Annotated in this window: 66 protein-coding genes (2 of these 66 running past the window's edge); 5 read left to right on the top strand and 61 right to left on the bottom strand. The window is 70.5% G+C overall.

Translation table 11 applies throughout. The features are described from left to right. Positions 1–702: the 5' portion of a sigma-70 family RNA polymerase sigma factor gene (locus ACZ58X_RS07090; RefSeq protein WP_470332630.1), read on the bottom strand. Its footprint begins 12 nt before the window's first position; 702 of the gene's 714 nt are visible here — the first part of the coding sequence; its start codon is at positions 700–702; its stop codon lies off the left edge, out of view. A gap of 335 nt (positions 703–1,037) precedes the next feature. Next, positions 1,038–1,649 (bottom strand): response regulator transcription factor, encoded by a 612-nt coding sequence (locus ACZ58X_RS07085; RefSeq protein ID WP_014136228.1) that lies wholly within the window; start codon positions 1,647–1,649, stop codon positions 1,038–1,040. 562 nt (positions 1,650–2,211) lie between these two features. Between ACZ58X_RS07085 and ACZ58X_RS07080 the strand changes: the two genes are divergently transcribed. Then, entirely contained in the window at positions 2,212–2,538 is a 327-nt protein-coding gene (locus ACZ58X_RS07080) for a WhiB family transcriptional regulator (protein WP_350503538.1), read from the top strand. 88 nt (positions 2,539–2,626) lie between these two features. Here the strand turns inward: ACZ58X_RS07080 and ACZ58X_RS07075 are convergent, their stop codons facing one another. From ACZ58X_RS07075 to groES, 3 genes are all read right to left on the bottom strand, one after another. Next, positions 2,627–3,625, bottom strand: a complete 999-nt coding sequence (locus ACZ58X_RS07075) for a LysR family transcriptional regulator (protein ID WP_470332629.1) — start codon at positions 3,623–3,625, stop codon at positions 2,627–2,629. Positions 3,626–3,830: 205 nt separating this feature from the next. Then, positions 3,831–5,459 carry a chaperonin GroEL gene (groL, locus tag ACZ58X_RS07070; RefSeq protein ID WP_350503540.1) on the bottom strand — a complete coding sequence of 543 codons (1,629 nt, stop codon included), beginning with the start codon at positions 5,457–5,459 and terminating at the stop codon, positions 3,831–3,833. A 112-nt stretch (positions 5,460–5,571) separates the two neighbouring features. Then, positions 5,572–5,877, bottom strand: coding sequence for a co-chaperone GroES (groES, locus tag ACZ58X_RS07065; protein WP_014136232.1), 306 nt, complete (start codon positions 5,875–5,877; stop codon positions 5,572–5,574). A 276-nt stretch (positions 5,878–6,153) separates the two neighbouring features. On the opposite strand from groES, the gene ACZ58X_RS07060 reads away from it, so the two are divergent. Continuing rightward, positions 6,154–7,320, top strand: coding sequence for a THUMP-like domain-containing protein (locus ACZ58X_RS07060; RefSeq protein ID WP_470332628.1), 1,167 nt, complete (start codon positions 6,154–6,156; stop codon positions 7,318–7,320). 4 nt (positions 7,321–7,324) lie between these two features. Here the strand turns inward: ACZ58X_RS07060 and ACZ58X_RS07055 are convergent, their stop codons facing one another. The 5 genes from ACZ58X_RS07055 to tsaB all read right to left on the bottom strand — a co-directional run bounded on the left by ACZ58X_RS07055 (position 7,325) and on the right by tsaB (position 10,860). After that, on the bottom strand, positions 7,325–8,239 hold the full coding sequence (locus tag ACZ58X_RS07055; RefSeq protein ID WP_470332627.1) for a polysaccharide deacetylase family protein: 915 nt from the start codon (positions 8,237–8,239) through the stop codon (positions 7,325–7,327). A 78-nt stretch (positions 8,240–8,317) separates the two neighbouring features. After that, positions 8,318–8,578: a hypothetical protein gene (locus tag ACZ58X_RS07050; RefSeq protein ID WP_470332626.1), complete on the bottom strand. Its 261-nt coding sequence runs from the start codon at positions 8,576–8,578 to the stop codon at positions 8,318–8,320. Then, on the bottom strand, positions 8,575–9,681 hold the full coding sequence (gene tsaD, locus ACZ58X_RS07045; protein ID WP_470332625.1) for a tRNA (adenosine(37)-N6)-threonylcarbamoyltransferase complex transferase subunit TsaD: 1,107 nt from the start codon (positions 9,679–9,681) through the stop codon (positions 8,575–8,577). The genes ACZ58X_RS07050 and tsaD overlap by 4 nt, the downstream gene beginning before the upstream one ends. Beyond that, positions 9,674–10,162, bottom strand: a complete 489-nt coding sequence (gene rimI, locus ACZ58X_RS07040) for a ribosomal protein S18-alanine N-acetyltransferase (RefSeq protein ID WP_470332748.1) — start codon at positions 10,160–10,162, stop codon at positions 9,674–9,676. Before rimI ends, tsaD begins: the two co-directional genes overlap by 8 nt. Before the next feature lie 23 nt (positions 10,163–10,185). Next, on the bottom strand, positions 10,186–10,860 hold the full coding sequence (gene tsaB, locus ACZ58X_RS07035; RefSeq protein WP_470332624.1) for a tRNA (adenosine(37)-N6)-threonylcarbamoyltransferase complex dimerization subunit type 1 TsaB: 675 nt from the start codon (positions 10,858–10,860) through the stop codon (positions 10,186–10,188). A gap of 156 nt (positions 10,861–11,016) precedes the next feature. Here tsaB and ACZ58X_RS07030 point away from each other — a divergent pair, with 156 nt between their 5' ends. Then, on the top strand, positions 11,017–11,583 hold the full coding sequence (locus tag ACZ58X_RS07030; RefSeq protein WP_470332747.1) for a hypothetical protein: 567 nt from the start codon (positions 11,017–11,019) through the stop codon (positions 11,581–11,583). A gap of 15 nt (positions 11,584–11,598) precedes the next feature. Here ACZ58X_RS07030 and ACZ58X_RS07025 read toward each other — a convergent pair whose 3' ends face one another. The 5 genes from ACZ58X_RS07025 to ACZ58X_RS07005 all read right to left on the bottom strand — a co-directional run bounded on the left by ACZ58X_RS07025 (position 11,599) and on the right by ACZ58X_RS07005 (position 16,727). Then, positions 11,599–11,796 carry a hypothetical protein gene (locus ACZ58X_RS07025; RefSeq protein ID WP_470332623.1) on the bottom strand — a complete coding sequence of 66 codons (198 nt, stop codon included), beginning with the start codon at positions 11,794–11,796 and terminating at the stop codon, positions 11,599–11,601. A gap of 141 nt (positions 11,797–11,937) precedes the next feature. Further along, positions 11,938–12,432: a tRNA (adenosine(37)-N6)-threonylcarbamoyltransferase complex ATPase subunit type 1 TsaE gene (gene tsaE, locus ACZ58X_RS07020; RefSeq protein WP_470332622.1), complete on the bottom strand. Its 495-nt coding sequence runs from the start codon at positions 12,430–12,432 to the stop codon at positions 11,938–11,940. 130 nt (positions 12,433–12,562) lie between these two features. Continuing rightward, complete coding sequence (locus ACZ58X_RS07015) at positions 12,563–13,870, bottom strand: alpha/beta fold hydrolase (protein WP_470332621.1); 1,308 nt, start codon at positions 13,868–13,870, stop codon at positions 12,563–12,565. Beyond that, positions 13,867–15,078, bottom strand: a complete 1,212-nt coding sequence (gene alr, locus ACZ58X_RS07010; RefSeq protein WP_470332620.1) for an alanine racemase — start codon at positions 15,076–15,078, stop codon at positions 13,867–13,869. Before alr ends, ACZ58X_RS07015 begins: the two co-directional genes overlap by 4 nt. Positions 15,079–15,251: 173 nt before the next feature. Further along, positions 15,252–16,727 (bottom strand): NAD(P)H-hydrate dehydratase, encoded by a 1,476-nt coding sequence (locus tag ACZ58X_RS07005; protein ID WP_470332619.1) that lies wholly within the window; start codon positions 16,725–16,727, stop codon positions 15,252–15,254. 180 nt (positions 16,728–16,907) lie between these two features. On the opposite strand from ACZ58X_RS07005, the gene ACZ58X_RS07000 reads away from it, so the two are divergent. Next, entirely contained in the window at positions 16,908–17,456 is a 549-nt protein-coding gene (locus tag ACZ58X_RS07000; RefSeq protein WP_470332618.1) for a Uma2 family endonuclease, read from the top strand. A gap of 39 nt (positions 17,457–17,495) precedes the next feature. Here ACZ58X_RS07000 and glmS read toward each other — a convergent pair whose 3' ends face one another. Then, entirely contained in the window at positions 17,496–19,352 is a 1,857-nt protein-coding gene (gene glmS, locus ACZ58X_RS06995; protein ID WP_470332617.1) for a glutamine--fructose-6-phosphate transaminase (isomerizing), read from the bottom strand. Between the two features lie 108 nt (positions 19,353–19,460). On the opposite strand from glmS, the gene coaA reads away from it, so the two are divergent. Continuing rightward, positions 19,461–20,456 carry a type I pantothenate kinase gene (gene coaA / locus ACZ58X_RS06990; RefSeq protein WP_470332616.1) on the top strand — a complete coding sequence of 332 codons (996 nt, stop codon included), beginning with the start codon at positions 19,461–19,463 and terminating at the stop codon, positions 20,454–20,456. Positions 20,457–20,522: 66 nt separating this feature from the next. On the opposite strand, the gene glmM is transcribed toward coaA, so the two are convergent. The 45 genes from glmM to tuf form a co-directional block, all read right to left on the bottom strand. After that, a complete protein-coding gene (gene glmM / locus ACZ58X_RS06985; RefSeq protein ID WP_470332615.1) occupies positions 20,523–21,887 on the bottom strand; it encodes a phosphoglucosamine mutase in 1,365 nt (454 codons plus the stop codon). A gap of 162 nt (positions 21,888–22,049) precedes the next feature. Next, the gene (gene rpsI, locus ACZ58X_RS06980; protein WP_229928575.1) at positions 22,050–22,559 is read right to left on the bottom strand and encodes a 30S ribosomal protein S9; all 510 of its coding nucleotides are present in this window, start codon (positions 22,557–22,559) and stop codon (positions 22,050–22,052) included. 45 nt (positions 22,560–22,604) lie between these two features. Then, positions 22,605–23,048, bottom strand: a complete 444-nt coding sequence (gene rplM / locus ACZ58X_RS06975; RefSeq protein WP_030055846.1) for a 50S ribosomal protein L13 — start codon at positions 23,046–23,048, stop codon at positions 22,605–22,607. Positions 23,049–23,280: 232 nt separating this feature from the next. Next, on the bottom strand, positions 23,281–24,939 hold the full coding sequence (locus ACZ58X_RS06970; protein ID WP_470332614.1) for an ABC-F family ATP-binding cassette domain-containing protein: 1,659 nt from the start codon (positions 24,937–24,939) through the stop codon (positions 23,281–23,283). A gap of 41 nt (positions 24,940–24,980) precedes the next feature. Beyond that, positions 24,981–25,892 carry a tRNA pseudouridine(38-40) synthase TruA gene (gene truA / locus ACZ58X_RS06965; protein ID WP_470332613.1) on the bottom strand — a complete coding sequence of 304 codons (912 nt, stop codon included), beginning with the start codon at positions 25,890–25,892 and terminating at the stop codon, positions 24,981–24,983. 79 nt (positions 25,893–25,971) lie between these two features. Next, entirely contained in the window at positions 25,972–26,451 is a 480-nt protein-coding gene (gene rplQ, locus ACZ58X_RS06960) for a 50S ribosomal protein L17 (protein ID WP_359897505.1), read from the bottom strand. A gap of 127 nt (positions 26,452–26,578) precedes the next feature. After that, positions 26,579–27,601, bottom strand: coding sequence for a DNA-directed RNA polymerase subunit alpha (locus ACZ58X_RS06955; RefSeq protein WP_030055844.1), 1,023 nt, complete (start codon positions 27,599–27,601; stop codon positions 26,579–26,581). A gap of 147 nt (positions 27,602–27,748) precedes the next feature. Next, positions 27,749–28,156: a 30S ribosomal protein S11 gene (rpsK, locus tag ACZ58X_RS06950; RefSeq protein WP_030232513.1), complete on the bottom strand. Its 408-nt coding sequence runs from the start codon at positions 28,154–28,156 to the stop codon at positions 27,749–27,751. 72 nt (positions 28,157–28,228) lie between these two features. Next, positions 28,229–28,609 (bottom strand): 30S ribosomal protein S13, encoded by a 381-nt coding sequence (gene rpsM / locus ACZ58X_RS06945; protein WP_316523629.1) that lies wholly within the window; start codon positions 28,607–28,609, stop codon positions 28,229–28,231. A gap of 176 nt (positions 28,610–28,785) precedes the next feature. Beyond that, positions 28,786–28,899: a 50S ribosomal protein L36 gene (rpmJ, locus tag ACZ58X_RS06940; protein WP_003956441.1), complete on the bottom strand. Its 114-nt coding sequence runs from the start codon at positions 28,897–28,899 to the stop codon at positions 28,786–28,788. 32 nt (positions 28,900–28,931) lie between these two features. Beyond that, positions 28,932–29,153 (bottom strand): translation initiation factor IF-1, encoded by a 222-nt coding sequence (gene infA, locus ACZ58X_RS06935; protein WP_003956442.1) that lies wholly within the window; start codon positions 29,151–29,153, stop codon positions 28,932–28,934. Positions 29,154–29,347: 194 nt separating this feature from the next. Beyond that, on the bottom strand, positions 29,348–29,773 hold the full coding sequence (gene mscL, locus ACZ58X_RS06930; protein WP_470332746.1) for a large conductance mechanosensitive channel protein MscL: 426 nt from the start codon (positions 29,771–29,773) through the stop codon (positions 29,348–29,350). A gap of 139 nt (positions 29,774–29,912) precedes the next feature. After that, complete coding sequence (map, locus tag ACZ58X_RS06925; RefSeq protein ID WP_470332612.1) at positions 29,913–30,752, bottom strand: type I methionyl aminopeptidase; 840 nt, start codon at positions 30,750–30,752, stop codon at positions 29,913–29,915. 116 nt (positions 30,753–30,868) lie between these two features. After that, complete coding sequence (locus ACZ58X_RS06920) at positions 30,869–31,522, bottom strand: adenylate kinase (protein ID WP_470332611.1); 654 nt, start codon at positions 31,520–31,522, stop codon at positions 30,869–30,871. Then, positions 31,522–32,832: a preprotein translocase subunit SecY gene (secY, locus tag ACZ58X_RS06915; protein ID WP_470332610.1), complete on the bottom strand. Its 1,311-nt coding sequence runs from the start codon at positions 32,830–32,832 to the stop codon at positions 31,522–31,524. The genes ACZ58X_RS06920 and secY overlap by 1 nt, the downstream gene beginning before the upstream one ends. Positions 32,833–33,169: 337 nt before the next feature. Next, positions 33,170–33,622 carry a 50S ribosomal protein L15 gene (gene rplO / locus ACZ58X_RS06910; RefSeq protein ID WP_030280790.1) on the bottom strand — a complete coding sequence of 151 codons (453 nt, stop codon included), beginning with the start codon at positions 33,620–33,622 and terminating at the stop codon, positions 33,170–33,172. 2 nt (positions 33,623–33,624) lie between these two features. Beyond that, positions 33,625–33,807 carry a 50S ribosomal protein L30 gene (rpmD, locus tag ACZ58X_RS06905; RefSeq protein WP_049649044.1) on the bottom strand — a complete coding sequence of 61 codons (183 nt, stop codon included), beginning with the start codon at positions 33,805–33,807 and terminating at the stop codon, positions 33,625–33,627. Continuing rightward, the gene (gene rpsE, locus ACZ58X_RS06900; RefSeq protein WP_350503564.1) at positions 33,807–34,427 is read right to left on the bottom strand and encodes a 30S ribosomal protein S5; all 621 of its coding nucleotides are present in this window, start codon (positions 34,425–34,427) and stop codon (positions 33,807–33,809) included. The genes rpmD and rpsE overlap by 1 nt, the downstream gene beginning before the upstream one ends. A gap of 48 nt (positions 34,428–34,475) precedes the next feature. Next, positions 34,476–34,859 (bottom strand): 50S ribosomal protein L18, encoded by a 384-nt coding sequence (gene rplR / locus ACZ58X_RS06895; RefSeq protein WP_030280785.1) that lies wholly within the window; start codon positions 34,857–34,859, stop codon positions 34,476–34,478. Positions 34,860–34,862: 3 nt separating this feature from the next. Beyond that, entirely contained in the window at positions 34,863–35,402 is a 540-nt protein-coding gene (gene rplF / locus ACZ58X_RS06890) for a 50S ribosomal protein L6 (protein WP_470332609.1), read from the bottom strand. Positions 35,403–35,424: 22 nt separating this feature from the next. Further along, a complete protein-coding gene (gene rpsH / locus ACZ58X_RS06885; protein WP_030232489.1) occupies positions 35,425–35,832 on the bottom strand; it encodes a 30S ribosomal protein S8 in 408 nt (135 codons plus the stop codon). 287 nt (positions 35,833–36,119) lie between these two features. Continuing rightward, positions 36,120–36,305, bottom strand: coding sequence for a type Z 30S ribosomal protein S14 (locus ACZ58X_RS06880; protein ID WP_030393303.1), 186 nt, complete (start codon positions 36,303–36,305; stop codon positions 36,120–36,122). 4 nt (positions 36,306–36,309) lie between these two features. Further along, positions 36,310–36,879: a 50S ribosomal protein L5 gene (gene rplE / locus ACZ58X_RS06875; RefSeq protein WP_470332608.1), complete on the bottom strand. Its 570-nt coding sequence runs from the start codon at positions 36,877–36,879 to the stop codon at positions 36,310–36,312. Continuing rightward, positions 36,879–37,190 carry a 50S ribosomal protein L24 gene (gene rplX / locus ACZ58X_RS06870; protein WP_030232484.1) on the bottom strand — a complete coding sequence of 104 codons (312 nt, stop codon included), beginning with the start codon at positions 37,188–37,190 and terminating at the stop codon, positions 36,879–36,881. The genes rplE and rplX overlap by 1 nt, the downstream gene beginning before the upstream one ends. Positions 37,191–37,205: 15 nt before the next feature. After that, a complete protein-coding gene (gene rplN / locus ACZ58X_RS06865) occupies positions 37,206–37,577 on the bottom strand; it encodes a 50S ribosomal protein L14 (protein ID WP_030393301.1) in 372 nt (123 codons plus the stop codon). A 102-nt stretch (positions 37,578–37,679) separates the two neighbouring features. After that, entirely contained in the window at positions 37,680–37,952 is a 273-nt protein-coding gene (rpsQ, locus tag ACZ58X_RS06860) for a 30S ribosomal protein S17 (protein WP_030055826.1), read from the bottom strand. Next, positions 37,952–38,176: a 50S ribosomal protein L29 gene (rpmC, locus tag ACZ58X_RS06855; RefSeq protein WP_063348970.1), complete on the bottom strand. Its 225-nt coding sequence runs from the start codon at positions 38,174–38,176 to the stop codon at positions 37,952–37,954. The genes rpsQ and rpmC overlap by 1 nt, the downstream gene beginning before the upstream one ends. Next, complete coding sequence (gene rplP, locus ACZ58X_RS06850) at positions 38,176–38,595, bottom strand: 50S ribosomal protein L16 (RefSeq protein ID WP_030055824.1); 420 nt, start codon at positions 38,593–38,595, stop codon at positions 38,176–38,178. The genes rpmC and rplP overlap by 1 nt, the downstream gene beginning before the upstream one ends. Before the next feature lie 5 nt (positions 38,596–38,600). Further along, on the bottom strand, positions 38,601–39,425 hold the full coding sequence (gene rpsC / locus ACZ58X_RS06845; RefSeq protein WP_188301636.1) for a 30S ribosomal protein S3: 825 nt from the start codon (positions 39,423–39,425) through the stop codon (positions 38,601–38,603). Continuing rightward, positions 39,425–39,772 carry a 50S ribosomal protein L22 gene (gene rplV, locus ACZ58X_RS06840; RefSeq protein WP_030055822.1) on the bottom strand — a complete coding sequence of 116 codons (348 nt, stop codon included), beginning with the start codon at positions 39,770–39,772 and terminating at the stop codon, positions 39,425–39,427. Before rplV ends, rpsC begins: the two co-directional genes overlap by 1 nt. Positions 39,773–39,822: 50 nt before the next feature. Continuing rightward, the gene (gene rpsS / locus ACZ58X_RS06835; protein WP_030055821.1) at positions 39,823–40,104 is read right to left on the bottom strand and encodes a 30S ribosomal protein S19; all 282 of its coding nucleotides are present in this window, start codon (positions 40,102–40,104) and stop codon (positions 39,823–39,825) included. An 11-nt stretch (positions 40,105–40,115) separates the two neighbouring features. Next, positions 40,116–40,952 carry a 50S ribosomal protein L2 gene (rplB, locus tag ACZ58X_RS06830; protein ID WP_375882079.1) on the bottom strand — a complete coding sequence of 279 codons (837 nt, stop codon included), beginning with the start codon at positions 40,950–40,952 and terminating at the stop codon, positions 40,116–40,118. Positions 40,953–40,995: 43 nt separating this feature from the next. Then, positions 40,996–41,316, bottom strand: a complete 321-nt coding sequence (rplW, locus tag ACZ58X_RS06825) for a 50S ribosomal protein L23 (protein WP_063348967.1) — start codon at positions 41,314–41,316, stop codon at positions 40,996–40,998. Then, positions 41,316–41,993 carry a 50S ribosomal protein L4 gene (gene rplD / locus ACZ58X_RS06820; RefSeq protein ID WP_375882076.1) on the bottom strand — a complete coding sequence of 226 codons (678 nt, stop codon included), beginning with the start codon at positions 41,991–41,993 and terminating at the stop codon, positions 41,316–41,318. The genes rplW and rplD overlap by 1 nt, the downstream gene beginning before the upstream one ends. A 4-nt stretch (positions 41,994–41,997) precedes the next feature. Further along, positions 41,998–42,645 (bottom strand): 50S ribosomal protein L3, encoded by a 648-nt coding sequence (gene rplC / locus ACZ58X_RS06815; RefSeq protein ID WP_350503569.1) that lies wholly within the window; start codon positions 42,643–42,645, stop codon positions 41,998–42,000. Between the two features lie 14 nt (positions 42,646–42,659). After that, entirely contained in the window at positions 42,660–42,968 is a 309-nt protein-coding gene (gene rpsJ / locus ACZ58X_RS06810) for a 30S ribosomal protein S10 (RefSeq protein WP_012785157.1), read from the bottom strand. A 417-nt stretch (positions 42,969–43,385) separates the two neighbouring features. Further along, on the bottom strand, positions 43,386–45,206 hold the full coding sequence (locus ACZ58X_RS06805; protein WP_470332607.1) for a hypothetical protein: 1,821 nt from the start codon (positions 45,204–45,206) through the stop codon (positions 43,386–43,388). A 132-nt stretch (positions 45,207–45,338) separates the two neighbouring features. After that, the gene (locus ACZ58X_RS06800) at positions 45,339–46,232 is read right to left on the bottom strand and encodes a glycosyltransferase family 2 protein (protein ID WP_470332606.1); all 894 of its coding nucleotides are present in this window, start codon (positions 46,230–46,232) and stop codon (positions 45,339–45,341) included. Between the two features lie 738 nt (positions 46,233–46,970). Beyond that, positions 46,971–47,348: a DUF2304 domain-containing protein gene (locus tag ACZ58X_RS06795; RefSeq protein WP_363427439.1), complete on the bottom strand. Its 378-nt coding sequence runs from the start codon at positions 47,346–47,348 to the stop codon at positions 46,971–46,973. Continuing rightward, positions 47,345–48,034 (bottom strand): glycosyltransferase family 2 protein, encoded by a 690-nt coding sequence (locus ACZ58X_RS06790; RefSeq protein WP_470332605.1) that lies wholly within the window; start codon positions 48,032–48,034, stop codon positions 47,345–47,347. The genes ACZ58X_RS06795 and ACZ58X_RS06790 overlap by 4 nt, the downstream gene beginning before the upstream one ends. 71 nt (positions 48,035–48,105) lie before the next feature. Beyond that, positions 48,106–49,428 carry a hypothetical protein gene (locus ACZ58X_RS06785; protein WP_470332604.1) on the bottom strand — a complete coding sequence of 441 codons (1,323 nt, stop codon included), beginning with the start codon at positions 49,426–49,428 and terminating at the stop codon, positions 48,106–48,108. A 147-nt stretch (positions 49,429–49,575) separates the two neighbouring features. Further along, positions 49,576–51,645: a hypothetical protein gene (locus tag ACZ58X_RS06780; RefSeq protein WP_470332603.1), complete on the bottom strand. Its 2,070-nt coding sequence runs from the start codon at positions 51,643–51,645 to the stop codon at positions 49,576–49,578. Positions 51,646–51,868: 223 nt separating this feature from the next. Beyond that, a complete protein-coding gene (locus tag ACZ58X_RS06775) occupies positions 51,869–52,315 on the bottom strand; it encodes a GtrA family protein (RefSeq protein ID WP_470332602.1) in 447 nt (148 codons plus the stop codon). Then, positions 52,312–53,274, bottom strand: coding sequence for a glycosyltransferase family 2 protein (locus ACZ58X_RS06770; protein ID WP_470332601.1), 963 nt, complete (start codon positions 53,272–53,274; stop codon positions 52,312–52,314). Before ACZ58X_RS06770 ends, ACZ58X_RS06775 begins: the two co-directional genes overlap by 4 nt. A gap of 189 nt (positions 53,275–53,463) precedes the next feature. Continuing rightward, positions 53,464–54,025, bottom strand: the 3' portion of a protein-coding gene (tuf, locus tag ACZ58X_RS06765; RefSeq protein WP_031063092.1) for an elongation factor Tu. It continues 632 nt past the right edge of the window; the window shows 562 of its 1,194 coding nt (coding positions 633–1,194); the start codon falls outside the window, past its right edge; it ends in the stop codon at positions 53,464–53,466.

The following is a 54,025-nucleotide window of genomic DNA, read 5'->3' as shown; positions in this document are numbered from 1 at the left end:
CTCCGCGAGCGCCCGCAGCCGGCTGAGCGCACGGTGCTGGGCGACCCGGACGGCCCCCGGCGACATCCCGAGCACCTCGCCGGTCTCCTCCGCCGACAGCCCGGCGGCCACCCGCAGCAGCACCAGCTCGCGCTGACGGGCCGGCAGGTTGGAGAGCAGCTCCTTGGCCCAGGCCGCGTCGCTGCTCAGCAGCGCCTGCTCCTCCGGGCCGAGCGCCTCGTCCGGCACCTCCGGCAGGTCGTCCTGCGGCACGACGGTGGAGCCGGGCCCGCGCATCGCGGCCCGCTGCAGATCGGCGATCTTGTGCGCGGCGATGCCGTAGACGAAGGCCTCGAACGGCCGCCCCTGGTCCTTGTACCGGGGCAGCGCGCACAGCACCGCGACGCAGACCTCCTGGGCCACGTCGTCCACGTGGTGCCGGGCCCCGCCGGGCAGCCGGACCAGCCGGGCGCGGCAGTACCGCAGCGCCAGCGGGTGGACGTAGGCGAGCAGCGCGTCGATCGCGGGGCCCTCGCCGCGCACCGCGGCCGCGACCAGTTCGCCCACCAGGGGGGAGCCGCCCGTGCCGAGCACCGGCGGGCGGACCGGACCGTCCCCGGTCACGGGGTCGCCGGATTCCGCGTACGCGTCGTGGCCCGGGTCGGAGGGCTCGGCCTCACCCGGGTCCGCCTGGCCGGCCGCACCGGCGACATCGTCGCGCATCGGTCCATGGTGCCTGGTCGATCGGGAAAACGCGGCACCGCGTCCGGAGTTGTGCACCGGAACGTTATGCGCTGCGGCACCGTGCGGCGTGCCGCGCACCACCGGCCCCTCCTGCACCGTGCCGCCTCCCGCCGCGCCGCCGTGGGTGGTCCTGTCCGTCGCGCCGTCCGCCGAGTGTCCTGCGGCTGCGTGGTTCGCCGCAGTGCCTGTCCGCTGGTCCCCGAGGTGCTCCACTCCTCCATGGTGCAACCTCGGGACCGTAACGTCACACGCCCGTGCGGCGCCCGCTCCGGAATTCGAGGGCGGCGCGCCGCAACCGGCGGCGCCGCCGACGGTCAGCGGACCAGGCCCCAGCGGAAACCCAGCGCCACCGCGTGCGCACGGTCGGAGGCGCCGAGCTTCTTGAACAGCCGTCGGGCGTGGGTCTTGACGGTGTCCTCGGACAGGAACAGCTCGCGCCCGATCTCGGCGTTGCTGCGTCCGTGACTCATGCCCTCCAGCACCTGGATCTCACGCGCCGTCAAGGTCGGTGCCGCGCCCATGTCGGGGCTGCGCAGCCGGCGCGGGGCGAGCCGCCAGGTCGGGTCGGCGAGGGCCTGGGTGACGGTGGCCCGCAGCTCGGCGCGCGAGGCGTCCTTGTGCAGGTACCCGCGGGCACCCGCGGCCACCGCGAGCGCGACCCCGTCGAGGTCCTCGGCGACAGTGAGCATGATGATCCGCGCGCCCGGGTCGGCGGACAGCAGCCGCCGGACGGTCTCGACCCCGCCGAGGCCGGGCATCCGGACGTCCATCAGGACGAGATCGGAGCGGTCGGCCACCCAGCGGCGGAGGACCTCCTCCCCGTTCGTCGCGGTGGTGACCCGGTCCACACCGGGTACGGTCGCGACGGCGCGGCGAAGCGCCTCGCGGGCGAGCGGGGAATCGTCGCAAACGAGAACGGAAGTCATGACCGTCGTCCTCCGCAGCTGATCCGCGTCACGTTGAGCCTCCTGGCTGGTACGAACCTCTCCGACACGGCCGATCGGCGACGGACTTCGTCCTGATCGCCCCGACTTGCCCGCGATCGTTCCCGACGTCCGGCGCCCGCTAACCGCCTCCGCACTACCAACGACCGTCACTCGAATGAGTTACGGCCTTCGGGCCATCTCCACCACTGTACGTGGCCAACCCATTACCGATCAGCCGCATCGCGGTGCACACGCCGCACTTTTGCGCAGCTCGCGCGCGGTGGGCGCACGACCCGCACGCCGGTGCGGGTCGTCGCGCGCCTGTCGACCACCCGATTGCCACACCCCGCGCCCATCGGACCTCGTGCCCACTTTGCCCGTTTTTATAGCTTTCGTATGGTCATTGACTGTTGTGCCAGTGTGTGGGTGACTTGTCCATGGAGTTGCCTTAAGTCATATTTCCAGGTGTCCACACCAGCGCGGGGCGCCCCGCCGGGCACCGTTCGGCAGCAGCCCGCCGAAACGCCCGGCCGCCGCCGACCGCCTCTGAAGGGAATGAGCCATGGCAGATTTCTCCCGCCTCCCCGGTCCCAACGCGGACCTCTGGGACTGGCAGCTCTCGGCGGCCTGCCGCGGCGTGGACAGCTCGCTCTTCTTCCACCCGGAGGGTGAGCGCGGAGCGGCCCGCAGTTCCCGCGAGACCAGCGCCAAAGAGGTCTGCATGCGCTGCCCGGTGATCGCCGAGTGCGCGGCGCACGCCCTGGCGGTCCGCGAGCCGTACGGGGTCTGGGGCGGGATGACCGAGGACGAGCGCGAGGAGATGCTGGGTCGCTCGCGGCACCGCCTGGTGGAGGTCCCGTTGACCCCGCCGGCGGTCGCGCAGCGTTAGATCCAGGTCCGCGGCGCGCCGTGAAGAAACGTTTCTTCGCGGCGCCTCAGGCCGCCCCGTCCCCTCCGGGGACCCCGGTCACCGACCGTCAGCGATCGGCGGCCGCACCCGCCAGCCGCTCCCGCATCAGCGCGACGGCCGGCACCTCGGCCAGGTCCGGCAAGGTGAGCGCCACCACCTGGCGCACCGCCGGCACCCCCGAGGCCGTCCGCACCGGCACCGTCGACACGCCGTCAGGACGCACCGACTGGAGGGCCAGCCGGGGCAGCACCGCCACCCCGAGCCCGGCCGCCACCAGGCCGACCACCGCCGGGTAGTCGTCGGTCGCGAAGTCGATCCGGGGCTCGAAACCCGCCCCCGCGCACAGCTCCACCAGGTGCCCCCGGCACTGCGGGCAGCCGGCGATCCACTGCTCCCCCGCCAGCTCCACCAGCTCCACCGGACCGCCCCGCCCGGCCAGCGGGTGGGCGGCCGGCAGCAGGCCCACCAGCGGGTCGTCCAGCAGCGGGGTGACCACCAGGTCGGACCAGTCGGTGCCGGCCGACAGCTGCTGGGCCTCCAGGTTCGCCTCGGCCCGGGCCTCGCGCGGCGAGCCGTGCGCGGGGGCGGGCGCCGCGGCCGCGCCGTCGGACTGCGGGTAGCGGAAGGCCAGCGCGATCTCGCACTCGCCGCCGCGCAGCATCGCCAGCGACTCCGGCGGCTCGGCCTCGACCAGCGACACGCGCACCCCCGGATGGCTGTCCCGCAGGCGGGCGACCGCGGGCGGCACCAGGGTGGAACTGGCGGTCGGGAAGGAGACCAGCCGCACCCGGCCGGCCCGCAGCCCGGCGATCGCGGCCACCTCCTCCTCGGCGGCGGAGAGCCCGGCCAGGATCCCGGTGGCATGCTTGAGCAGGACCCGCCCGGCCTCGCTGAGCTGCATCCCGCGGCCCGAGCGGACCACCAGCGGGGTGTCCACCGACTTCTCCAGGGCCTTCATCTGCTGGCTGATGGCGGGCTGGGTGCACCCCAGCTCGCGGGCGGCGGCGGAGAAGGAGCCGGTGCGGGCGACGGCACGCAGGACGCGCAGGTGGCGGGCCTCGATCATGCCTCAGTTATAAGGCAATCTTTGCATTCTGCAAAATTCTACTGATAGTTGAAGCCTCAAACGGACCCGCCGCGAGGCCGTCCACGCCGCCCCGGAGGCGAGCGGGTGAATCCCCGCCCCGGAGGCGAGCGGGCGAGTAACGGCCGGAGGCCCGGCCGGACTCCCCGTGGGGAGCGGGCCGGGCCTCCGGTCAGGCGTCGGTGCCTCAGTGCGAGTGGCCGTGACCGCCGTGCGAGTGACCGGCGTCGGCCTCCTCCTCCTTCTTCTCCACCACGAGGGTCTCGGTGGTGAGGAGCAGGGAGGCGATCGAGGCGGCGTTCTCCAGCGCGGAGCGGGTGACCTTGACCGGGTCGATGACGCCGGCCTTCACCAGGTCGCCGTACTCACCGGTGGCGGCGTTGTAGCCCTGGCCGGCCTCCAGCTCGGAGACCTTGGAGGTGATGACGTAGCCCTCCAGGCCGGCGTTCTGGGCGATCCAGCGCAGCGGCTCGTGCAGCGCCTTGCGGACCACGGCGACACCGGTGGCCTCGTCACCCGACAGGCCCAGGCCGCCGTCCAGCACCTTGGCGGCGTGCACCAGCGAGGCGCCACCGCCGGCGACGATGCCCTCCTCGACCGCGGCGCGGGTCGCCGAGATGGCGTCCTCCAGGCGGTGCTTGCGCTCCTTGAGCTCCACCTCGGTGGCGGCGCCGACCTTGATGACGCAGACGCCGCCGGCCAGCTTGGCCAGGCGCTCCTGCAGCTTCTCGCGGTCCCAGTCGGAGTCGGTCGCGGCGATCTCGCCCTTGATCTGGGCGACGCGGCCGGCCACGGCCTCGGAGTCACCGGCACCGTCGACGACGGTGGTGTCGTCCTTGGTGATGGTCACGCGGCGGGCGGTGCCCAGCACGTCCAGACCGGCCTGGTCGAGCTTGAGGCCGACCTCCTCGGAGATGACCGTGCCGCCGGTGAGGACGGCCAGGTCGCCGAGGATCGCCTTGCGGCGGTCACCGAAGCCGGGGGCCTTGACGGCGACGGCGTTGAAGGTGCCGCGGATCTTGTTCACGACCAGGGTCGACAGCGCCTCGCCGTCGACGTCCTCGGCGATGATCAGCAGCGGCTTGGAGGCACCGCTCTGCAGGATCTTCTCCAGCAGCGGCAGCAGCTCCTGGATGGAGGAGATCTTGCCCTGGTTGATCAGGATGTACGGGTCCTCGAGGACCGCTTCCTGGCGCTCGGCGTCGGTGACGAAGTACGGCGACAGGTAGCCCTTGTCGAACTGCATGCCCTCGGTGAAGTCCAGCTCCACGCCGAAGGTGTTCGACTCCTCGACGGTGATGACACCGTCCTTGCCGACCTTGTCGATCGCCTCGGCGATCAGCTCGCCGACCTGGGTGTCCTGCGCGGAGAGGGACGCGACGGCGGCGACGTCGTCCTTGCCCTCGATCTCGCGGGCGATGGACAGCAGGTGCTCGGAGACGGCGGCGACGGCCTTGTCGATGCCCTTCTTGAGGGCGGCCGGGCCGGCACCGGCGGCGACGTTGCGCAGACCCTCGTTGACCAGGGCCTGGGCCAGCACGGTGGCGGTGGTGGTGCCGTCACCCGCGACGTCGTTGGTCTTGGTGGCGACCTCCTTGACGAGCTGCGCGCCAAGGTTCTCGTACGGGTCGTCCAGCTCGACCTCACGGGCGATGGTGACACCGTCGTTGGTGATGGTCGGGGCGCCGAACTTCTTGTCGATGACGACGTTGCGGCCCTTGGGGCCGATGGTCACCTTGACGGTGTCGGCCAGCTTGTTGACACCGCGCTCCAGCGAGCGGCGGGCGTCCTCGTCGAACTGCAGGATCTTCGCCATGTTCCCTATTCCCTCGGGGCTGCGGCCGACCGGCCGCCGAACTACGTGAACCAACAACCACGCCCCGGGCCCCTGTCACTAGGGACACGGATCCGGGGCGGGTCGGAACGACTTACTTCTCGATGATGGCGAGAACGTCGCGGGCGGAGAGGACGAGGTACTCCTCGCCCTGGTACTTCACCTCAGTGCCGCCGTACTTCGAGTACAGGACGATGTCACCCACGGCGACGTCGAGCGGCAGACGCTGGCCGTCCTCGAAGCGGCCCGGGCCGACGGCCAGGACGACGCCCTCCTGGGGCTTCTCCTTGGCGGTGTCCGGGATAACCAGGCCGGAGGCCGTGGTGGTCTCGGCGTCGAGCGGCTGGACCACGATGCGGTCCTCGAGCGGCTTGATGGCAACCTTGCTGCTGGTGGTCACGTCCGAGCTCCCCTTCGGAGATTACGGGGTTTTCTAACGGGTAGGGGCGAACCTGCGTGCCTGCCGTCGCGGGGGTCAGGCACACGTCTTCGCATTAGCACTCCCCCAGTGGGGAGTGCCAAGGACGACCATAGGCTGCCGTTAGCACTCAGTCAACCAGAGTGCCAACGACGCGCGCTGCGGACTCGACCCGCGGGCGAGTGTCCGTACGCGTGTACGGCGCCCGCGGCGCCCGGCGGCTCGGGTACCGACGGGCCGACCGGTCAGAATGAGCCCGTGGACACCGAGAACCTCCAGCCCCTGCTGACCCCCGAGGGCCAGGCCCTGCTCGCCGAGCTGCGCGAGTTCGCCCCCGAGGAGGAGCTGGCGCTGGCCACCCGGCTGCGGCGGGAGCACCCGGCGGAGCTGGTGTCGGCGGCGTTCGGCCAGGCCCGGCTGCGGCAGCGGGCACGGGCGAAGTTCGGGGCGGACGCCGACCTGATGTACTTCACGCCCAACGGGGTCGAGCAGTCCACCCGGCGCAGCGTGGCCGAGTGGCGGGCCCGCCGCTTCGCCGAGCTGGGCGTACGGCGCCTGGCGGACCTCTGCTGCGGCATCGGCGGGGACGTGCTGGCGCTGGCCCGGGCCGGGATCCGGGTGCTGGCCGTCGACAAGGACCCGGCGGCCTGTGCCGCCACCGCCGCCAACGCCGCCGCGCTGGGCCTGTCGGACCTGGTGGAGGTGCGCTGCACGGACGTCGCCGAGGTGGACGTCACCGGCTACGACGCGGTGTTCACCGACCCGGCCCGGCGCACCTCGCGCGGCCGGGTGTTCGACCCGGAGGCGTACGCCCCGCCGCTCTCCTGGGCGATCGAGGCCGGCCGGCGGACCCCGATCGGCGCGTTGAAGGTCGCCCCGGGCATCCCGCACGAGGCCGTCCCGGCGGACGCCGAGGCCGAGTGGGTCTCCGACCACGGGGACGTCAAGGAGGCGGTGCTCTGGTTCGGCACCGGCGCGGTCCGCCCGCACCGCGCGACCCTGCTGCCGCACGGCGACACCCTGACCGGCGGCGACCTGCCCGACCCGCCGGCCGGCCCGGTCGGGCGGTACCTGTACGAGCCGGACGGCGCGGTGATCCGGGCGCACCTGGTGGCCGAGGTCGCCGGGCAGGTCGACGGCCGGCTGATCGACCCGAAGATCGCCTACGTGACCTCGGACCGGCTGGTCGCCACCCCGTACGCGCACGCCTTCGAGCTCACCGACGTGCTCCCGTACAACGTCAAGAAGCTGAAAGCGCTGCTGCGCGAGCGCGGGGTCGGCACGGTGGTGATCAAGAAGCGCGGGATGGCGATCACCCCGGAGGAGCTGCGCCGCCAGCTCAAGCCCTCCGGGCCGAACTCCGTCACGGTGATCCTCAGCCGCACCGACAACGGGCCGCTGATGATGCTGGGCCGGCCGGTCTGAGCGGCTACGAGGACGGCGCCTGGATGTAGTCCTCCAGCCGGGCCACCGAGAAGCCCTGCTCCTGGATCCGGGCCAGCAGGTCCGCGAACATCTGGGTCATGGTGGCGCCCTTGAGCTCCTTGGGGCCGCGGAAGTGCGCCAGGATGATGTCGCCGGACTTCAACTTCTTGTCGCCCGCCTGGTACTGCATGTCGTGGATCTGCATCGACTCGCGCCACAGCACGATCGCGCGCGGACCGCACTGCTGCACCGAGGTGTTGAGCGTCGGGGTGTTGGCGCCGTCGCCGAACGGCGGGCGGAACAGCAGCGGGGCGGTGCCGTACTGCTGGGTGAGCGCGGCCTGGTCCTCGCAGATCTCGGACTTCTGCTTGTCGGCCGGGAGCTTGCTCATCACCGGGTGGGTGACGGTGTGGTTCTGGATGTGGTTGCCCAGCGCCTGGAGCGGCTTGAAGTAGCCGTAGTCGTTCTTGACGATGTCCTTGGTCAGGAACATCGAGATCGGCACCTTGAGCTCGGTCAGCATCTCGACGAACTTCGGGTCCTTCTCGGCGCCGTCGTCGATGGTGATGAAGACGACCTTGTCGGTGGTCTTCACGTCGCTGAACACCGGTACGGTGCCGGTGCGTTCGAGCTTGATGGGCTTGTCGGCGGGCGGCGCGGGGGCCGGGGCCAGCGGCTTGAGGTTCCACTTCGCCCAGGCCGCGGCGTCGCCCTGGGCCGGGGCCGCGCCGGGCGTGGTGGCCGCCGCGCCGGGGGTGCCGCCGGCGGGCGGCGGGGTCGCCGCCGCCGTCCCGGCCGTGCTCGCGGCCGGGGCGGCGCTGCCGCCGCCCCCGTTGTCGCCGCACGCGGTGGCGAAGGCCAGCAGGGCCACCGCCCCCGCCGCGTACGTCCTGGTCCTGCTCCACCCGTCCCTGTTCACCGCACCGCGCTCCCGGTCCCGTCCAGCGTTCTCTCAGCTATGCACGGTAGCGCCGCCGTGGCGGTTCCCGTCCGGGACCTACTCGACGTGCTCGCTGGTGAAGGACCAGCGGTGCACCGGACGGCCCAGCAGTTCGGCGGGCGGGTCGGCGACCGGCACGGGCGTACCGCTCCACCAGGTGATCAGCAGCACCCGGTCACCGGGGGCGGAGAGCAGTTCGAGGCGCTCCAGCCCGGCCGCGCCGCGCACCGCGGGAAGCGCGGACTCCCTTGCCCAGGCGGCGAGTTCGGCCCCGCGGCCGTCCGCCGCGCGGGCCTCCCACATCGCGGCGACGGTCACCCGGCGCCACCGCCGAGGGCCTGGTAGGCCTGGCCGTGGACGTCACCGTGCCCGGCTCCCCCGGCCGGGACGTGGACCTCGGTGACGGGCAGCGAGGAGTCCGCGGACAGCTCGAAGGCGGAGGGGGTGCGGCCGCGCCACACCATCTCGGAGCCCAGCGCCGCCACCATCGCGCCGTTGTCGGTGCACAGGCCCGGCCGGGGCACCCGCAGCCGGATGCCGGCCCGGTCGCAGCGCTGCTGGGCCATCTCACGCAGCCGGGAGTTGGCCGCGACGCCGCCGCCGATCATCAGGTGGTCGACGCCGCTGTCCTTGCAGGCCTTGACGGCCTTGCGGGTGAGCACGTCGGTGACCGCCTCCTGGAAGGAGGCCGCGACGTCGGCGATCGGCACCTCCTCGCCGGCCCGGCGCTTGGCCTCCACCCAGCGGGCGACGGCGGTCTTGAGGCCGGAGAAGGAGAAGTCGTACTCGGGGTCGTTCTTCCCGGTCAGGCCGCGCGGGAAGGCGATCGCCTTCGGGTCGCCCTCGCGGGCCGTCCGGTCGACGATCGGGCCGCCGGGGAAGCCCAGGCCGAGCACCCGGGCGACCTTGTCGAAGGCCTCGCCGGCCGCGTCGTCGATGGTCGCGCCGAGCGGGCGGACGTCGGTGGTGATGTCCTCGCTGAGCAGCAGCGAGGAGTGCCCGCCGGAGACCAGCAGGGCCATCGTCGGCGAGGGCAGCCGGCCGTGCTCCAGCTGGTCCACGCAGATGTGCGAGGCGAGGTGGTTGACCCCGTACAGCGGCTTGTCGAGCGCCCAGGCGTACGCCTTCGCCGCGCTGACGCCGACCAGCAGCGCGCCCGCCAGGCCGGGGCCGGCGGTGACGGCGATGCCGTCCAGGTCGCCGGCCTTGATGCCGGCCGTGTCCAGGGCGCGCTGGATGGTCGGGACCATCGCCTCCAGGTGGGCGCGGCTGGCGATCTCCGGGACGACGCCGCCGAAGCGGGCGTGGTCGTTCACGCTGGAGGCGACCGCGTCGGCCAGCAGCGTGGTGCCGCGCACGATGCCGACGCCGGTCTCGTCGCAGGAGGTCTCGATGCCGAGGACGAGCGGTTCGTCAGCCATGGGGGGTGTCCTCAATGTCCTTCGGGTCGGTGCTGTCGGTGCTCGGGTGTTCGAGGCGCATCACCAGCGCGTCGACGTTGGCGGGCTGGTAGTAGCCGCGCCGGATGCCCACCGGTTCGAAGCCGTGGCGCTCGTAGAGCCGCTGGGCGCGCTGGTTGTCCACCCGCACCTCCAGCAGCAGGTCGGCGCAGCCGCGCCGGGCGGCCTCGTGGATCAGGTCGGTGAGCAGGGCGGTGCCGAGGCCGGCGCCCTGGTGGCGCTCGTCCACGGCGATGGTCTGGACGTCTCCGTCGCCGGCGACGGCCATCAGGCCGGCGTAGCCGACGATCGTGCCGTCCGCGGCGGTGGCGACCGAGTAGTGGCGGGTGCCGCCGGGGTGGGCCTCGGCGAGCTCGGACCAGAACATCCCGGAGGACCAGGCGTCCTCGGGGAACAGCCTGAGCTCCAGGTCCAGCACCGGCTCGATGTCCCACCAGCGCATCGGGCGCAGGGTGGTTCCGTGGTTCACGCCGGGAGCACCGCCTTGCCCCCCAGAACGTTCTTGTAGGCCGCCGGGACCTGGGCGTCCGGGCGGCGCAGGTACAGCGGCACGTTCGGCAGCAGCTCGCGCCCGGCGGCCAGCTCGGCGGCGGCGAAGCCGGCCAGGGCACCGGCCGAGACGTGCTCGGGCCCGTGGGCGCCCGGGAAGGCCTCGGGGTAGAGCAGCGCGCCGGCGCCCACCGAGCGGGCGGCGGGCGTCAGCTCGGCCGGTCGGTCCACGCCGGGGCCCTCGGTGCGGTTGCCCTCGGCGTCGTAGGAGGCCCAGTAGACCTCCTTGCGGCGCGCGTCGGTGGCGACCGTGAACGGCTGTCCGGCCAGGCCCTCGGCGCGCGCCTGGAAGGCGATCGCGTCCAGGGTGCAGACGCCGTGCACCGGCAGGCCGAGCGCGTGGCCGAGCGCGGCGGCGGTCACCAGACCGACCCGCAGGCCGGTGTACGGGCCCGGGCCGACCCCGACCGCGATGCCGGTGAGCCGATTCTTGTCCACTCCGGCGGCCCGCAGGACCTGGTCGATCGCGGGCAGCAGCAGTTCGCCGTGGCGCCTGGCGTCGACCTGGTGGGTCTCGGCGAGGACGGCCGTGCCGTCGTGGACGGCGGCGGTGACGGCAGGGGTAGCGGTGTCGAACGCGAGCAGCAGCACGGGTCAAGGTTAGACCGACGTTGGGCCGACCGGCCGATCGAGCTGGTGTCCCCCTCCGGAACACACGTACTGGCCACTGCCGACCCGCCCGGGGGACCTGGCACGATAAGGGCGGTACGTACAGCGGACGGCGGCAGGAGCGGGCACGTGGCGAAGATGGGTCCTGGAGTGGTGGTCACGGGGTTGACCCTGGGGGCCCTGGCAGTGGTGAGCCTGCTGGCCTTCCAGGCCAACGGCGCCCAGGACCGGGCGGGCGGGGCCAGGCCGACCGTCGCCTCGACGTCCACCGGACCGGCCGCCTCCGCGACGCCGAGCGCCTCCGCCACCCCGACCGTCCCGCCGCTGCCGGCCACCTCGGGCAGCGGCACGCGGGTCGTCTACTCGGCCGGCGGCCACGTCGTCTGGCTGGTTGACCCGAAGAAGAACCCGCAGGTCGCGGCCGCCTTCCTGGTCACCCCGGGCTCGGTCGAGCCCACCCCGGGCAGCTACTCGGTGTACAGCCGCACCCAGACCGCGACCGGGACGGACGGCAAGCAGATCGAACACGTGGTGCGCTTCGCGCAGCAGAACGGCGTGGTGTTCGGATTCAGCGCTGCCCTGGACGGCACCACGCCGACCGCCGACCCGAAGACCAAGACCGGCGGCATCCGCAGCGGCCGCCCCGAGGGGCAGCTGCTCTGGGACTTCGCGCCGAACGGCACCAAGGTGGTCGTGGTCCCGTAGGACGGGCAGCTGGCGCTAGGCGGCCCGGGGCGCGCCCGCCTCGGGTTCGTCGTCGGCCTGCCGGGCCCTCGGCTCCGGCGGCCTGGACACCGCCTCGGCGGCCGCGCAGGCGGCCAGCAGGGCCCGCATCGGCTCCCCCGCAGCGCGGCGGGCGGACTCTCCGGCTCCGGTGGCACGCACGGCGCGCTCCGGGGCGGGGGTGGTGCTCGACATGGCGCCTCCCTAGTTAGGCAGACCTAACCGCAGCACCCATCCCACCACGCCCGGCGCCCCGCCCGCAACACCTTGCCGACGGCCTGTCGGCAAAACGGTGGAACCCGATCGACCGGTGCCGGGAAAGCCCCGGGGCGGGCCCTAGGCCAGCTCGGCCAGCGGGACGCCCGCCCAGCGCGGCCCGATGCCGGTGAGCAGCACCCGGCGCGGGTCGTGGTCCTCCCCGGCGGTGTCACCGATCGCCCGCTCGATCCGGACCTCCAGGCGCTCCTCGGACAGCCGCTCGACCTTGCCCTCGCCCCACTCGACCACGACCACCGACTCCGGCAGCGAGACGTCCAGGTCGAGGTCCTCCATCTCGTCGAGGTCCCCGCCCAGCCGGTACGCGTCCACGTGCACCAGGGCCGGGCCGCCGACCAGCGAGGGGTGCACCCGGGCGATCACGAAGGTCGGCGAGGTCACCGCCCCGCGGACCTGCAGCCCCTCCCCCAGGCCCCGGGTCAGTGTGGTCTTCCCCGCCCCCAGCTCACCGGAGAGCAGCACCAGGTCCCCCGGCCGCAGCAGCGCGGCCAGCTCCCGGCCGAGCCGGCCCATCCGCTCCGGAGTGGGGACGGTCAGAGTGGCGTGCGAGCCCATGCGCGTGTCTTGCCCTTCGGTCCGTAGCGGCGCACCGACCACCGGCCCGCCACCGCTACCGTGCCACATCACCGCACCCCGCCGTGGCGCGCGGGTACCCGGGCGGGCCCCACGGGTGCCCGGGCAGGTCTCAGGCGGGGTCGACGGCCGGATCCGGGGCCGCGCCCGGGCCCGCACCCGCCGGAGGACGGTCCTCCCGGGGCGGTTCGGCCGCGAGTTCGAGGACGGCCGGCGGCAGCGGCGCGGCACCGGCGAAGTCCGCGGCCCGGCGCAGCAGCCGCGCCAGCTCGTGGTCGACCAGCTCCGGGCGCTCCAGCAGCACCAGGTGCCCGGCCCCCTCGGCCAGCACCAGCTCGGCCCCCGGCAGCCGCTCGGCCATCGCCTCGCTGTGCGCCGAGGGCGTCAGCAGGTCCTTCGTCCCGGCCAGCACCAGGGCCGGCAGGCCGCGCAGGGCGGCCAGCGCGCCGTACTTCTCGTGCGCGCCGAACACCGGGTAGAACTCGGCGACCACGTCGATCGGGGTGGCGTCCAGCAGCTGCTCGGCGAAGCGCACCACGCCGGGGTCGACGTCCCGGCCGCCGAAGGAGAACCGTCGGTAGAACACGGCGGCCACGTCCGAGCCGATCCGCCGGCTCGCCTCCACCAGGTCGACCTGACGGCCGAGCAGCTTCACCACCCCGGGCGCGACCTTCTTGAACAGCTTGGCCCCGGCCTTCGGCAGACCGAGGCTCACCTCGTTCCAGTCCCCCGCCAGGGTGCCGACCAGCGCGACCCCGGCGACTCGCGTCCGGAACAGCTCGGGGTGCTGGTCGGCCAGCGCCATCACCGTCATGCCGCCCATCGAATGGCCCACCAGCACCAGCGGCCCGGTCGGCGCGACGGCGTCGATCACCGCCTTGAGGTCACCGCCCAGCTGGTCGATGCTGGCCGGCTCGCCCGTCAGGTACGAGCGGGAGCGCTCGGAGCGGCCGTGGCTGCGCTGGTCCCAGAAGACCAGCCGCAGGCCCTGGCGCAGCGCCGCCCGTTGGAAGTGCCAGCTGTCCAGGTTGAGGCAGTAGCCGTGGCTGAACACCACGGTCAGCGGCTCGGGGCTGCTGTTCGCCCGCTCGCCTCCGGCCCGCTCGGCCCCGGCGCCGTCCGGCTCGTCCCAGCCGGTGCCGTCCAGCTCGACGTACAGCTCGGTGCCGTCCGGCGCGGCCACCGTCAGCGGGCGCCCGCGCAGCGAACCGTACGGGGCGGTCGCCTCCAGCTCGGCCCTGGCCCGGCGGCGCATCGCCCGGCCTACCGTCAGCCGCTCGATCGCGACGCCCGCGGCCGCCCCGGCCGCCAGCACGCCGACCGAGATCCCGATCACACCGGCCCGGCTCACCCCGGTGGCCGCGCCGGCCGCCTTGGCCACCGCCGCGACCGGGTTGCTGTCGGCCGGCGTGTCGGTCATGCCGTCCGGCCCCCGTCGGGGCCGCCGCCGTGGCTCCCGTCCAGGTAGCGGCGGGGCACCCGGGTGCCGATCCGGGTGATGATCTCGTACGAGATGGTGCCGCAGGCGCGGGCCCAGTCCTCGGCGGTCGGCTCACCGCGCTCGCCGTTGCCGAACACCAGCACCTCGTCGCCGGTCTCGGGGGTGTCGCCGCCCAGGTCCACCACGAACTGGTCCATCGCGACCCGGCCGGCCACCGTGCGCCACTTGCCGCCGATCTGCACCGGGCCGGTGCCGCTGCCGTGCCGCGGGACGCCGTCGCCGTAGCCGACCGGGACCAGGCCCAGCGTGGTCGGACCGGGCGTCACGTAGTGGTGGCCGTAGCTGACCCCGTGCCCGCCGGGGACGTGCTTGACCAGCGCCAGCCGGGCGGTCAGCGCCATCACCGGGCGCAGCCCGAAGTCGGCCGGCGAGCCCACCTCGGGCACCGGCGACAGCCCGTACGCGGCCAGGCCGGTGCGGACCAGGTCGAAGTGCGACTCGGGCAGCAGCAGGGTGGCCGGGGAGTTGGCCAGGTGCCGGACCTCGGGGCGCAGCCCGGCGGCCTCGGCCTGCGCCAGCGCGGTGCGGAAGGAGTCCAACTGGGCCTGGATCGACGGGTGGCCGGGCTCGTCGGCGGCGGCGAAGTGCGACCAGACGCCGACGACCCGCAGCAGCCCCTCCGCCTCGGCCCGCCGGGTCTCGGCCACCAGCTGCGGCCAGTCGTGCGGCTGGCAGCCGTTGCGGCCGAGGCCGGTGTCGGCCTTGAGGTGGACGCGCGCCGGGATGCCGGTCTGCCGAACGGCCGTCAGCAGTTCCTCCAGCGCCCACCGGCCGCTGACCGAGATGTCCAGGTCCGCGCGCAGCGCCTCGCGCCACGGCCCGCCCGGCGTCCACAGCCAGCACAGGATGCGGGCCTGCTCGGGGCGGATGCCCGCGGCCCGCAGCGCCAACGCCTCGTCCGGCGTCGCGCAGCCGAGCCAGCCGACCCCGTTCGCGACCGCCTCGCGGGCGCACTCGACCGCGCCGTGGCCATAGGCGTCCGCCTTGACCGCGAGCATCACCGCCGTGCTCCCGACGCGTTCCCGCAGGCTGGCGAGGTTGCCGCGCAGGGCGGCGAGATCGATGGTCGCCTCGGCCCGTACGCCGTCGGTGAGGGTGGCCGTGCCGGTCGTGTTCGCAGTTGTCATCAGGGTCAGTCTCCCAGACGTCCCGGAGTCCTCGCCGAACGGGCCTTCGGCGCGGTGGTCGGCACCGCGACCCCCCGCACCCCGCCGACCTGCGGCGGACGGCTCGTCCGCCCAGTTCAGGACGCGGTGAACGGACGTCGCGGTTCCGGCCCGCGGCGGGGCGACGGGCCCGGCTACGACTGCCGGACGGCCCGCCAGACCGTGGGCAGCGCATCGGCCACCGCGAGCGCCGTCACCGGTGCCCCGGGCTCGCCCGCCGCCTCCCGGCCCGCCAGGCCGTGTAGGTAGGCGGCCACCGAGGCGGCGTCCAGCGGCGGCAGGCCCGCGGCCAGCAGCGAACCGGCCAGCCCGGCCAGCACGTCCCCACTGCCCGCGGTGGCCAGCCAGGAGGTGCCGGTGGGGTTCACCCGGACGGCCCCGCCCGGGTCGGCGACCACCGTGGTGGAGCCCTTGAGCAGCACGGTGGCCCGGTAGGCGGCGGCCAGCCGGCGGGCGGTGGCCAGCCGGGTGGCGGCCAACTCGTCGGCGGCGCGCGGCGCGGTGCCGTCGGCGCCGGCCAGCAGCCGGGCGGCCTCGCCGGTGTGCGGGGTCAGCAGGGTGGGCGCGGTGCGGCCGGCCAGCGCCCGCGGACCGAGCCGGCCCAGCTCGGTCAGCCCGTCCGCGTCCACCAGCACCGGGACGTCGCCCGCCAGCGCCTCGACCAGCGCCTGCCGCGCCCCCTCGCCGCCGCCCGGCCCGACCACCCAGGCCTGCACCCGCCCGGCCCCGGCCGGTCCGCCCTCGGTGACCAGCGTCTCCGGGAAGCGCCGCACCACCTCCTCGGCCGCCGTGCCCACGTACCGGACGGCGCCCGCACCACCGTGCAGCGCCCCGGCGACCGCCAGCAGCGCCGCCCCCGGGTACCGCGCCGAGCCGGCCGCCACCCCGACCACCCCGCGCCGGTACTTGTCGCTCTCCGCGCCCGGCAGCGGCAGCAGCGCCGCCACGTCCGCGTGCTGCAGGGCCGTCACCTCCGGCCCGGGCGGTTCCAGGCCGATGTCCACCAGCTGCACGGCGCCCGCGTACGAGGCCCCGGGGTCGATCAGCAGGCCGGGCTTGTAGGTGCCGAAGCAGACCGTGACGTCCGCGCGCAGCGCCTCCCCCGGCACCTCGCCGGTGTCGGCGTCCACTCCGCTGGGCAGGTCCACCGCCACCACGGTGCCGCGCCGCTCGGCCCGCGCGTACGGCACGGCCTCGGGCCTCAGCCCGCCCCGCCCGCCGATGCCGACGATCCCGTCCAGCACCAGGTCCGCGCACGAGAAGTCGGCCAGGCCGACTTCCTGCTCCGCCGTCACCCGCCCACCGGCCGCCCGCAGCGCGGCCAGCCCGCCCTGGTGCGCCTTCGCCGGAGCGAGCAGCACCGCCGTCACCCGCGCCCCGCGCCGGGCCAGCGCCGCCCCGGCGTACAGCGCGTCACCCCCGTTGTCCCCGCTGCCCGCCAGCACCGTCACCCGGCTGCCGTACACCCGCCCCCGACGCCCGGTCAGCAGCCGCGCGCAGGTCGCCGCCAGCCCCGCCGCCGCCCGCTGCATCAGCGTGCCCTCGGGCAGCCGCGCCATCAGCTCGGCCTCGGCGGCCCGGACGGTTTCCACAGGGTGTGCATGGCGCATGGGGAGAACTCCTTCGGCGGTCGGCTACCGCCGACGCTAGCCCGCGTCACCGCCCCACGGGAGCCGGGCCTGCGGCACACTTTCGAGTGACACCCACTTCGTTGCCCCGCCGGTGTCGGTCCGTACGCCTGCCTTGTGGCTCGGCACGGACCCACAGGAGGGAGAAGGGCCATGGTCGCCATGCCAGCTGTCGAGAACCCGCTGGGCGAGGAGAGCCTTCTCCAGGCGTTTCTGGAGCTGGACACCCCGCTGGGATTCAAGGCTGAACTCATCGAAGGGGAGATCGTCGTGGCGCCGCCACCGGACGGACACCACGAGGGCGCGGTCTCGAAACTCGCCAAGCAGTTCTTTCGGAACGCCGCGATCGACTTGGACATCGGGGCCGTCAAGGGCCTGATCACTCCCAAAGGCCGCTTCATCCCTGACGGCACAGTCGTCCCGGCCGACCACCTCGACCATTTGGATTCCTGGGCCCCGACGGGAGACGTCCTACTCGTCTTCGAGGTCACCTCGACCAACCCGCACAAGGACCGCGAGCCCAAGCGCAGGGGCTACGCCGCTGCGGGAATCCCCTGCTACCTGCTGATCGACCGCAGCGAGGGCACGGTCACGCTGTTCACCAACCCTGAGAGCGAGGACTACATCACCCAGACCAAGGTCGAGTTCGGCAAGTCGATCGACCTGCCCGCCCCGTTCTCCTTCACGCTCGACACGGCGTCCCTGCGGTAGGACGCAGCCACCGCAGGGACGCCGTGAGAGGCCGAGCGACTACTCGACGGTGACCGACTTCGCCAGGTTGCGCGGCTGGTCGACCTCGTGGCCCTTGGCCGTGGCCAGCTCGCAGGCGAAGACCTGGAGCGGAACGGTGGAGACCAGCGGCTGGAGCAGGGTCGGGGTCGCCGGGATGCGGATCAGGTGGTCCGCGTACGGCACGACGGCCTCGTCGCCCTCCTCGGCGATCACGATCGTGCGGGCGCCGCGGGCCCGGATCTCCTGGATGTTGGAGACGATCTTGTCGTGCAGGATCGACCGCCCGCGCGGCGAGGGCACGACCACCACGACCGGCAGCCCCTCCTCGATCAGCGCGATCGGGCCGTGCTTGAGCTCGCCCGCCGCGAAGCCCTCGGCGTGCATGTAGGCGAGCTCCTTGAGCTTGAGCGCGCCCTCCAGGGCCACCGGGAAGCCGACGTGGCGGCCGAGGAACAGCACCGAGCGGGCGTCGGCCAGCGAGCGGGCCAGCTCGCGCACCGGCTCCATGGTCTCCAGCACCTGCTCGACCTGCTTCGGCGCGTCGCCGAGCTCGCGGATGATGGTGACGATCTCGTCGCCCCACTTGGTGCCGCGCACCTGGCCCAGGTAGAGGGCGACCAGGTAGCAGGCGACCAGCTGGGTCAGGAACGCCTTGGTGGACGCGACCGCGACCTCCGGCCCGGCGTGGGTGTACAGCACCGCGTCCGACTCGCGCGGGATGGTCGAGCCGTTGGTGTTGCAGATCGCCAGCACCTTGGCGCCCTGCTCGCGGGCGTGCCGCAGGGCCATCAGGGTGTCCATGGTCTCGCCGGACTGCGAGATGGCGATGACCAGCGTGCCGGGGCCCATGATCGGGTCGCGGTAGCGGAACTCCGAGGCGACCTCGACCTCGCAGGGGATGCGGGTCCAGTGCTCGATCGCGTACTTGGCGATCATGCCGGCGTGGAAGGCCGTGCCGCAGGCGACGATGACGACCTTGTCGACCGAGCGCAGGTCGGCGTCGGAGATCCGCAGCTCGTCGAGCGTCAGCCGGCCGTCGGTGCCGATCCGGCCGAGGAGGGTGTCGGCGACGGCCTTCGGCTGCTCGGCGATCTCCTTGAGCATGAAGTAGTCGTAGCCGCCCTTCTCGGCGGCGGAGGCGTCCCAGTCGACGTGGTACTCGCGCACCTCGGCCGGGGTGCCGTCGAAGTTGGTGACGCTCACGCCCTCCCGGCGCAGCTCGACGACCTGGTCCTGGCCCAGCTCGATCGCCTCACGGGTGTGCGCGATGAAGGCGGCGACGTCCGAGGCGAGGAAGTTCTCGCCCTCGCCGCGACCCACCACGAGCGGGGAGTTGCGACGGGCGCCGACCACCACGCCGGGCGCGTCCGCGTGGACGGCGACGAGGGTGAACGCGCCGTCCAGCCGGCGGCAGACCACGCGCATGGCCTCGGCCAGGTCACCGTCGTAGGCCTCGCCGAGCAGGTGGGCGACGACCTCGGTGTCGGTCTCGGACCGGAGGGTGTGGCCGCGCTCCGCGATCTCGGCGCGCAGCTGGGCGAAGTTCTCGATGATGCCGTTGTGGACCACGGCCACCCGGCCGTCGTCGTCCAGATGGGGGTGGGCATTGGCGTCCGTCGGACCGCCGTGGGTGGCCCAACGGGTGTGGCCGATGCCGGTGGTGCCGCCGGGGAGGGGGGACTCGGCGAGCGACTTCTCCAGGTTGCCGAGCTTTCCGGCCCGCTTGTCGGTGACCAGACTCCACTGCCCCTGGGAGTCCTGCGCCTGCACCGCGACACCGGCCGAGTCATAGCCCCGGTACTCCAGTCGCTGCAGGCCCGCGATTACTACGTCGAGGGCGGACTGCGCGCCCACGTATCCAACAATTCCGCACATGCGTGCCAGCATAAGGGCGGTTCTGTGGCCGTTTTCCCGTCTTTCCCGGCTCGCCCCAACGCTGCGTGACCGACACCACAACCACGGTGAACACCGCTACGGCTCACAATGGAGCATGTGCTGACCGAACTCTGTACGCGGGGCGCCGCCACGCCCGGCCCGTCCCCGTCCCCCTACGTGGACCTCAGCCGGGCCGAGTGGAGCGCGCTGCGCGAGCGTACGCCACTGCCGCTGACCGCCGAGGAGGTGGAGCAGCTGCGCGGCCTCGGCACGGCACTCGACCTCGACGAGGTGCGTGACGTCTACCTGCCCCTGTCCCGGCTGCTGAACCTCTACATCCACGCCACGCACGAACTGCGCGGCGCGGTGGGCACCTTCCTGGACACCCCGGACACCGAGCGCACCCGTACGCCGTTCGTCATCGGCGTGGCCGGTTCGGTCGCCGTCGGCAAGTCCACCACCGCCCGCCTGCTGCAGGCCCTGCTGGCCCGCTGGCCCGAGCACCCGCGGGTGGAGCTGGTCACCACCGACGGCTTCCTGCTGCCCAACGCCGAGCTGCGCCGCCGCGGCCTGATGGCCCGCAAGGGCTTCCCCGAGTCGTACGACCGCCGGGCCCTGATGCGCTTCGTCGCGGACGTGAAGGCGGGCAAGGACCTGGTGACGGCGCCGGTGTACTCGCACCTGGTGTACGACATCGTGCCGGACCGGCGGCTGACGGTGGAGCGCCCGGACATCCTGATCGTCGAGGGCCTGAACGTGCTCCAGCCGGCCCTGCCGGGCACCGACGGCCGGACCAGGCTCGCGGTGGCGGACTACTTCGACTTCTCGATCTACGTCGACGCCCGCACCGACGACATCGAGCACTGGTACCTGGACCGCTTCCGCAAGCTGCGGCAGACGGCCTTCCAGGACCCGAACTCCTACTTCCGCCGCTTCACCGAGGTGCCGGAGGAGGAGGCGATGGAGTACGGCCGGCAGGTCTGGCGCACCATCAACAAGCCCAACCTGCTGGAGAACGTGCTGCCGACCCGCGGCCGGGCCACCCTGGTCCTGCAGAAGGGCGCCGACCACAAGGTCCGCCGGGCGCTGCTGCGCAAGCTCTGACCGGACGCCGGGCACGGCGAAGGGCCCCCGCACCGGGCGGGGGCCCTTCGCCGTGTCCGCGGCGGCTCAGCCCAGGTGGGTGCGGACCGCCTCGGCGAGGCGCTGCCCGACGCCCTCGGCCTGCACCGGGTCGGCGGCCTCGACCATGACCCGGACCAGCGGCTCGGTGCCGGAGGGGCGCAGCAGCACCCGGCCGGTGGAGCCCAGCTCGGCCTCGGCGGCGGCGACCGCGGCGGCCAGCTCGGTGCTGGTGCCCACCCGGCTCTTGTCGACGCCCTTGACGTTGATCAGCACCTGCGGCAGCCGGGTCATCACGGCGGCCAGGTCGGCCAGCGGCTGCTTGGTGGCGGCCAGTCGGGCGCCCAGCATCAGGCCGGTCAGGGTGCCGTCGCCGGTGGTGGCGTGGTCCAGCAGGATGACGTGGCCGGACTGCTCGCCGCCCAGCGCGAAGCCGTGCTCCTTCATCGCCTCCAGCACGTAGCGGTCGCCGACGGCGGTCTCCACCAGGTCGACGCCCTCGCGCTCCATCGCCAGCTTGAAGCCGAGGTTGGACATCACGGTGGCGACCGCGGTGTTGCCGCGCAGGGTGCCGGCCTCCTTCATGGCGATCGCGAGGATGGCGATGATCTGGTCGCCGTCCACCTCGTTGCCGTCGGCGTCGGCGGCCAGGCAGCGGTCCGCGTCGCCGTCCAGGGCGATGCCGAGGTCGGCCCGGTACTCCTTCATCGCGGCGCGCAGCCGGTCCAGGTGGGTGGAGCCGACACCGTCGTTGATGTTGAGGCCGGTGGGCTCGGCCCCCAGGGTGTGGACGACCTCGGCGCCGGCCCGGGCGAAGGCCTCGGGGGCGACGTAGGCGGCCGCGCCGTGGGCGCCGTCGATGACGACCCGGATGCCGTCCAGGCGGTTGGGCAGCACGCCGATCAGGTGGGCGACGTACTTGTCGAAGCCCTCGGTGTACTCCCGGACCCGGCCGACGGCCGCACCGGTCGGGCGGTTCCAGTCCTCGCCGGCGACGGTGTGCTTGCGGTAGTGGGCCTCGATCGCGTCCTCGATCCGGTCGTCCAGCTTGTGGCCGCCGCGGGCGAGGAACTTGATGCCGTTGTCAGGCATGGCGTTGTGGCTGGCGGACAGCATCACGCCGAAGTCGGCGCCGAGCGCGCCGGTGAGGTACGCCACGGCGGGGGTGGGGAGGACGCCGACCCGGAGCACGTCGACGCCGGAGCTGGCCAGGCCCGCGATGACCGCGGCCTCCAGGAACTCGCCCGAGGCACGGGGGTCACGGCCGACCACCGCGACCGGCCGGTGCCCGTCGAACGCGCCGGCCTCGCCGAGCACGTGGGAGGCCGCGACCGACAGGCCGAGCGCCAGCTCCGCCGTCAGGCCCTCGTTGGCCACACCGCGAACGCCGTCCGTACCGAAGAGTCGTCCCACTGTCCCGTCCTCCATCACCATGCTCGGAACCCACCGTTGATCCCGGCCGCCGCACGTTAGCCGGGGAACACGTCGCCCCGGAGTACACGAGGTACTCCGGGGCGACGGTTTGCGCAACCAGGGGGTGCGCCGCCAGGGCGGACCGCACCCCCGGGGACGCGATTAGCGCTTGCTGTACTGCGGCGCCTTGCGGGCCTTCTTGAGACCGGCCTTCTTGCGCTCGACGGCGCGGGCGTCACGGGTCAGGAAGCCGGCCTTCTTGAGGGCGCCGCGGTTGTTGTCCACGTCGGCCTCGTTCAGGGCACGGGCGACGCCGAGGCGCAGCGCGTAGGCCTGGCCGGAGACGCCGCCACCGCTGATGCGGGCGACGACGTCGTAACGGCCGTCCAGCTCGAGGAGCTTGAAGGGCTCGTTCACGGTCTGCTGGTGCACCTTGTTCGGGAAGTAACCCTCGAGGGTGCGACCGTTGATCTTCCACTGGCCGGTGCCGGGGACGATGCGCACGCGGGCGATCGCCTCCTTGCGACGGCCGAGGCCGGCGCCCGGGGTGGCCTCGCCGAAGCGGCCGGCCAGCGACTCGGAGGTGTAGCTCTCCTCGGAGGTGTACTCGCCCTCGACGGCCTCAACGGCCTCGTCGAAGTCGACCTCAAGGGTTTCAGTGGTCTCGGCCACGATGTTCCTCAGCTCTTTTCAGTGTTGGGGGGCTTGGTGGCCGAATTACTGCGCGACCTGGGTGATCTCGAACGGCACCGGCTGCTGGGCAGCGTGGGGGTGCTGGTCGCCCGAGTAGACCTTCAGCTTGGAGAGCATCTGGCGGCCCAGGCTGTTCTTGGGGATCATGCCCTTGATGGCCTTCTCGACGGCCTTCTCCGGGTTGTTCGCCAGCAGGTCGTCGTAGCGCACCGAGCGCAGACCGCCCGGGAAGCCCGAGTGGCGGTAGGCCAGCTTCTGGGTCTTCTTGTTACCGGACAGGTGCACCTTGTCGGCGTTGATGATGATGACGAAGTCACCAGTGTCAACGTGCGGCGCGTAGATCGCCTTGTGCTTGCCCCGGAGGAGGTTGGCGGCCTGGGAGGCCAGGCGGCCCAGCACGACGTCGGTCGCGTCGATGACGTGCCACTGACGCTGGACGTCGCCGGGCTTGGGGCTGTACGTACGCACGGTCGTAGCCTTCGCTTTTCAGTGAGTGAGTCCTGACAGGAGCACCCGGACGGAAGAGCAGCCTGATCACCCTTGGACGCAATTCAAGGGGGACCGCTGGTCGTCGACCTGATGTCTCCGGCGTACCGACCTCTCACGTGAGATAGAGCGAGCCAATACGCACATCAAGCGTCCAGGTTACCGGGCGGGCGGGAAGGGGTCAAAAATCGCCTCTCGCCGACCCGGCCGTCACTCAGCGTTCGCGCTCGACCCGGGTGACGTCCCAGACCGGTTCGGACGACTCGAAGACCTTCCCGTCCGCGCCGAACACCAGGAAGCGGTCGAAGGTCCTGGCGAACCAGCGGTCGTGGGTGACGCACAGCACCGTGCCCTCGAAGGCCTCCAGCCCGGTCTGCAGCGCCTCGGCGCTCTCCAGGTCCAGGTTGTCGGTCGGCTCGTCGAGCAACAGGGCCGTCACGCCGGAGAGTTCGAGCTTGAGGATCATCAGCCGGGCCTGCTGCCCGCCGGACAGCGACTCGAACTTCTGCTCCTCCTGGCGGTCCAGCTCGTACCGGCGCAGCGCGCCCATCGCGGCGCCGCGACTGAGCGCGTGCTCCTCCTCGATGATCGAGCGCACGGTGCGGCCGAACAGCTCCGGATGGGCGTGGGTCTGCCGGAAGTGGCCGGGGACGACCCGGGCACCGAGCTTCCAGCTACCGGTGTGCTCGACCGTGGTGTCCCCCGCGAGCAGCCGCAGCAGGTGCGACTTGCCGGCCCCGTTGGCGCCCAGCACGGCGACCCGCTCGCCGTAGAAGACCTCCAGGTCGAAGGGCTGCATCAGGCCGGTGAGCCCCAGCCGCTCCAGGGTGAAGGACCGCATGCCGGTGCGCCCGCCCTTGAGCCGCATGGTGATGCTCTGCTCGCGCGGAGGCTCCTCCGGGCGGCCGGCCTCCTCGAACTTCTTGAGCCGGGTCTGGGCGGCGGCGTAGCGGGTGGCGAGCGCATGGCTGACGGAGGCGGCCTGGCGCAGGGTGACGACCAGCTTCTTGAGCTTGGCGTGCTCCTCGTCCCACCGCCGGCCCAGTTCCTCGAAGCGCGCGAAGCGGTCCTTGCGGGCCTCGTGGAAGCTGTCGAAGCCTCCGCCGTGCACCCAGACGCTGCTGCCGGCGGCGCCGGACTCGACGCTGATGATCTTGTCGGCGGTCTTCGAGAGCAACTCGCGGTCGTGCGAGATGTACAGCACGGTCTTCGAGGTGGCCTTGAGGGCCTCCTCCAGCCAGCGCTTGGCCGGCACGTCCAGGTAGTTGTCCGGCTCGTCGAGCAGCAGGACCTCCTCCGGGCCGCGCAGCAGCGCCTCCAGCACCAGCCGCTTCTGCTCGCCGCCGGAGAGGGTGTTCAGGCCGCGCCACTGGGCCTTGTCGAAGGGCATCCCGAGGGCCGCCATGGTGCAGACGTCCCAGTCGGTCTCGTAGTCGTAGCCGCCGACGTCGGCCCAGTCGGAGAGCGCCTGGGCGTAGGCCATCTGCGTCTTCTCGTCGTCCTGGGCGATCATCGCCAGCTCGGCGGCGTCCACCGCGCGGGCGGCCACGGCGATCCGCTCGGGGGCGACCGAGACCAGCAGGTCGCGCACCGAGGCGTCGGCCGGCAGGGCGCCCGGGGTGGCGCTCTGGTCCTCGCGGCCGGTGGTGCCGACGAACTGGCGCATCACGCCGAGCCCGCCGCTGATCGTCACCGTGCCGCCGTGTGGCTGGATGTCCCCCGCGATCATGCGCAGCAGGGTGGTCTTGCCGGCCCCGTTGGCCCCGACCAGCGCGACCGCGGCGCCCTCGCCGACCCGGAAGGACGCGTCGTCGAACAGCACCCGCCCGTCCGGCAGGTAGTACTCCAGGTGCGAAATCTCGACGTGTCCCATGGGAACGATTGTCCCAAGCGGACGCCCCGGGCCAAAACGGATTACGCGGACGCCGGCTGCCCGGGCAGCGTGCGCATCCGCCGCGCCTGCCGGTTCCGCTCGGCGAGCTGGTCGTCCGGCGGGTAGCCGACCTCCTCCAGCGTGAGCCCGTACGGCCGGATCACGTTGACGGCCGAGTTGCGCACCCCGCCGGCCAGCACCTCGCCGGGGAACTCCACCGGCCGGTGCCGGTCGCCGACCAGCAGCATCGCGCCGACCAGCGCCCGGACCATGTTGTGGCAGAAGGCGTCGGCCCGCACGGTGGCGACCGCGAGGCTGCCCTCCTGGCTGGCGTAGGTGTCCACCGGGACGCGGTCCCAGTGCAGCTCCAGCAGGGTCCGGATGGTGGTGGCGCCCTCGCGCTTCTTGCAGTACGCGGCGAAGTCGTGCTCGCCGAGCAGCAGCTTCGCGGCCTCGTTCATCCTCTCGACGTCCAGCGGCCGGTCGTGCCACAGCACGTGCCCGCGCAGCAGCGGGTCGACCCCGCCGGGGTGGTCGGCGACCCGGTAGGCGTAGCGGCGCCAGATCGCCGAGAAGCGGGCGTCGAACCCGGCCGGCGCCTCGCCGACCCGGTAGATCCGGACGTCCCCGGGCAGCCGGCCGGCCAGCCGGCGCAGCAGCTTCTCCCGGTGCGCCTCCCACAGCTCGGCCGGCAGGTCGACGTGGGCGACCTGGCCGCGGGCGTGGACGCCGGCGTCGGTGCGGCCGGCCACCGTCAGCGGGAACAGCTCCGGGCTGCGGGTGACGATCTGCAGCGCGGTCTCGATCTCCTCCTGGACCGTCCGGCGGCCGCCCTTCTGGCGGGCCCAGCCGGAGAACTCGGCTCCCTGGTAGGCCAGGTCGAGCCGGACCCGGACGTGACCGTCGGCCGGTCCGTCCTTGACCGGCGGCTGCTCGGCGCAATCGTTGACCACTTGCTCCTGCTCCTACGAATAAGGAACGGGCCCGCTCCCCCATCGCTGGGAGAGCGGGCCCGCATCACACCTGGAGGTGTCAGGCCTGCTCGGCGGCCTCGGCCTCGTCGGCCTTGGTCTCGACGGCGGCGGCCTCGTCGGCCTCCTTGACGGCACGCTTGGTGGCGGCCTCGGCCTCGCCGACGGCGGTCTGCGCGACGGTCAGCGCCTCGACCAGCTCGATCACGGCCATCGGGGCGTTGTCGCCACGACGGGGACCGATCTTGGTGATACGGGTGTAACCACCCGGGCGGTTCTCGTAGCGCGGCGCGATCTCGGTGAAGAGGGTGTGCAGCACCGAGATGTCGGTGATGGTCTTGCGCACCAGGCGACGGTTGTGGATGTCGCCCTTCTTCGCCTTGGTGATCAGCTTCTCCGCCAGCGGGCGCATCCGACGGGCCTTGGCCTCGGTCGTGGTGATGCGGCCGTACTGGAACAGCTCCCGGCACAGACCGGCGAGCAGCAGCGGCTCGTGGTGCGGGCCGCCGCCGAGGCGGGCACCCTTGGTGGGACGCGGCATGGTGACTCCTTGTATCTCCGACTACGGCCGTATCAGGTACCGCAGCGGGCGTACCGGCACTGTTGCCGGCACGACTTGCCATGACGACGGGGGCGGCTCCGTGGAACCGCCCCCGCGGCCAAATCTCTTAGTACTGCTCGGTCTCCGCGTAACCCGCGTCGTCCAGGTCGTCGGCGCCGAAGGCGTCGGCGGCGGCGGTCGGGTCGAACCCGGGCGGGCTGTCCTTGAGGGCCAGGCCCATGCCGGCCAGCTTCGCCTTGACCTCGTCGATCGACTTCGCACCGAAGTTGCGGATGTCGAGCAGGTCGGCCTCGGAGCGGGCGACGAGCTCACCCACGGTGTGGATGCCCTCGCGCTTGAGGCAGTTGTACGACCGAACGGTGAGCTCCAGCTCCTCGATCGGCAACGCCAGGTCGGCGGCCAGGGCGGCGTCCGTCGGGGACGGGCCCATGTCGATGCCCTCGGCGTCGATGTTCAGCTCGCGGGCGAGACCGAACAGCTCCACCAGGGTCTTGCCGGCCGAGGCCATGGCGTCGCGCGGACGCATGGCGGGCTTGGTCTCGACGTCGACGATCAGCTTGTCGAAGTCGGTCCGCTGCTCGACACGGGTGGCCTCGACCTTGTAGGTGACCTTCAGCACGGGGCTGTAGATCGAGTCGACCGGGATGCGGCCGATCTCCTGGCCGGAGGCCTTGTTCTGGACGGCGGAGACGTAGCCGCGACCGCGCTCGACGGTCAGCTCCATCTCCAGCTTGCCCTTGCCGTTCAGCGTGGCGAGGACCAGCTCGGGGTTGTGCACCTCGACACCCGCCGGCGGGGCGATGTCGGCGGCGGTCACGACGCCCGGGCCCTGCTTGCGCAGGTACATCACGACCGGCTCGTCGTGCTCCGAGGAGACGACCAGCTGCTTGATGTTGAGGATGAGGTCGGTCACGTCCTCCTTGACGCCCGGCACGGTGGTGAACTCGTGCAGGACGCCGTCGATGCGGATGCTGGTGACAGCGGCACCCGGGATCGACGACAGGAGCGTGCGGCGCAGGGAGTTGCCGAGGGTGTAGCCGAAGCCCGGCTCCAGCGGCTCGATCACGAACCGCGAGCGGAACTCGTCGACGACCTCTTCGGTCAGCGAGGGGCGCTGAGCGATAAGCATGGGGGATGTTCCTCCAGTTGTCTTCGGCACCCACTATTTGATGCCGACAGGACCAAGCGTACGGGGTCCCGCAACACAGCGACTGATCGACTGCGCGAGACCCCGTACGTGGTTCACAGCGTTACCGGCGTGCCCGAAGGCGCTGCGTCAGACGCGGCGGCGCTTCGGCGGACGGCAGCCGTTGTGCGGGGTGGGGGTGACGTCCTGGATCGAGCCGACCTCCAGGCCGGTGGCCTGGAGCGAACGGATCGCGGTCTCGCGGCCGGAGCCCGGACCCTTGACGAAGACGTCGACCTTGCGCATGCCGTGCTCCTGCGCGCGACGGGCAGCGGCCTCGGCGGCCATCTGCGCGGCGAACGGGGTGGACTTGCGCGAGCCCTTGAAGCCGACGTGACCGGCGGAGGCCCAGGAGATCACGTTGCCCGCGGGGTCGGTGATCGAAACGATGGTGTTGTTGAACGTGCTCTTGATGTGCGCGTGGCCGTGAGCGACGTTCTTCTTTTCCTTGCGGCGGATCTTCTTCGCGCCGGCAGCCTGACGACCCTTGGGGGGCATAAGTCTGTTCTCCTACTGAGGTGGTCGGTCCGCTGACCCGCGGGCCGGAGGGATGTCCGGTTACGGGACGGACTACTTCTTGCCCGGCTTCTTCTTACCGGCGATCGCGCGACGCGGGCCCTTGCGGGTACGCGCGTTGGTGTGGGTGCGCTGGCCGCGGACCGGCAGGCCACGGCGGTGACGCAGACCCTCGTAGCAGCCGATCTCGACCTTGCGGCGGATGTCGGCGGCCACCTCACGGCGGAGGTCACCCTCGACCGTGTAGTTGGCGTCGATGTACTGGCTCAGCTTGACCAGGTCGTCCTCGGTGATGTCGCGAACGCGGACATCCGGGTTGACACCGGTCTCGGCGAGGGTCTGCTGGGCGCGGGTACGGCCGATGCCGTACACGTACGTAAGGGCGATCTCGATCCGCTTCTCACGGGGGAGATCAACGCCGGCGAGGCGTGCCATTCAAGGCTCCTGTGGTTCTTCAGAGGTCTGACAGGCCACCTACTCCGACACCTCACGGTGAGGGAGCCCCGGCCTCTGACCGGGGGCGGCAGTCCGTCCCTTCCGGGACGGATCGGGTGACCCGCGTATGACGTTTTCGCGTCGCGCGAAGTACTACGAGAAATGCGGGAGGGAGATCAGCCCTGGCGCTGCTTGTGGCGCAGGTTGTCGCAGATCACCATGACCCGACCGTGACGGCGGATCACCTTGCACTTGTCGCAGATCTTCTTGACGCTCGGCTTGACCTTCATGTTCAGGTTCTCCGGGTCTAGATCTGACGTTCTTACTTGTAGCGGTAGACGATCCGGCCGCGCGTGAGGTCGTAGGGGCTGAGCTCCACGACGACCCGGTCGTCCGGCAGGATGCGGATGTAGTGCATGCGCATCTTGCCACTGATGTGCGCGAGGACCTTGTGACCGTTCTGCAGCTCGACCTTGAACATCGCGTTCGGAAGAGACTCGATCACGGTGCCCTCGATCTCAATGGCGCCTTGCTTCTTAGCCATGAACTGCGAGATCCACCTTCCGGGACCGGCTACCGTATGCGGAACGCTCGTGCGAACCTGGGTTCACCCCGCCCCCGAGGGGAAGAGGGCGTGCTGAAGCACGCTACGAGTGAGCCGACGGTCCATCCTACGCCAGCGCGTCCCGCGGGCCAAAACGGGGGTACCGGAAGGAGTCCGCCGTCACACCGGCCCCGTCAGACCCCGGTGGAGAAGGTCAGCGGCTCGACGTGGGCGGTGCAGGCCGCGCAGCGGCGGGCGGCCTCGGGTATCTCGGTCAGGCACTCGGGGCAGGGGCGCTTCGCGGCCTTCGGCTTCTTCGGCAGGTAGCGCTCGGTGGCCTTGGTGATCGGCAGCACGACGCAGAAGTACAGCACCGCGGCGGTCATGAGGAAGGCGATCAGCACGTTCAGGAACTGGCCGTACGGGAACTTCACCCCGCCGATCTCCGCCGTGTACGAGCTGAAATCGCCGGCCGCACCGACCACCACGCCGACCAGCGGGGTGAGGAAGGCGGACACGAAGCCGGTCACCACCGCGGTGAACGCGGCACCGATGACCACACCGACCGCCATGTCGACGACGTTGCCGCGCATCATGAAGTCGCGGAATCCCTTGAGCACTGCGCTCTCCTGCTCGCTCGTAAGCCATTGGGCCAGTAACTGCCACTGCCAGCCGTTAAAAATAGGACAAAAGCCCTGGAGGTCCAAACCTCCAGGGCTCTGATCCCTTGTCAGCAGCGGCCGTTGACCGCCCGGGCGACTACGCCAGCGGGTCCGGAGCCGCGGTGATGCCCAGCTTGGCGAGCTCGGCCTTGCCGCCGTCGAAGGCGGTCAGCACCAGCGGGCCCTCCTCGGTGACGGCCACCGAGTGCTCCCAGTGCGAGGCCCAGGTGCCGTCGTTGGTGACGACCGTCCAGTCGTCCTCCAGCACCGCGGTGTGCGGGGTGCCCAGCGAGACCATCGGCTCGATCGCCAGCACGGTGCCCGGGATCAGCTTCGGGCCCTTGCCGCGGCCGCGCTCGACGTAGTTCAGCACGTGCGGCTCCATGTGCATCGCGGTGCCGATGCCGTGGCCGCCGTAGCCCTCGGTGATGCCCCACTTGCCCTTGGGCGGCAGCGGCTGGCGCCGGATGAAGCCCTCGATCGCCTTGGAGACGTCCACCAGGCGGTTGTTCTTCTTCATCTGGGCGATGCCGGCCCACATCGAGCCCTCGGTCACCCGGCTGAGCATCTCGACCTCGGGGCGGACCTCGCCGACCGCGACGGTGATCGCCGAGTCGCCGTGCCAGCCGTCCAGGATGGCGCCGCAGTCGATCGAGATGATGTCGCCCTCCTGCAGCACCCGCTCGCCCGGGATGCCGTGCACGACCTCGTTGTTCACCGAGGCGCAGATCACGCCCGGGAACCACAGGCCGCCGTGGTGGGCGCGGAAGTTCGAGGTGGCGCCGTGGTCGGTGATGACCTTGTCGGCGATGTCGTTGAGCTCCTGGGTGGTCACCCCGGGAGCGACCGCCTCGCGACAGGCCTTGAGCGCCTCGGCGACGACCAGCCCGGCCGCCCGCATCTTCGCGATCTGCTCGGGGGTCTTGATCTCCACCATCAGGTCACGCCTTCCAAGTCCGGATTACCACTGCCTACCACCGTACGACGTCGAAAACGGCCGGGCCGCCCGCTCCACGGGCGACCCGGCCGTCACGCGTACCTCGCTGAGGGAACTCAGCCGTTCTGCTTCAACGCCTCGATCGCGCGCTGGGTGACCTCGTCCACCTTGCCGAGGGCCGAGATCGTCGCCACCAGGCCCTGCTGGACGTAGTAGTCGATGATCGGCTCGGTCTCCGTGTGGTAGACCTCCAGGCGCGTGCGCACCTTCTCCTCGGTGTCGTCCGAGCGCTGGTACAGCTCGCCGCCGCACTCGTCGCAGACGCCCTCGGCCTTCGGCGGGTTGTAGTCCACGTGGAACACGTGGCCCCCGTCGTTGCGGCACAGGCGGCGGCCGGCGATCCGGCGGACGACCTCGTCCTCGGGGACCTCCAGGTCCAGCACGCCGTCCAGCTTGATGCCCTGCTCGGTGAGGAACTCGTCGAGCGCCTTGGCCTGGCCCAGGTTGCGGGGGAAGCCGTCGAGCAGGAAGCCGTTGGCCGCGTCGGCCTGCAGCATGCGGTCCTTGGCCATCCCGATGGTGACCTCATCCGGCACCAGGCGACCCGCGTCCATGTAGCTCTTGGCCTCGAGCCCCAGCGGGGTGCCCTGACCGATGTTGGCGCGGAACAGGTCGCCGGTGGAGATGTGGGGGATGGACAGGGTCTTGGCGAGCAGGTGCGCCTGAGTACCCTTCCCGGCCCCGGGAGGACCAACGAGGACGATACGCATCAGCGGAGGAACCCTTCGTAATTGCGCTGCTGGAGCTGGCTCTCGATCTGCTTCACAGTTTCGAGTCCGACGCCGACGACGATGAGCACGCTGGTGCCGCCGAACGGGAAGTTGGTCTGCTGTCCGAAGGCGACCAGGGCGATCATCGGGATCAACGCGATCAGGCCCAGGTAGAGCGAACCCGGCCACGTGATACGGGTCAGCACGTAGTTCAGGTACTCGGCCGTCGGCCGGCCGGCCCGGATGCCCGGGATGAAGCCACCATACTTCTTCATATTGTCGGCAACTTCTTCGGGGTTGAAGGAGATGGCGACGTAGAAGAAGGCGAAGAAGACGATCAGCAGGAAGTAGGTGGCCATGTAGATCGGGTGGTCACCCTTGACGAAGTTCTGCTTGATCCACGCCGCCCAGCCCGACTGGCTGTTGGTCAGCTGGACCACCAGCGCCGGGATGTACAGCAGCGACGAGGCGAAGATGACCGGGATGACACCGGCCTGGTTCACCTTGAGCGGGATGTAGGTCGAGGTGCCGCCGAAGGCCCGGCGGCCGATCATCCGCTTCGCGTACTGGACCGGGATCCGGCGCTGCGCCTGCTCGACGAAGATGACCAGCATCACAACGATGACGCCGACCGCGACCACGGAGAGGAACTCGACCCAGCCGCCGCCGATGGTGCCCGACTGCTTGATGGCCCACATCGAGGACGGGAACTGCGCGGCGATCGAGGTGAAGATCAGCAGCGACATGCCGTTGCCGATGCCGCGGTCCGTGATCAGCTCGCCCAGCCACATGATGACCGTGGTGCCGGCCGTCATCGTGAGCACCATGACCGCGATCCGGAACACCGAGGTGTCCGGCACGATCTGGTTGGCGTACACGCAGCCCGAGAACAGCGCGCCGCTGGAGGCGGTCGCCACGATGCCGGTGCCCTGGAGCACGGCGAGCGCGATGGTCAGGTAGCGGGTGTACTGGGTGATCTTCGCGGTGCCGGCCTGCCCCTCCTTCTTCAACGCCTCCAGTCGCGGGATCACGACGGTGAGGAGCTGGAGGATGATGCTCGCGGTGATGTACGGCATGATGCCGAGCGCGAAGATCGTCAGCTGGAGGAGCGCGCCACCGCTGAACAGGTTGACGAGTCCGAAGAGCCCGTTGTTCTTGGTCTCCTTGACGCACTCGTTCACGGCCGTGAAGCTCACGCCCGGAATCGGAATGTGCGAGCCCAGCCGGAACAGCACCATGATGCCCAGCGTGAACAGCAGCTTCTTGCGCAGGTCGGGCGTCTGGAACGCCCGCGCGAACGCACTGAGCACGGTGCCTCCTGCGCCTCCCGCACGTCGTCGGCGGGAGGGTCGGTCCTGAATGGGGAGTTTGCGGTACGGGCCCCCGTACAGACGGCACAGGCGAGCCTACGCGCAGCCTACAAGGGAACTCCACGGACTCTAACAGTGCGCGGCCACTCGAAAGAAGCGCGTACCGTCCCTCCCCCACTCACGGGGGTACGGGATGCCCGGTTTTGCCACACAAAAGAACGAGGCCCGGTACCGGCTGATTTCGGCCCCGGAGTGAAAGCCGGGGTAAAAGCACGAGCCCCGCACCTCCCGAAGGAGGTGCGGGGCTCGAAGCCGGTTGTCGGCGGGTTCAGCGGGCTCAGACGAGCTCGGTGACCGTACCGCCGGCGGCCTTGATCTTCTCGGCGGCCGAGCCGGAGACTGCGTCGACCGTCACCTGCAGCGCAACCGAGACCTCGCCGGTGCCGAGCACCTTGACGAGGGAGTTCTTGCGAACCGCGCCCTTCGCGACCAGGTCCTCGACCGTGACCTCGCCACCCTGCGGGTAGAGCTCGGCCAGCTTGTCGAGGTTGACGACCTGGAACGTGATCTTGAACGGGTTCTTGAAGCCCTTCAGCTTCGGCAGGCGCATGTGGAGCGGCATCTGGCCACCCTCGAAGCGCTGCGGAACCTGGTAGCGGGCCTTGGTGCCCTTGGTACCACGACCGGCGGTCTTACCCTTGGAGCCCTCACCACGACCCACGCGGATCTTGTCGGTCTTGGCACCCGGGGCGGGACGCAGGTTGTGGATCTTGATCGGGTTGTCGCCCATGATCAGTCCACCTCCTCAACCGTCACCAGGTGACGGACCGTGTGGGCCATCCCGCGGATCTCGGGACGGTCCTCCTTGACCACCACGTCGTGCATGCGCTTGAGACCAAGCGTACGCAGGGTGTCACGGTGGTTCTGCTTGCTGCCGATGTACGACTTGGTCTGCGTGATCTTCAGGCGAGCCATCAGGCGCTCACCCCAGCAGCACGAGCGCGCAGCAGGGCGGCGGGGGCCACGTCCTCCAGCGGCAGGCCACGGCGGGCGGCGATCTCCTCGGGGCGAACGAGGCCCTTCAGAGCAGCCACGGTGGCGTGCACGATGTTGATCGCGTTGTCCGAGCCGAGCGACTTCGACAGGATGTCGTGGATGCCGGCGCACTCCAGGACGGCGCGCACCGGACCACCGGCGATAACACCGGTACCGGGGGCGGCGGGCTTCAGCAGCACGACGCCGGCGGCCTTCTCACCCTGGATGGGGTGCGGGATGGTGCCCTGGATACGGGGGACCTTGAAGAAGTTCTTCTTGGCCTCCTCGACACCCTTCGCGATGGCGGCCGGAACCTCCTTCGCCTTGCCGTAACCGACACCCACGGTGCCCTCGCCATCGCCCACCACGACGAGCGCGGTGAAGCTGAAGCGACGGCCACCCTTGACAACCTTGGCGACACGGTTGATCGCGACGACGCGCTCGACGTAAGCGGTCTTCTCGACGGCCTGGGCGTTGCCCTGACCATCACGCTTACGGTCGCGCCGCTCGCCACCCGTGCCGCGACCGGCGCCGCCTTCGCGGCGCTGGGGTCCAGCCATTGGAATTACCTCTCTCGTTTACGTCCGTCGACAGAGTCGACGAGCGGCTTAGAAGTCGAGCCCGGCCTCGCGAGCCGCGTCCGCCAGGGCGGCGATGCGGCCGGCGTACCGGTTGCCCGCGCGGTCGAAGACGACCGACTCGATGCCGGCGGCCTTGGCGCGCTCGGCGACCAGGCTCCCGACCTTCTTGGCCAGCTCGGTCTTGTCGCCCTCGGCGCCCTTGATGGACACGTCGAGGGTGGACGCCGACGCCAGGGTGTGACCCTTGGCGTCGTCGATGACCTGGGCGACCATGTGACGGTTCGAGCGCGTCACAACGAGGCGCGGACGCACCTCGGTGCCGACGACGCGCTTGCGAACGCGGATCGCGCGGCGCTTGCGAGCGGCGCTCTTGTAGGCGTTGCCCTTGCCGATCTTGACAGAGACACTCATCGCTTACTTACCACTCTTTCCGACCTTGCGGCGGATGACCTCGCCCGCGTACTTGACACCCTTGGCCTTGTACGGGTCCGGCTTGCGCAGCTTGCGGATGTTCGCGGCGATCTCGCCGACCTTCTGCTTGTCGATGCCGTCCACGTGGAACTTGGTGGCCGACTCGACGACGAAGGAGATGCCCTCCGGCGCGGTGATCAGGATCGGGTGGCTGTAGCCCAGCGCGAACTCCATGTCGGAGCCCTTCGCCGTGACTCGGTAGCCGACACCGCTGATCTCCAGCGACTTGCGGTAGCCCGCGGTCACGCCGGTGATCATGTTCGCCACCAGCGTGCGGGTCAGGCCGTGCAGGGCCTTCGAGCGACGCTCGTCGTTCGGGCGGGAAACGAGCACGGTGCCGTCCTCGCCCTTGCCGATCTCGATCGGCTCAGCGACGACGTGGGTGAGGGAACCCTTGGGGCCCTTCACCGAGACCGTCTGGCCATCGATGGTGACGTCCACGCCAGCGGGGACCTGGATGGGCAGCCGTCCAATGCGCGACATTGCTGTACCTCCGTTTCCCGAATTACCAGACGTAGGCGAGAACTTCTCCGCCTACGCCCTTCTTGGCGGCCTGCTTGTCGGTCAGGAGGCCGGAGGACGTGGAGATGATCGCCACGCCCAGGCCGCCGAGCACCTTCGGCAGGTTGGTGGACTTTGCGTAAACGCGCAGACCCGGCTTGCTGATGCGCTTGATGCCGGCGATGGAGCGCTCACGGTTGGGGCCGAACTTGAGCTCGATGGTCAGCTTCTTGCCGACCTCGCCCTCGACGGGCTCCTCAACCTTGTAGGAGGAGATGTACCCCTCCTGCTGCAGGATCTGGGCGACGTGCGCCTTGATCTTGCTGGCCGGCATCGCCACGGTGTCGTGGTACGCCGAGTTCGCGTTACGCAGACGCGTGAGCATGTCTGCGATGGGGTCGGTCATGGTCATGATGGCCTCAGGCCTCTCTCGCCGTGGTTTCTCCGCACCAGGTCCCCCCACCGCACTCGGAACGAGTGCGTCGGGGGCACAAGCGCAGGGGACCTACGACGTAGTAAGACTGGGTGCGAGCCCTCCCAGAAGAGGACCACGGGTATCCATGGGGAAGCCGTGGCAGGGGGCCCGACCCCACTACCTTACGGGACTCCGTACGGCAGGCCCAAAACGGGCCGGTGTGGGATCGGGCACCTCTACTTCGCTGGTGCGCCTAGAACTCTGGGCCCTCTACTGAGAGAGGACTACCAGGAGCTCTTGGTCACGCCCGGCAGCTCGCCGCGGTGCGCCATCTCACGGAGGCAGACACGGCACAGGCCGAACTTGCGGTACACCGAGTGCGGACGGCCGCAGCGCTGGCACCGGGTGTAGGCCCGGACGCCGAACTTCGGCTTACGCTCGGCCTTCGCGATGAGGGACTTCTTCGCCATTGGCTCACGCCTCCTTGAACGGGAAGCCCAGAGCGCGCAGGAGCGCCCGGCCCTCGTCGTCGGTCTGAGCGGTGGTCACGACGGTGATGTCCATACCGCGCTGACGGTCGACCTTGTCCTGGTCGATCTCGTGGAACATAACCTGCTCGGTCAGACCGAAGGTGTAGTTGCCACGGCCGTCGAACTGCTTCGGGGAGAGGCCGCGGAAGTCACGGATTCGCGGCAGGGCCAGCGAAACCAGACGGTCCAGGAACTCCCACATGCGGTCACCACGGAGGGTGACGTGGGTGCCGATCGGCTGGCCCTCGCGCAGCTTGAACTGCGCGATGGACTTACGGGCCTTGGTCACGGCCGGCTTCTGACCGGTGATCGCGGTCAGGTCGCGGATCGCGCCCTCGATCAGCTTGCTGTCACGGGCGGCCTCGCCGACACCCATGTTGACGACGACCTTGACCAGGCCGGGCGTCAGCATGACGTTCTCGTACGAGAACTCCTCCTGCAGCTGACCCTTGATCTCGGAGTTGTAACGCTCCTTGAGACGGGGGGTCACCTTCTCAACAGACGTCTCAGACATCAGATGTCCTCACCGGTTCGCTTGGCAACGCGGATCTTGTTGCCCTCGTCGTCGAAGCGGTAGCCAACGCGGGTGACGACCTTCTTGCCGTCCTTCTCCACGACCAGCTGGACGTTGGAGACGTGCACCGGGGCCTCGACGGTGACAATGCCACCCTGAGTGCCCGGACCCGGCTTGGTGTGCTTCTTGACCCGGTTGACACCCTCGACCAGGACCTTGTTCTCAGCCGGCATGGCCTGGATGACCTTGCCCTGCTTGCCCTTGTCCTTGCCGGTGATGACCTGGACCAGGTCACCCTTCTTGATCTTCATGCTGTTCGCCATGAGTTAGAGCACCTCCGGCGCAAGCGAGATGATCTTCATGAACTTCTTGTCACGCAGCTCGCGGCCCACCGGGCCGAAGATGCGGGTGCCACGGGGGTCACCATCGGTGTTCTTCAGAACGACCGCGGCGTTCTCGTCGAAGCGGATGTACGAGCCATCCGGACGACGACGCGACTTCACGGTACGGACGACGACGCACTTGACGACGTCACCCTTCTTGACCGAACCGCCGGGGATCGCGTCCTTGACGGTCGCGACGATGACGTCCCCGATACCGGCGTAGCGGCGACCGGAGCCACCGAGAACGCGGATGCAAAGGATTTCCTTCGCGCCCGTGTTGTCGGCGACACGCAGTCGCGACTCCTGCTGGATCACAGCTTTCTCCTGATCGTCAACGAGAGCTGACGGGCCGGCCGCTGCTCACACCAGCGCCCGCGAGGGACCTGGTGCACATACGGCCGTACCGCATCAACTTCGTTACTTGGCCTTCTCGAGGATCTCGACGACGCGCCAGCGCTTCGTCGCGGACAGCGGGCGGGTCTCCGCGAGGAGCACCCGGTCGCCGATGCCGCAGGCGTTCGCCTCGTCGTGCGCCTTCAGCTTGTTCGTACGGCGGATGACCTTGCCGTACAGAGCGTGCTTGACGCGGTCCTCGACGGCGACGACGACGGTCTTGTCCATCTTGTCGCTGACGACGAGACCCTCACGGGTCTTGCGGAAACCGCGCGTCTCGTTGGTGTTCTCAGTCATCAGGCGTTCTCCACCGTCTCGATGCCCAGCTCGCGCTCGCGCATCAGGGTGTAGATCCGCGCGATGTCCTTGCGGACGAGCTTGAGCCGTCCGTGGTTGTCGAGCTGCCCGGTCGCCGCCTGGAAGCGGAGGTTGAACAGCTCCTCCTTGGCCTCACGGAGCTTGGCAACGAGACCCTCGTTGTCCAGCTCGCGGAGGTCAGCAGCCTTGGTGCCGGCCGACATCAGCTCTCACCTGCCTCGCGCCGGATGATCCGGCACTTCATCGGGAGCTTGTGAGCTGCGCGGGTCAGCGCCTCACGAGCCACCTTCTCGTTGGGGTACGACAGCTCGAACATGACCCGACCCGGGTGCACGTTCGCGATCCACCACTCGGGCGAACCCTTACCGGAACCCATGCGGGTCTCGGCCGGCTTCTTGGTGAGCGGGCGGTCCGGGTAGATGTTGATCCAGACCTTGCCGCCACGCTTGATGTGACGGGTGACGGCGATACGAGCGGACTCGATCTGCCGGTTCGTCACGTAGGCCGGGGTGACGGCCTGGATGCCGTACTCGCCGAACGCGAGCTCGGTGCCACCCTTCGCAGCGCCGCGGCGCTTCGGGTGGTGCTGCTTGCGGTGCTTGACCCTACGGGGGATCAGCATGGGGGTCAGGCCTCCGTTCCGGTGTTCTCGGCAGCCGGAGCCTCGGCCGCCGCGGCCGCGGGGGCCTCGGCAGCGGCGGGGCGACGGCCGCGGCCACCGCGCTCGCCACCACGGCGCTCGCCACCGCGGGCGGGACGACCACCCTCGGGACGGGCCGGGCGGTTGCCCGAGCGGGCAGCGGCGTTCTCAGCGCGGACCTCGGCGATGTTCTTGACGTCGCCCTTGTAGATCCAGACCTTCACGCCGATGCGGCCGAAGGTGGTCTTGGCCTCGAAGAAGCCGTAGTCGACGTTCGCGCGCAGGGTGTGCAGCGGCACACGGCCCTCGCGGTAGAACTCCGAACGGCTCATCTCGGCGCCGCCGAGACGACCGGAGCACTGGACCTTGATGCCCTTGGCGCCGGACTTCATGGTGCCCTGCATCGACTTGCGCATGGCACGACGGAAGGAGACGCGGGAGGACAGCTGCTCCGCGACGCCCTGAGCCACGAGCTGGGCGTCCAGCTCGGGGTTCTTGACCTCGAGGATGTTCAGCTGGACCTGCTTGCCGGTCAGCTTCTCGAGGTCGCCGCGGATGCGGTCGGCCTCGGTGCCACGACGCCCGATGACGATGCCGGGACGGGCGGTGTGGATGTCGACGCGGACGCGGTCGCGGGTGCGCTCGATCTCGACCTTGGAGATGCCGGCGCGCTCCATGCCCTTCGTCATCATGCGACGAATGGCAACGTCTTCCTTGACGTAGTCCTTGTACAGCTTGTCGGCGTACCAGCGGGACTTGAAGTCCGTGCTGATGCCGAGGCGGAACCCGTGCGGGTTAACCTTCTGGCCCATTACCGGGTCCCTTCCTTGCTGCTGACGACCACGGTGATGTGGCTGGTCCGCTTGCGGATCCGGTAGGCACGACCCTGCGCACGCGGACGGAACCGCTTCAGGGTCGGGCCCTCGTCAACGTACGCCTCGCTGATGACGAGGTCGTCCACGTTGGAGTGGTTGTAGTTGTGCGCGGCGTTGGCGATGGCGCTGTCGAGCACCTTGCCGACCGGCACGGTGGCGGCCTGCGGAGCGAAACGCAGGACGGCCTGGGCCTCCGTGGCCGGCAGGCCACGGATGAGGTCCACCACGCGGCGGGCCTTCATGGGCGTGACGCGGATGTACCGCGCCTGGGCCCTGGCTTCCATGGTTGTCCCCTTGCTGGTGTAAGTCATTGAGTCGGTAATCTCGCTGGCGACTAGCGACGCTTCGACTTGCGGTCGTCCTTGACGTGACCGCGGAAGGTACGCGTCGGCGCGAACTCGCCGAGCTTGTGGCCGACCATCGACTCGGTGACGAACACCGGGACGTGCTTACGGCCATCGTGCACCGCGATCGTGTGGCCGAGCATGGCCGGGAAGATCACGGAGCGACGGGACCAGGTCTTGATGACGTTCTGGGTACCCGCCTCGTTCTGCGCGTCCACCTTCTTGAGAAGGTGGCCGTCGATGAAGGGGCCCTTCTTGAGACTGCGCGGCATCTGACCTGCTCCTAGCGCTTCTTGTTGGTCTTGCGGCGGCGCACGATGAGAGCGTCCGACGCCTTCTTCGGGCGACGGGTGCGACCCTCCTTCTGGCCCCACGGCGAGACCGGGTGGCGGCCACCAGAGGTCTTACCCTCACCACCACCGTGCGGGTGGTCGATCGGGTTCATGGCGACACCACGCACGGTCGGGCGGACGCCCTTCCAGCGCATACGGCCGGCCTTGCCCCAGTTGATGTTCGACTGCTCGGCGTTGCCGACCTCGCCGACGGTGGCGCGGCAGCGCGCGTCAACCAGGCGGATCTCACCGGAGGGCATGCGCAGGTGCGCCATCTTGCCCTCACGCGCCAGCAGCTGGATGCCGGAGCCCGCGGAGCGGGCCAGCTTGGCACCGCCGCCGGGACGCAGCTCCACCGCGTGGATGGTGGTACCGACCGGGATGTTGCGCAGCGGCAGGTTGTTGCCCGGCTTGATGTCGGCGCCAGGGCCGTTCTCAATCCGGTCACCCTGCGCGATGCCGCGCGGCGCGATGATGTAGCGCTTCTCGCCGTCCAGGTAGTGCAGGAGCGCGATGCGCGCGGTGCGGTTCGGGTCGTACTCGATGTGCGCGACCTTCGCCGGCACGCCGTCCTTGTCGTGACGACGGAAGTCGATCACGCGGTAGGCGCGCTTGTGGCCGCCACCCTGGTGGCGAACGGTGATCCGACCGGCGTTGTTACGGCCGCCCTTGCTGTGCAGGGGGCGAACCAGCGACTTCTCCGGGGTGGACCGCGTGATCTCTACGAAGTCGGCCACGCTGGAGCCACGACGGCCCGGCGTAGTCGGCTTGTACTTGCGGATGCCCATTTGGCTCTCTCGTCCTCGTCCTTATCGACGATCACGATCCCCGTTAGGAGACCGGACCACCGAAGATGTCGATGCGGTTGCCCTCAGCCAGCGTCACGATGGCGCGCTTGGTGTCCTTGCGCTTGCCAAAGCCCGTCTTGGAGCGCTTGCGCTTGCCCTGACGGTTGAGCGTGTTGACGGACTCGACCTTGACCGAGAAGACCGCCTCGACGGCCTGCTTGATCTGGGTCTTGTTGGCACCGGGCGACACGACGAACGTGTACTTGTTCTCGTCGAGGAGCGAGTAGCTCTTCTCCGAGATGACCGGCTTCACCAGGACGTCACGGGGGTCCGTGAACGTCTTGCTCGTGATCTCTGCAGCCATCAGGCGGCGCTCCCTTCGAGCTCGCCCTCAGCAGCCACGGCCTTGGCGGACGCGGCCGGACCGGCCACGAAACGCTCGAAGGCGGCCTGGGTGAAGACCACATCGTCGGAGACGAGCACGTCGTAGGTGTTCAGCTGACCGGCGTCCAGGATGTGCACGTTCGGCAGGTTGCGAGCGGACTTGAGGCCCAGCTCGTCCGAACGCTCGACGACCAGGAGGACGTTCTTGCGCTCGGTGATCTTGCCGAACAGGCCCTTGGCGGCCTTGGTCGACGGCGCCTCGGTCGCGGTCACGTCGGTGATGACGTGAATGCGGTTGTGGCGGGCCCGGTCGGTGAGCGCACCGCGCAGGGCGGCGGCGATCATCTTCTTCGGGGTCCGCTGCGAGTAGTCACGCGGCACGGGACCGTGCACGACGCCACCGCCGGCGAACTGCGGCGCACGGGTCGAGCCCTGACGGGCGCGGCCGGTGCCCTTCTGGCGGTACGGCTTCTTGCCGCCACCGCGGACCTCGGCGCGAGTCTTGGTCTTGTGGGTGCCCTGACGGGCCGCAGCGAGCTGCGCCACGACGACCTGGTGCATCAGCGGAACGCTGACCTTCGCGTCGAAGATCTCGGCCGGCAGCTCGAGGCTGCCGGTCTTGTCGCCCGAGGGCGACAGGATGTCAATGGTGCTCATATCCTCACAGCCCCTTCGCCGCGGTGCGGACGAGGATGAGGCCGCCGTTCGGGCCCGGGATTGCGCCCTTGATCAGGAGCAGCCCCTTCTCCGCGTCAACGGCATGGATGGTCAGGTTCTGGGTGGTCACACGCTCGTGGCCCATCCGGCCGGCCATCCTCACGCCCTTGAACACGCGACCCGGGGTGGCGCAGCCACCGATCGAGCCGGGCGAGCGGTGCTTGCGCTGCACACCGTGACCGGCGCCGAGGCCCCGGAAGTTGTGGCGCTTCATGACACCGGCGAAGCCCTTGCCCTTGGAGGTGCCGGTCACGTCGACCTTGACACCCGCCTCGAACAGCTCGGCGGTGATCTCCTGGCCCAGGGTGTACTCGGAGGCGTCCGAGGTACGGAGCTCGACCAGGTGGCGACGGGGGGTGACACCGGCCTTGGCGAAGTGGCCCGCGAGGGGCTTGTTCACCTTGCGGGGGTCGATCTCGCCGAAGCCGATCTGGACGGCGTCGTAGCCGGCCGGGCTGTCGGCGGTGTGGACCTGGGTCACGACATTGGGCCCAGCCTTGACGACGGTCACCGGGACGACCCGGTTGTTCTCGTCCCAGACCTGGGTCATGCCGAGCTTCTCGCCCAGGATGCCCTTAATCTGCTTAGCCATCTTCGGTGCGCCTCTCAGAGCTTGATCTCGATGTCGACGCCCGCCGGCAGGTCGAGACGCATGAGCGAGTCAACCGTCTTCGGCGTGGGGTCGAGGATGTCGATCAGACGCTTGTGAGTGCGCATCTCGAAGTGCTCGCGCGAGTCCTTGTACTTGTGCGGCGAGCGGATGACGCAGTACACGTTCTTCTCAGTGGGCAGCGGCACCGGGCCTGCGACCTGCGCACCAGTACGGATCACCGTCTCGACGATCTTCTTCGCCGAGGAGTCGATGACCTCGTGGTCGTAGGCCTTGAGCCGGATGCGGATCTTCTGTCCCGCCATGGCTACTCAGTAGTCCTTTGTCCTTAGTCACTGCACGACCTCCTCCGACCCCCGCGCTCGGGCGTGTCGCACTCGCGCTTACAAAAAACCGGCGAAGCACTTCGTCGGTTTCAAACTTTCGGGGTGGAGGCGGCCGGGTCGAGGCCCCGCACACGCTTCCCGGAAGATTCCCGTACTTTCGCCCCGCAGCTGCCGTGGCGTAGAACTCACGCTTGACGGCCATCACGGGAACGACGAGTACATGGGACTCGCTTCCGGTCCTCCCGGCGGGAGGCGCGCAGCATCGGCACTCAACCGAGCAACTTGGACATACTGCCACATGGAGCAGCCCGGATGCCAATCGGGGCCGGTGAGGCGTACCTCACCGGCCCCGATGGGGTGACCGTCGTCAGCGGCGGTGCCCGCCGCAGGGGTGCGTCACCAAGGACGCTTGGTGCCGCAGACCGTCGCCCAGTCGTCGCCGCTCACGTTGGCACACCACAGCTGGCCCTTGTCCGGGCCGTTGTTGTACTCGTGGAGGCCCTTGTTCACCGGCGCGCAGTCGGTCGGACCGGCCGGGTCGTACTTGGGGCACTTGCCGTTGCGGTTCACCAGGATGTGCGCGCGCCAGGCGTCGATGCCCATGTCGACGTTCTGGCTGCCGCTGCTCGGGAGGTGCTTCGGGTCCGTGGTCGGCATGTAGCGGTCGACCGACCAGGAGGCCCCCACGGCGCCGAACAGGGCCACCGCGCAGACCGCGCCCGCGGCCAGGCGGCCGGTGACCGCCGGACGCAGGGTGAGCGGAGCGGGCTCGCCGTCGGTGCCGACCCGCTGGACGGTGCGCAGCCAGCCGGTGGTCCGCTGGACGGCGAACATCAGGCCGAGCACGGCGAGGATCATCAGCGCGTACAGGATGATCCAGGTGGTGCGCGGGAACAGCTGGACGGCCTTGGCCTGGGCCATCTGCGAGGCGAAGTAGAAGCGCAGCAGCCAGGCGCTGACCAGGGTGGCCGCGGTGGTCCGGACCGCGACGCTGCGCAGCCCGAGACCGAGCGCCAGCGCGACGCCGGCCAGCAGCAGCAGGGTGTACGCGCTCTGTCCGGCCAGCTCACCGCGCCACGGGAAGTCGTGGTAGTTCAGGTCGCCGGCCCGGTCCGAGGCCCAGCCCATGACGTACGCCGGGTCGAGGTACACCGACAGGTAGGCGTACCGGTCCTTGGCCTCCGCGCCCAGCCGCAGCAGCTGGTACAACAGCGGCGCACCGACCACGACGGCGCTGCCCAGGGTCGCGCCCAGGAACACCAGCACCGGCTTGATCCGGTCCGCGCCCTTGCGCCACGGCACGAGGAACAGCGCCAGTACGAACACGCCCGGCGCGGCCCAGACGAACCAGCCCGAGTACCAGAGGAACATCAGGCCGAACGAGACGCCGAAGCCGACCCCGCGCAGCAGCCTGGAACGGGTGCTCAGCGTGTGCGCCCGGCGCAGCTCGCGCAGCGCGGCGGCCAGCATCGGGACCATCACCAGCATGGTGACGTGGCTGTACGGCCGGATCGGGTCCAGGAAGAGGATCGCGGACGGCACGGCGATCAGCAGCGCCCAGAACGGGCGCACCATCAGCCGCCAGGACAGGTACGCCATCGGGCCGACCAGCGCGCTGCAGATCAGCTGGAGGTCCTTCATCGCGTAGCCGCCGCCACCGATGCCGCCGTAGAACAGCTTCGACCAGACGGCCAGCGCCGCCGGGAAGCCGGGCGGGTAGACGCCCGGCAGGCCCTTGCCGCGCAGCATGTCGTTGGCCATGCCGATGAGGTTGCCCGGGTCGCCCTCCTGGCCGCCGAGGCCCCACTGGGTGCCGTTCAGCGCCACCGCGATGCCGCCCGCGACCGCGCCGGTGGCCAGACCGGCCACGGCCGCGCAGACGAGCCGCTGGACCAGCTGGTAGCGGGCCAGGCTGCCCCGGTAGGCCGCGTACAGCAGCACCGCGAGGACCGGCAGGCCCACTATCGCGGCGTACTTCTGCAGCATCGCCAGCCCGCTGACCTGGCCGACCCGGTTGAGCGGGTTGACGTTGATGCGGCTGCACAGCAGCGTGAAGGCGAAGGCCGCCACGATCGCGACCAGGGCCTCGGCCGAGCGGACCGCCCAGGGGCGCGCCAGCAGGCCGTCCATCCTCCCGAGGCGGGCCGCGACCGCGCCCTCGGGTCGTCGGCGCTCCTCCTCGGAGCCGCCGACCGGGCTGGTGGCCAGATCAGTCATGTCAGTCACTTCCGTGCGTGGCCACTGCGGACGAGTGGCGTAGGGGGTGGTCGGCGACCAGCGGACATCCTAGGTCGGCCGGCGGCGGGCGGGACTCCGGACGGAGTCCCGCTCCGGGCGCATCCGCCGTGGTCAGCTGCTGCGGATGGCGCGTCCGACCATGGCGCCGGCGTGCGAGAAGTCACCCGCGCCCAGGCGTCCGGCGGCCACCATCAGGGCGTGCAGCCGGGAGGAGATGTGCAGGTCGGCGGAGCGGGCGGCGCCGCTCCAGCCCTTGGCGCGCAGCTCCTTGGAGATCAGCGAGTAGTACTGCAGCTCCTCGTCGAAGCGCTTGCCGTCCTTGACCCGGTTGGAGGAGTCGCTGGCCTGGTGCCGGCGGTAGCGGAACACCTCCCGCTCGTCGACCAGCAGGTTGCCGCCCTCCATCAGCATGTCGACCATGAACGCCAGGTCGTGCACGGCGTCGATGTCCGGGCGGTACGGGATCTTCGAGAGCGCGGACTGCCGGTAGAGCAGCGACGGGGTGTACAGCCAGTTGCCGGCCAGCAGGCTCTTCACCGCGGCCTCGCCGCTGATCACGCCGGCCTTGCGGGCCGGGGCGGCGATCCGGCGCTTGACCTTGTCGCCGATGCCCAGCGCGGGCACCAGGTTCCCGTCGCTGTCCATCACCTTGACGCCCGGCTGGCAGGCGATCGCGTCCGGGTCGGCCTTCATCCGCTCCAGGACGACGTCCAGGTAGTCGGGCTCCAGCAGGTCGTCGGCGCCCATCATCGAGACGAACTCGCGCTCGGCCAGGGTGGAGGCCTTGTAGGTGTTGCCGTTGGGCCCGAGCCTCTCCTCGTTGCGGATGTAGCGGATCCGCTCGTCCTCGAGGTTCTCGATGTACTGCTGCGCGCGGAAACCGGGGTACTGGTCATCCACGACGGTCAGCCGCCAGTCCTGCTGGTGCTGGGCCCGGATGCTGTCGATGGTGGCGAACAGGTACTCCGGGTCGCCGTAGTACGGGATGACGAAATCGACGCTCATGGCGGCGCCGCACCTCCTGGTCCTGGGTCACGCTCGAGTGCCGCCCGGCCGCGGCCGCCGGGCCGGACCAAGTCAACCAGCTTCCGGACGGTGATCGTCCCGCGGTGCCGCTCCGGGCCGCCGCCCGACCGCCCGCGGTCAACGTGCCGACATCGGGAAGAAACGGTCCCCGGAGATCCCGGGGTTCAGGCCGATCGCCGGAAAAGCGGATTTCCGCACCTCACCCGGAATCACCGTTCTGCGCGGAAGACGTCCGCCTCGTCGATTTGTTCCAGGTGTTCCGTTGACGATCACCGACGTTATCAGCCTACTGTCACAACCCTCTTCGGGGAACCCGCCCCCGCCGGATTCCGAAATGCTCCCGAATGGCCGCGGGGCCGCTCGACGGCCCGGGGAGGCGGGACGGCCACGCCCAACTCGGCCCGGCGCCAGCCCTGTTGTTCGACCGGCCGGCGGCCGTTGGGAGGCCCGCAACGTCGCCGACACCGTGCGTGCACGTGCACCCGGCGTGTTCCGGAGGCCGGTGGGCGGGCTCGTCCCCTTCCGACTCATTCCGCCACCGATATCCGGACATTGCCCGCCCCGGGCATTCCGACGACGCACCATTGGGCTGTTCCCGAGACCGTCCGGCCGCGATATCCGGCACCGCACCGGGCGGCCGACCGTACGAGGAAGGGCCGCACCCGGTGGATGCGGCCCTTCCTCGTACTCCTCCCCCGCCGAACGGGGTACGCCCGGTCAGCGGTCGGAGCCGACCGGGGCGTCGAGGCGGTCGTTGTTGTGACGGACGCCCTCGGTGATGGCCACGGTGCGGGCCAGGTCGGTGAGCTTCTTCTCCAGCGAGCGGAAGCGCAGGTAGGTGTTGAGGGTCAGGAAGCCCATCGCGATCACCATCAGGTAGAGCACCAGGTCGGTGCCGCGGCCGACGCCGAGCGCGGTGGCCAGCTTGGTCACTCCGGTCGGCCACAGGATGGCGACCACATTGGCGATCACGAACAGCGCGAAGGCGATGCGCTTCCACGCCCGGGTGTTCGCGGCGTCCCAGCGCCGGACGAACAGGAGGGCCATGGCCACCGCGGCCACGACCAGGATCAGCTGGATCCAGAGGTGATTCATCGGCGGTTACGCTCCCGCAGCGAGATGTCGAAGAGGATGTTCACGCCGTTGATCAGGGACTGGCCCTTGGCGCGCGAGTAGTCGGTGTAGAGGATGTCCACCGGGACCTCGGCGACCCGGAGGTCCGAGCCGGCGAGGAAGGAGACGATCTCCGAAGCGTGCGCCATGCCGTTCATGGTGATCTTGATCCGGCTGGCGGCCTCACGGTTCATCACGCGGAGACCGTTGTGCGCGTCGGTGAGCTTGAGCTTACGGGCGGTCGGGCTGACCGCAGCGGCGGTGCGGAGCACCACGCGCTTGATCCACGGCACCTGACCGGTCTGCTCGATGAAGCGGGAGCCGAGCACGATGTCGGCCTCGCCCGCACGCAGCAGCGCCACCATCTTCTCGACGTCGCCGGTCTGGTGCTGGCCGTCCGCGTCGAAGGTCGCGAAGTACTCGGCGCCCTCCTGGGCCAGCGCGTACTTCAGACCGGTCTGCAGTGCGGCGCCCTGGCCCAGGTTGACCGGGTGCCGCACCAGGTGGGCGCCGGTCGTCATGACGTGCTGGGCCGTGTCGTCGGTGCAGCCGTCGTCGATCACCACGATGTTCGGGAAGGTCTTGCGTGCCCCCTCCACGACCTCGGCGATCACCTGGCCTTCGTTGTAGGCCGGGATCACCAGCCAGACGTTGTCATACTCGGACACAGGTGCTCCATGCTTGGCGAACGGCACGGCGGCCCGTGCCTCGGGTCTGTCTGTCGGTGATGGTCATGGCCTCAGGAGGTCCGCAGCGGCTCTGCTGCCGACGGCTCGGTCGGTACGGCGGCGGGGCGGGAGGGGAAGGCGCGGTACAGCGACCACAACATCAGGACGGCACTGACCAGTGAGCCCGCCAGGTACGCGAGCTCCGCCCGGAGGCCCACGTCGCCCGGTGCGAGTGCGACAGCCACCAATGCTACGGAACCGGCGGTCCAACCGACCAGCTGGCGACGGTGCTGGGCGCTCGACATCAGCGCCTGGCCGAAGACCGTCGCGAGGACGTAGCAGAGCGTTCCGAACACCAGCCAGACGAAGTCCAGCGGGCCGAGCACGTCCTTGGCGTTGAACAGCAGCGGGTTGAGCTCGGAGCCGAGCACGATCACCGGCAGCCCGCCGCCGATGCACATCGCGGCGACGATCGCGGTGGTGCGGGTCAGCACCTTGCGGAACTCGGCGTGGTCGCCGGCCGCGGCGGCGCCGGACAGCGCGGAGACCATCGAGGCCTGCAAGGCGCTGTAGGCGAACAGCGGCGCCCGGGCCATCACCACCGCCTGGCCGATCGCGAAGACCAGCGCGTCGGAGGCCTCGGAGTGCTTCGGCGAGAGCAGGCGCACGCAGACCACGGTCGCGTTGACCACCAGCTGGCTGAGCATCACCGAGGCGATCAGCAGGCCGAGGCCGCTGGTCAGCTGCTTCCAGGGCACCTCCGGGCCGGGGGTGCGGTCCGCGAGGGTGCCCCGCAGGCCGATCAGCGAGGCGGCCAGCGGGGAGACGAAGAGGATCAGGCCGAAGGCCAGCGCCGAGTGCAGGCCGGCCGCCGCGGCCACCGCGGCCAGGCCGATCCGCAGCCCGCCGTCGACCGCCAGCTGGGTGCCGTACGGGCCGAACAGCCCGAGGCCGGCCAGCGCACCGCGGGCCACCGAGCTCACCGCGAGACCGGCCAGGCCGCCGGCCAGGGCGACCACCAGTGCCTTGTCACCGCTGAACAGCAGGTCGGCGACCGGCCCGGCGGCCGCGGCCAGCAGCGCGCACACCGCGACCAGGAGCGCCATCGCGAGCAGCAGCATCCGGCGCACCGCGGGCAACGCCCCGTGCCCGGCCACCTTGCGGGCGGCCACCAGCCGGGTCAGTTCGAGCTCGACCGGCTGGAAGAGTCCCCACCCCACGGACATCACGATGGTCCACAGCATGGTGACGTTGGCCTTGCCCACAGCGCTCAGGCTGTAGCCCACGAGCGCCATGTAGACGTACGCCGAAGCTCCGAGCACGACCGTGCCACCGACCACGAGCCGCGCCCCCGGGGGAAGCGCCCCAAGCAGCTTGGCGATCGGGTTCTTCATCACATGACCACCGAATTCACCGGCCGGCCTTGCCACACGCCTCCGCACGAGGCCGGCCGGACCGTGCGATTGCTGTGAATAGTAGCGGGTGGCCGTGAATGCCCGGTGCGCGTCCGTCCCCCACCGGCCCCCTCGCCGGAGTCCATGTCAGCCCCCGGGGAAGGTGCGGCCCCAGGGCTGCGCCCAGAGGAGCCCCTGATCACTCACCACATTGACCGTCACGCCCTGCTTCGCCAGGTCCCGCTTGATCCGCTCGCCCACGGACCGGTCGGCGGTCAGAACGGTCGGCGTCGGGTGCGGCGCCGGGAGCTGCTCGATGGCGCCCTTGAGCCGCCCGAGGGAGCGCTGGTACTCCTCCTCCTTCACCTGCGGACCGCCGATGTCCACCCAGTGGACGTCGTACAGCGCCTTCATGTCGCCGCCGCGCCGGTTCAGCAGCGAGGCGAGCCAGGTGGCCTTGAGGTTCTTGTAGTCGTCGTTGGACACGAGGGCGATCACCGGACCGTTGCCGCGCAGCGGGGCCAGCCCCTCGATGCCCTTCGGGCCCATGTCGCTCTCGAACTCACCACGGCTCCAGGCCACCAGCGGGTTGGTGGACCAGGCGGACGGGCTGTCCTTGGTCGCCAGGAAGCCCCACTGGACGTTGGCGAACATGCTGAGCGCGGCAGCGACGGCCAGTCCGGAGAGGACGAGTTCGCCCAGGCGCCGGGGCAGTACCCGGCCGCTGCCCCGGGAGGAGGTCTGCAGCATGGCCCCGACCGCACCGACCGAGATCAGGGCGACCACCACGCCGACGGCCGTCATCTTGTGGAAGTAGTACGAGTACCGGCCGATGCTGTGCAGCTGGTAAGCGGCGAAGGCGCTGAGCACCGCGCCGGTGCCGAGCAGCACGGCCAGGTGCGCCTGACCGGTGGCGGTGCGGCGGTTGCGCGGCATGGCCGCCGCCAGCAGCCCGAGCAGCCCGCCGCCGATGAGGATCGAGCGGTCGGCGCTGACGCTCGGGCCGCTCATGTTCGAGGCGCTGCCGACGTCCAGGTTGCCCATCACCGAGAGGATGCTCGGCAGCGCGGCCACGCCCAGCGCGCACGCCAGCGCGCCGAGGACCCACCACCAGCGCCCGGCGAACCTGCGCCGGTGCACGACCAGCGCGCCCAGCAGCGGCACGCCGACGAACGCGCCGTAGATGTTGTACGTGTAGGTGACGGAGATCAGCCCGGCGGAGGCGACCAGCACGAACTCGGTGCGGCCCATCGCCGGCCGGATCAGCACCGCGAGCGCGAGCGCGATCAGCAGCAGGCCGATGAAGGTCGAGTCGAAGCCGTGGACCAGCAGGTCCAGGTAGTTGGTGGCGAACATGATCGAGCCGACGGTCGCGCAGACCGCCGCCGCCCGCCAGCCGCGCAGCCGCGGCCCGCCGATCCAGCGGGCCGCCCAGACCAGCACGGTGCAGAACAGCGCGTACGCCACCAGCAGGTACAGGAAGTACCGGTTCATGGTGTGGATCATGTCGCCGGGGTCGGCGGCGGAGTGGACCAGCCCGTCGATCCAGGCGAGCAGGAAGTGCGAGCCCTGCGGGTAGGTCACCTCGGACGGCGGGATCAGGTACGACCTGGCGGCTTCCTGGTGGAAGAAGGCGAAGCCCCCGACGCCCTGGATGGCGGAGAAGAAGGAGAAGTGCGCGAGCCGGTCCTCCGACGTGGCGAGGAAGGCGACCCGCTCGGCGGCCGACGCGCCGGCGACCGGGTGGAACAGGTAGTGCCACATCCCGGCGAAGGTGCCCACCACCAGCAGGTCCGACCAGCGGAAGCGCAGTGGCAGCCGGGGGGCGCGCCCGGCGGCCCACGCGGCCGTGGTCAGCACGCTGAACAGCACACCGGTGGTGGCCGTCGGCGACAGGCCCCAGGGCCAGAGCGAGAAGACCAGGCCGAAGGTCAGCACGGAGCCGGCCAGGATCAGCCCGGCGACGAAGAGCCGGTCGAGCAGCACACCGCCGACCCTGATCACGGCGGCGATCGCGAGCAGCAGCAGCGGCAGCAGCACGACGCCCAGGTGCAGCGCGACCAGACCGGCCGGCACCAGCCAGGACAGGGCGAGCCCGCCTGCCAGGACGAGCGGGTTGCGCCGTGGCCGTCCGCTGCCGGCCGGCGAGGACGGCGGTCCCGGCGGCACGGTTCTGCGCCCGGTCTCGCTGTCGGGTGAGCTCTGTATGGTCGACACGGTGCCGTGCCCCTCCGGTCAAGTTCCTGCCGCCCGTCTCCCCCCTACCGGGTCCGGACATCCGCCACTGTCTGCGGGCAGGCTGCAAACGCCCAGCATACCGAGGGCCGCATTGGTCCAGACCTCCCAGGGGGCCTGTGCGGCGCCTGCGAACCACCACGCACGCACACGGCCCGCCGGGCCCGGGGACGCCGGAGGACCGGCGGTGGAGCGGATCCGCTGGTCAGGCCCCGGAGCGGTCCGACTGCCCGCCGCGGAAGACCCAGACCTTCAACAGGACGAACCGGGCGACCGTGGCCAGCCCGTTGGCGACGACCAGTCCGCCGACCTCCACCGGCCGGGAGGCGTCCGGCACCACCCGGTCGAGCAGGGCGAGCACCCCGGAGCTGAGGCCGAGCCCGATCAGGAAGGCGACGGCGCCCTGCAACTGGTGGCGGACCATCCCCTGCGAGCCGACCACCCCGAAGGTGAAGCGCCGGTTGGCCGCGGTGTTGGCCACCGCGCTGACCGCCAGGGCGATCAGGTTGGCCACCTGCGGGTCGGTGAACCACCGCGCGACGACGAACAGCCCCAGGTAGAAGACGGTGCTGAGGACGCCGATGACCAGGAAGGACGGCAGCTGCCGGCGGGCCCCGGAGGTGGGCCCGCCGGGCTCCTCGGTCAGCGTCACCGGCCCCGGCCCCGCTCGTCGTCGTCCTCGGCCGAGTCGTAGCCGACGAAGTAGGTCGGGCGGTTCTGCACCGCCGAGTAGATCCGGCCGACGTACTCCCCCAGCAGCCCGACGCAGATCAGCTGCACCCCGCCGAGGAAGAGCATCCCGATGAACAGCGAGGACCAGCCGGGCACCGTCGAGCCGAGCGCGTACGAGACGGTGGCGTGGATCCCCAGCGCGATGCAGACCACGAAGCTGACCAGGCCGAGGTAGGTGGCCAGTCGCAGCGGGGCGGCGGAGAAGTTGGTGATGCTGTCCAGCGCGAGCCGGACCATCTTGGACAGCGGGTAGTGGGTGCCGCCGGCCACCCGCTCCTCGCGGACGTAGACGACCTCGCCGCTGGGGAAGCCGAGCCACGGCACCAGCAGCCGGTAGACCGGCTGGTGCTCGGGCAGCTGCTTGAGGGCGTCCACGGCGGCCCGGCTGAGCAGTCGGAAGTCGCCGGCCTGGTTGGGCATCCGCTTGCCGACCAGGCGGCGCATCAGCCAGTAGTACGCGCCCGCGCTGCGGCGTTTGAAGGCGGTGTCGGTGCCGCGGTCCCCGCGCACACCGTAGACCACGTCGAGGCCCTGCTCGCGGGCCAGGCCGAGCATCTCCGGGATCTTCTCCGGCGGGTCCTGGAGGTCGGCGTCGATGCTGACCACGTAGTCGCCGAGCGCCCGGTGGATGCCCGCGGTGAGGGCGGCCTGGTGCCCGGAGTTGCGGGCGAAGCGGACGATGCGGAACTCCGGCCAGTCCTGCCGGATCTTCTGCATCAGCACGGGGGTGGCGTCCCGGCTGCCGTCGTCCACGCCGACGACCTCGTAGTCGACCCCCAGCCCGTCCAGGATCGGACGCAGTCGCTCGACGGTGAGCGGGAGCGCCTCCTGCTCGTTGTAGATCGGCATCACGACCGACAACAGCGGTGCCGTAGACATGCGTTGGATCCCACTTTCCGCGACGGCGGGGCTGGATGGTGAGCCGACCATAACAGTCGGCCATGAGGTGCCCGTGAGAAGAAGTGCGCCCAGGTGAGCGCCGGGTTGGACGCCGAAGGGCCCCACGCACCGCAAGGTGCGTGGGGCCCTTCGGACGAGCCTGACGGGGCAGGCAGGTCAGAGCATCAATTACTTGATGATCTTGGTGACCTGGCCGGCGCCGACGGTGCGGCCACCCTCACGGATGGCGAACTTGAGGCCCTCCTCCATGGCGATCGGCTGGATCAGCGCGACGGTCATGGCGGTGTTGTCGCCCGGCATGACCATCTCGGTGCCCTCGGGGAGGGTCACGACGCCGGTCACGTCCGTGGTACGGAAGTAGAACTGCGGGCGGTAGTTGTTGAAGAACGGGGTGTGGCGGCCACCCTCGTCCTTCGACAGGATGTAGGACTGGGCCTCGAAGTCGGTGTGCGGCGTGACCGAACCCGGCTTGATGATGACCTGGCCGCGCTCGACATCCTCGCGCTTGATGCCACGGAGCAGCAGACCGACGTTCTCACCGGCCTGGCCCTCGTCGAGCAGCTTGCGGAACATCTCGATGCCGGTGACCGTGGTGGTGGTCTTGGTCTCCTTGATGCCGATGATGTCGACAGTCTCGTTGACCTTGAGGATGCCACGCTCGATACGACCGGTGACGACGGTGCCACGACCGGTGATCGTGAAGACGTCCTCGATCGGCATCAGGAACGGC

The sequence above is a fragment of the Kitasatospora sp. NPDC040550 genome (assembly GCF_055594965.1).
Note: the sequence above shows the minus strand (reverse complement) of the source record. Positions and strands in the feature narration are given on the sequence as shown.

Coding starts and splice junctions, on each gene's coding strand:
- ACZ58X_RS07085 (WP_014136228.1), bottom strand. CDS start 1,649: ATGACTTCCGTTCTCGTTTGCGACGATTCCCCGCTCGCCCGCGAGGCG.
- ACZ58X_RS07080 (WP_350503538.1), top strand. CDS start 2,212: ATGGCAGATTTCTCCCGCCTCCCCGGTCCCAACGCGGACCTCTGGGAC.
- ACZ58X_RS07075 (WP_470332629.1), bottom strand. CDS start 3,625: ATGATCGAGGCCCGCCACCTGCGCGTCCTGCGTGCCGTCGCCCGCACC.
- groL (WP_350503540.1), bottom strand. CDS start 5,459: ATGGCGAAGATCCTGCAGTTCGACGAGGACGCCCGCCGCTCGCTGGAG.
- tsaD (WP_470332625.1), bottom strand. CDS start 9,681: ATGGCTGACGAACCGCTCGTCCTCGGCATCGAGACCTCCTGCGACGAG.
- rimI (WP_470332748.1), bottom strand. CDS start 10,162: ATGCGCTGGTGGGACATCGAGCCGGTGCTGGACCTGGAGCTCAGGCTG.
- ACZ58X_RS07030 (WP_470332747.1), top strand. CDS start 11,017: ATGGGTCCTGGAGTGGTGGTCACGGGGTTGACCCTGGGGGCCCTGGCA.
- ACZ58X_RS07025 (WP_470332623.1), bottom strand. CDS start 11,796: ATGTCGAGCACCACCCCCGCCCCGGAGCGCGCCGTGCGTGCCACCGGA.
- tsaE (WP_470332622.1), bottom strand. CDS start 12,432: ATGGGCTCGCACGCCACTCTGACCGTCCCCACTCCGGAGCGGATGGGC.
- ACZ58X_RS07015 (WP_470332621.1), bottom strand. CDS start 13,870: ATGACCGACACGCCGGCCGACAGCAACCCGGTCGCGGCGGTGGCCAAG.
- alr (WP_470332620.1), bottom strand. CDS start 15,078: ATGACAACTGCGAACACGACCGGCACGGCCACCCTCACCGACGGCGTA.
- ACZ58X_RS07005 (WP_470332619.1), bottom strand. CDS start 16,727: ATGCGCCATGCACACCCTGTGGAAACCGTCCGGGCCGCCGAGGCCGAG.
- ACZ58X_RS07000 (WP_470332618.1), top strand. CDS start 16,908: ATGCCAGCTGTCGAGAACCCGCTGGGCGAGGAGAGCCTTCTCCAGGCG.
- glmS (WP_470332617.1), bottom strand. CDS start 19,352: ATGTGCGGAATTGTTGGATACGTGGGCGCGCAGTCCGCCCTCGACGTA.
- coaA (WP_470332616.1), top strand. CDS start 19,461: ATGGAGCATGTGCTGACCGAACTCTGTACGCGGGGCGCCGCCACGCCC.
- ACZ58X_RS06970 (WP_470332614.1), bottom strand. CDS start 24,939: ATGGGACACGTCGAGATTTCGCACCTGGAGTACTACCTGCCGGACGGG.
- rplQ (WP_359897505.1), bottom strand. CDS start 26,451: ATGCCGCGTCCCACCAAGGGTGCCCGCCTCGGCGGCGGCCCGCACCAC.
- ACZ58X_RS06955 (WP_030055844.1), bottom strand. CDS start 27,601: ATGCTTATCGCTCAGCGCCCCTCGCTGACCGAAGAGGTCGTCGACGAG.
- rpsK (WP_030232513.1), bottom strand. CDS start 28,156: ATGCCCCCCAAGGGTCGTCAGGCTGCCGGCGCGAAGAAGATCCGCCGC.
- rpsM (WP_316523629.1), bottom strand. CDS start 28,609: ATGGCACGCCTCGCCGGCGTTGATCTCCCCCGTGAGAAGCGGATCGAG.
- rpmJ (WP_003956441.1), bottom strand. CDS start 28,899: ATGAAGGTCAAGCCGAGCGTCAAGAAGATCTGCGACAAGTGCAAGGTG.
- infA (WP_003956442.1), bottom strand. CDS start 29,153: ATGGCTAAGAAGCAAGGCGCCATTGAGATCGAGGGCACCGTGATCGAG.
- map (WP_470332612.1), bottom strand. CDS start 30,752: ATGGTGGAGATCAAGACCCCCGAGCAGATCGCGAAGATGCGGGCGGCC.
- ACZ58X_RS06920 (WP_470332611.1), bottom strand. CDS start 31,522: ATGCGTATCGTCCTCGTTGGTCCTCCCGGGGCCGGGAAGGGTACTCAG.
- rplO (WP_030280790.1), bottom strand. CDS start 33,622: ATGGGCGACAACCCGATCAAGATCCACAACCTGCGTCCCGCCCCGGGT.
- rpmD (WP_049649044.1), bottom strand. CDS start 33,807: ATGGCTCGCCTGAAGATCACGCAGACCAAGTCGTACATCGGCAGCAAG.
- rpsE (WP_350503564.1), bottom strand. CDS start 34,427: ATGGCTGGACCCCAGCGCCGCGAAGGCGGCGCCGGTCGCGGCACGGGT.
- rplR (WP_030280785.1), bottom strand. CDS start 34,859: ATGAGTGTCTCTGTCAAGATCGGCAAGGGCAACGCCTACAAGAGCGCC.
- rplF (WP_470332609.1), bottom strand. CDS start 35,402: ATGTCGCGCATTGGACGGCTGCCCATCCAGGTCCCCGCTGGCGTGGAC.
- rpsH (WP_030232489.1), bottom strand. CDS start 35,832: ATGACCATGACCGACCCCATCGCAGACATGCTCACGCGTCTGCGTAAC.
- ACZ58X_RS06880 (WP_030393303.1), bottom strand. CDS start 36,305: ATGGCGAAGAAGTCCCTCATCGCGAAGGCCGAGCGTAAGCCGAAGTTC.
- rplE (WP_470332608.1), bottom strand. CDS start 36,879: ATGTCTGAGACGTCTGTTGAGAAGGTGACCCCCCGTCTCAAGGAGCGT.
- rplX (WP_030232484.1), bottom strand. CDS start 37,190: ATGAAGATCAAGAAGGGTGACCTGGTCCAGGTCATCACCGGCAAGGAC.
- rpsQ (WP_030055826.1), bottom strand. CDS start 37,952: ATGACTGAGAACACCAACGAGACGCGCGGTTTCCGCAAGACCCGTGAG.
- rpmC (WP_063348970.1), bottom strand. CDS start 38,176: ATGTCGGCCGGCACCAAGGCTGCTGACCTCCGCGAGCTGGACAACGAG.
- rplP (WP_030055824.1), bottom strand. CDS start 38,595: ATGCTGATCCCCCGTAGGGTCAAGCACCGCAAGCAGCACCACCCGAAG.
- rpsC (WP_188301636.1), bottom strand. CDS start 39,425: ATGGGCCAGAAGGTTAACCCGCACGGGTTCCGCCTCGGCATCAGCACG.
- rplV (WP_030055822.1), bottom strand. CDS start 39,772: ATGGAAGCCAGGGCCCAGGCGCGGTACATCCGCGTCACGCCCATGAAG.
- rpsS (WP_030055821.1), bottom strand. CDS start 40,104: ATGCCGCGCAGTCTCAAGAAGGGCCCCTTCATCGACGGCCACCTTCTC.
- rplB (WP_375882079.1), bottom strand. CDS start 40,952: ATGGGCATCCGCAAGTACAAGCCGACTACGCCGGGCCGTCGTGGCTCC.
- rplW (WP_063348967.1), bottom strand. CDS start 41,316: ATGGCTGCAGAGATCACGAGCAAGACGTTCACGGACCCCCGTGACGTC.
- rplD (WP_375882076.1), bottom strand. CDS start 41,993: ATGAGCACCATTGACATCCTGTCGCCCTCGGGCGACAAGACCGGCAGC.
- rplC (WP_350503569.1), bottom strand. CDS start 42,645: ATGGCTAAGCAGATTAAGGGCATCCTGGGCGAGAAGCTCGGCATGACC.
- rpsJ (WP_012785157.1), bottom strand. CDS start 42,968: ATGGCGGGACAGAAGATCCGCATCCGGCTCAAGGCCTACGACCACGAG.
- ACZ58X_RS06805 (WP_470332607.1), bottom strand. CDS start 45,206: ATGACTGATCTGGCCACCAGCCCGGTCGGCGGCTCCGAGGAGGAGCGC.
- ACZ58X_RS06800 (WP_470332606.1), bottom strand. CDS start 46,232: ATGAGCGTCGATTTCGTCATCCCGTACTACGGCGACCCGGAGTACCTG.
- ACZ58X_RS06795 (WP_363427439.1), bottom strand. CDS start 47,348: ATGAATCACCTCTGGATCCAGCTGATCCTGGTCGTGGCCGCGGTGGCC.
- ACZ58X_RS06785 (WP_470332604.1), bottom strand. CDS start 49,428: ATGAAGAACCCGATCGCCAAGCTGCTTGGGGCGCTTCCCCCGGGGGCG.
- ACZ58X_RS06770 (WP_470332601.1), bottom strand. CDS start 53,274: ATGTCTACGGCACCGCTGTTGTCGGTCGTGATGCCGATCTACAACGAG.